Origin of the sequence: Flavobacterium orientale (assembly GCF_014638005.1) — a bacterium.
GTDB lineage: Bacteria > Bacteroidota > Bacteroidia > Flavobacteriales > Flavobacteriaceae > Flavobacterium > Flavobacterium orientale.
Genome location: NZ_BMFG01000004.1, coordinates 230,687 through 288,357 on the forward strand (window position 1 = coordinate 230,687; position 57,671 = coordinate 288,357).

Annotated in this window: 56 protein-coding genes and 2 tRNA genes (2 of these 58 running past the window's edge); 28 read left to right on the forward strand and 30 right to left on the reverse strand. The window is 33.4% G+C overall.

Translation table 11 applies throughout. The annotated features are described in order from the left end of the window. The 5 genes from IEV15_RS07190 to ychF form a co-directional block, all read right to left on the reverse strand. Positions 1-1,921 carry the 5' portion of a DNA gyrase/topoisomerase IV subunit A gene (locus IEV15_RS07190; RefSeq protein ID WP_188361835.1) on the reverse strand. 782 nt of this gene lie to the left of the window's left edge, so 1,921 of the gene's 2,703 nt are visible here — the first part of the coding sequence; its start codon is at positions 1,919-1,921; the stop codon falls past the left edge of the window. 35 nt (positions 1,922-1,956) lie between these two features. Then, positions 1,957-3,813: a DNA topoisomerase IV subunit B gene (locus tag IEV15_RS07195; RefSeq protein ID WP_188361836.1), complete on the reverse strand. Its 1,857-nt coding sequence runs from the start codon at positions 3,811-3,813 to the stop codon at positions 1,957-1,959. Between the two features lie 150 nt (positions 3,814-3,963). Beyond that, the gene (locus IEV15_RS07200; protein WP_188361837.1) at positions 3,964-4,647 is read right to left on the reverse strand and encodes a TIGR02117 family protein; all 684 of its coding nucleotides are present in this window, start codon (positions 4,645-4,647) and stop codon (positions 3,964-3,966) included. Beyond that, positions 4,644-5,618: a transglutaminase domain-containing protein gene (locus IEV15_RS07205; protein ID WP_188361838.1), complete on the reverse strand. Its 975-nt coding sequence runs from the start codon at positions 5,616-5,618 to the stop codon at positions 4,644-4,646. The genes IEV15_RS07200 and IEV15_RS07205 overlap by 4 nt, the downstream gene beginning before the upstream one ends. Positions 5,619-5,788: 170 nt before the next feature. Beyond that, positions 5,789-6,883: a redox-regulated ATPase YchF gene (ychF, locus tag IEV15_RS07210; protein ID WP_188361839.1), complete on the reverse strand. Its 1,095-nt coding sequence runs from the start codon at positions 6,881-6,883 to the stop codon at positions 5,789-5,791. A gap of 203 nt (positions 6,884-7,086) precedes the next feature. Here ychF and IEV15_RS07215 point away from each other — a divergent pair, with 203 nt between their 5' ends. Further along, complete coding sequence (locus IEV15_RS07215) at positions 7,087-7,620, forward strand: hypothetical protein (RefSeq protein ID WP_188361840.1); 534 nt, start codon at positions 7,087-7,089, stop codon at positions 7,618-7,620. Positions 7,621-7,665: 45 nt separating this feature from the next. Here IEV15_RS07215 and rocD read toward each other — a convergent pair whose 3' ends face one another. Beyond that, positions 7,666-8,946 (reverse strand): ornithine--oxo-acid transaminase, encoded by a 1,281-nt coding sequence (rocD, locus tag IEV15_RS07220; protein ID WP_188361841.1) that lies wholly within the window; start codon positions 8,944-8,946, stop codon positions 7,666-7,668. A 180-nt stretch (positions 8,947-9,126) separates the two neighbouring features. Between rocD and IEV15_RS07225 the strand changes: the two genes are divergently transcribed. From IEV15_RS07225 to IEV15_RS07240, 4 genes are all read left to right on the forward strand, one after another. Beyond that, positions 9,127-10,563, forward strand: a complete 1,437-nt coding sequence (locus IEV15_RS07225; RefSeq protein ID WP_188361842.1) for an SLC13 family permease — start codon at positions 9,127-9,129, stop codon at positions 10,561-10,563. Between the two features lie 97 nt (positions 10,564-10,660). Beyond that, positions 10,661-12,073: a 23S rRNA (uracil(1939)-C(5))-methyltransferase RlmD gene (rlmD, locus tag IEV15_RS07230; protein WP_188361843.1), complete on the forward strand. Its 1,413-nt coding sequence runs from the start codon at positions 10,661-10,663 to the stop codon at positions 12,071-12,073. Then, positions 12,074-12,580, forward strand: a complete 507-nt coding sequence (locus tag IEV15_RS07235; protein ID WP_188361844.1) for a DUF6452 family protein — start codon at positions 12,074-12,076, stop codon at positions 12,578-12,580. Continuing rightward, positions 12,552-13,277 carry a DUF6048 family protein gene (locus tag IEV15_RS07240; protein WP_188361845.1) on the forward strand — a complete coding sequence of 242 codons (726 nt, stop codon included), beginning with the start codon at positions 12,552-12,554 and terminating at the stop codon, positions 13,275-13,277. Before IEV15_RS07235 ends, IEV15_RS07240 begins: the two co-directional genes overlap by 29 nt. On the opposite strand, the gene IEV15_RS07245 is transcribed toward IEV15_RS07240, so the two are convergent. Beyond that, positions 13,278-13,511, reverse strand: coding sequence for a hypothetical protein (locus IEV15_RS07245; protein WP_188361846.1), 234 nt, complete (start codon positions 13,509-13,511; stop codon positions 13,278-13,280). A 131-nt stretch (positions 13,512-13,642) separates the two neighbouring features. Between IEV15_RS07245 and thrC the strand changes: the two genes are divergently transcribed. From thrC to IEV15_RS07260, 3 genes are all read left to right on the forward strand, one after another. Beyond that, the gene (gene thrC, locus IEV15_RS07250) at positions 13,643-14,938 is read left to right on the forward strand and encodes a threonine synthase (RefSeq protein ID WP_188361847.1); all 1,296 of its coding nucleotides are present in this window, start codon (positions 13,643-13,645) and stop codon (positions 14,936-14,938) included. 277 nt (positions 14,939-15,215) lie between these two features. Next, on the forward strand, positions 15,216-16,712 hold the full coding sequence (locus IEV15_RS07255) for a PAS domain-containing sensor histidine kinase (RefSeq protein WP_229734116.1): 1,497 nt from the start codon (positions 15,216-15,218) through the stop codon (positions 16,710-16,712). An 11-nt stretch (positions 16,713-16,723) separates the two neighbouring features. Continuing rightward, positions 16,724-17,131 carry a response regulator gene (locus tag IEV15_RS07260; RefSeq protein ID WP_188361849.1) on the forward strand — a complete coding sequence of 136 codons (408 nt, stop codon included), beginning with the start codon at positions 16,724-16,726 and terminating at the stop codon, positions 17,129-17,131. Between the two features lie 52 nt (positions 17,132-17,183). Here the strand turns inward: IEV15_RS07260 and rpsT are convergent, their stop codons facing one another. The 4 genes from rpsT to proS form a co-directional block, all read right to left on the reverse strand. Beyond that, a complete protein-coding gene (rpsT, locus tag IEV15_RS07265; protein WP_188361850.1) occupies positions 17,184-17,435 on the reverse strand; it encodes a 30S ribosomal protein S20 in 252 nt (83 codons plus the stop codon). Between the two features lie 150 nt (positions 17,436-17,585). Next, positions 17,586-17,657: transfer RNA gene (locus IEV15_RS07270), tRNA-Glu, on the reverse strand. A 45-nt stretch (positions 17,658-17,702) separates the two neighbouring features. Then, a tRNA-Glu gene (locus IEV15_RS07275) sits at positions 17,703-17,774 on the reverse strand. Between the two features lie 76 nt (positions 17,775-17,850). Further along, positions 17,851-19,329: a proline--tRNA ligase gene (gene proS / locus IEV15_RS07280; protein WP_188361851.1), complete on the reverse strand. Its 1,479-nt coding sequence runs from the start codon at positions 19,327-19,329 to the stop codon at positions 17,851-17,853. Positions 19,330-19,426: 97 nt separating this feature from the next. On the opposite strand from proS, the gene IEV15_RS07285 reads away from it, so the two are divergent. The 4 genes from IEV15_RS07285 (at position 19,427) to IEV15_RS07300 (ending at position 23,737) form a co-directional block, all read left to right on the forward strand. After that, the gene (locus tag IEV15_RS07285; RefSeq protein WP_188361852.1) at positions 19,427-20,386 is read left to right on the forward strand and encodes a hypothetical protein; all 960 of its coding nucleotides are present in this window, start codon (positions 19,427-19,429) and stop codon (positions 20,384-20,386) included. A 19-nt stretch (positions 20,387-20,405) separates the two neighbouring features. Beyond that, positions 20,406-21,902 (forward strand): OmpP1/FadL family transporter, encoded by a 1,497-nt coding sequence (locus tag IEV15_RS07290; protein ID WP_188361853.1) that lies wholly within the window; start codon positions 20,406-20,408, stop codon positions 21,900-21,902. 115 nt (positions 21,903-22,017) lie between these two features. After that, complete coding sequence (gene rimO, locus IEV15_RS07295) at positions 22,018-23,319, forward strand: 30S ribosomal protein S12 methylthiotransferase RimO (RefSeq protein ID WP_188361854.1); 1,302 nt, start codon at positions 22,018-22,020, stop codon at positions 23,317-23,319. Between the two features lie 22 nt (positions 23,320-23,341). Continuing rightward, on the forward strand, positions 23,342-23,737 hold the full coding sequence (locus IEV15_RS07300; protein WP_188361855.1) for a hypothetical protein: 396 nt from the start codon (positions 23,342-23,344) through the stop codon (positions 23,735-23,737). Between the two features lie 9 nt (positions 23,738-23,746). Here the strand turns inward: IEV15_RS07300 and IEV15_RS07305 are convergent, their stop codons facing one another. From IEV15_RS07305 to IEV15_RS07315, 3 genes are all read right to left on the reverse strand, one after another. Then, the gene (locus tag IEV15_RS07305) at positions 23,747-25,288 is read right to left on the reverse strand and encodes an acyl-CoA carboxylase subunit beta (protein ID WP_188361856.1); all 1,542 of its coding nucleotides are present in this window, start codon (positions 25,286-25,288) and stop codon (positions 23,747-23,749) included. A 2-nt stretch (positions 25,289-25,290) separates the two neighbouring features. Next, the gene (accC, locus tag IEV15_RS07310; RefSeq protein ID WP_188361912.1) at positions 25,291-26,733 is read right to left on the reverse strand and encodes an acetyl-CoA carboxylase biotin carboxylase subunit; all 1,443 of its coding nucleotides are present in this window, start codon (positions 26,731-26,733) and stop codon (positions 25,291-25,293) included. An 80-nt stretch (positions 26,734-26,813) separates the two neighbouring features. After that, positions 26,814-27,296: an acyl-CoA carboxylase biotin carboxyl carrier protein subunit gene (locus tag IEV15_RS07315; protein ID WP_188361857.1), complete on the reverse strand. Its 483-nt coding sequence runs from the start codon at positions 27,294-27,296 to the stop codon at positions 26,814-26,816. Between the two features lie 198 nt (positions 27,297-27,494). Between IEV15_RS07315 and IEV15_RS07320 the strand changes: the two genes are divergently transcribed. Continuing rightward, entirely contained in the window at positions 27,495-27,731 is a 237-nt protein-coding gene (locus IEV15_RS07320) for an HP1242/YdcH family protein (protein ID WP_188361858.1), read from the forward strand. A gap of 40 nt (positions 27,732-27,771) precedes the next feature. Here the strand turns inward: IEV15_RS07320 and IEV15_RS07325 are convergent, their stop codons facing one another. Together IEV15_RS07325 and IEV15_RS07330 are read right to left on the reverse strand one after the other, a co-directional pair. Then, positions 27,772-29,952 (reverse strand): B12-binding domain-containing radical SAM protein, encoded by a 2,181-nt coding sequence (locus IEV15_RS07325; RefSeq protein WP_188361859.1) that lies wholly within the window; start codon positions 29,950-29,952, stop codon positions 27,772-27,774. A gap of 28 nt (positions 29,953-29,980) precedes the next feature. Then, the gene (locus tag IEV15_RS07330) at positions 29,981-31,429 is read right to left on the reverse strand and encodes a T9SS type A sorting domain-containing protein (protein ID WP_188361860.1); all 1,449 of its coding nucleotides are present in this window, start codon (positions 31,427-31,429) and stop codon (positions 29,981-29,983) included. A gap of 141 nt (positions 31,430-31,570) precedes the next feature. Here IEV15_RS07330 and bshC point away from each other — a divergent pair, with 141 nt between their 5' ends. Together bshC and IEV15_RS07340 are read left to right on the forward strand one after the other, a co-directional pair. Beyond that, complete coding sequence (gene bshC, locus IEV15_RS07335) at positions 31,571-33,169, forward strand: bacillithiol biosynthesis cysteine-adding enzyme BshC (RefSeq protein WP_188361861.1); 1,599 nt, start codon at positions 31,571-31,573, stop codon at positions 33,167-33,169. Positions 33,170-33,249: 80 nt separating this feature from the next. Further along, positions 33,250-33,669, forward strand: a complete 420-nt coding sequence (locus tag IEV15_RS07340) for a nucleoside-diphosphate kinase (protein WP_188361862.1) — start codon at positions 33,250-33,252, stop codon at positions 33,667-33,669. A 136-nt stretch (positions 33,670-33,805) separates the two neighbouring features. Here the strand turns inward: IEV15_RS07340 and IEV15_RS07345 are convergent, their stop codons facing one another. Both IEV15_RS07345 and IEV15_RS07350 read right to left on the reverse strand, forming a co-directional pair. Further along, positions 33,806-34,102 carry a DciA family protein gene (locus tag IEV15_RS07345; protein ID WP_188361863.1) on the reverse strand — a complete coding sequence of 99 codons (297 nt, stop codon included), beginning with the start codon at positions 34,100-34,102 and terminating at the stop codon, positions 33,806-33,808. Next, positions 34,102-34,521, reverse strand: a complete 420-nt coding sequence (locus IEV15_RS07350; protein WP_188361864.1) for a lipocalin-like domain-containing protein — start codon at positions 34,519-34,521, stop codon at positions 34,102-34,104. The genes IEV15_RS07345 and IEV15_RS07350 overlap by 1 nt, the downstream gene beginning before the upstream one ends. Positions 34,522-34,629: 108 nt before the next feature. On the opposite strand from IEV15_RS07350, the gene IEV15_RS07355 reads away from it, so the two are divergent. Next, positions 34,630-35,697, forward strand: a complete 1,068-nt coding sequence (locus IEV15_RS07355) for a serine hydrolase domain-containing protein (protein ID WP_188361865.1) — start codon at positions 34,630-34,632, stop codon at positions 35,695-35,697. Positions 35,698-35,712: 15 nt separating this feature from the next. Here the strand turns inward: IEV15_RS07355 and IEV15_RS07360 are convergent, their stop codons facing one another. The 12 genes from IEV15_RS07360 to IEV15_RS07415 all read right to left on the reverse strand — a co-directional run bounded on the left by IEV15_RS07360 (position 35,713) and on the right by IEV15_RS07415 (position 44,713). Then, a complete protein-coding gene (locus tag IEV15_RS07360; protein ID WP_188361866.1) occupies positions 35,713-36,570 on the reverse strand; it encodes a sulfurtransferase in 858 nt (285 codons plus the stop codon). A gap of 23 nt (positions 36,571-36,593) precedes the next feature. After that, entirely contained in the window at positions 36,594-36,893 is a 300-nt protein-coding gene (locus IEV15_RS07365) for a hypothetical protein (protein ID WP_188361867.1), read from the reverse strand. Beyond that, the gene (ftsY, locus tag IEV15_RS07370) at positions 36,893-37,846 is read right to left on the reverse strand and encodes a signal recognition particle-docking protein FtsY (RefSeq protein ID WP_188361868.1); all 954 of its coding nucleotides are present in this window, start codon (positions 37,844-37,846) and stop codon (positions 36,893-36,895) included. Before ftsY ends, IEV15_RS07365 begins: the two co-directional genes overlap by 1 nt. A 96-nt stretch (positions 37,847-37,942) precedes the next feature. After that, the gene (locus IEV15_RS07375) at positions 37,943-38,095 is read right to left on the reverse strand and encodes a DUF4295 domain-containing protein (protein ID WP_188361869.1); all 153 of its coding nucleotides are present in this window, start codon (positions 38,093-38,095) and stop codon (positions 37,943-37,945) included. An 8-nt stretch (positions 38,096-38,103) separates the two neighbouring features. Further along, on the reverse strand, positions 38,104-38,286 hold the full coding sequence (rpmG, locus tag IEV15_RS07380; protein ID WP_112087260.1) for a 50S ribosomal protein L33: 183 nt from the start codon (positions 38,284-38,286) through the stop codon (positions 38,104-38,106). A gap of 26 nt (positions 38,287-38,312) precedes the next feature. Then, positions 38,313-38,549 carry a 50S ribosomal protein L28 gene (gene rpmB, locus IEV15_RS07385; RefSeq protein ID WP_026711523.1) on the reverse strand — a complete coding sequence of 79 codons (237 nt, stop codon included), beginning with the start codon at positions 38,547-38,549 and terminating at the stop codon, positions 38,313-38,315. Between the two features lie 74 nt (positions 38,550-38,623). Then, on the reverse strand, positions 38,624-39,871 hold the full coding sequence (locus tag IEV15_RS07390) for a CinA family nicotinamide mononucleotide deamidase-related protein (protein ID WP_188361870.1): 1,248 nt from the start codon (positions 39,869-39,871) through the stop codon (positions 38,624-38,626). A gap of 212 nt (positions 39,872-40,083) precedes the next feature. Next, positions 40,084-40,428 (reverse strand): Hpt domain-containing protein, encoded by a 345-nt coding sequence (locus IEV15_RS07395; protein ID WP_188361871.1) that lies wholly within the window; start codon positions 40,426-40,428, stop codon positions 40,084-40,086. A 3-nt stretch (positions 40,429-40,431) separates the two neighbouring features. Next, on the reverse strand, positions 40,432-41,043 hold the full coding sequence (locus tag IEV15_RS07400) for a fumarylacetoacetate hydrolase family protein (RefSeq protein ID WP_188361872.1): 612 nt from the start codon (positions 41,041-41,043) through the stop codon (positions 40,432-40,434). Between the two features lie 44 nt (positions 41,044-41,087). Continuing rightward, a complete protein-coding gene (locus tag IEV15_RS07405) occupies positions 41,088-41,864 on the reverse strand; it encodes a 3'-5' exonuclease (protein ID WP_188361873.1) in 777 nt (258 codons plus the stop codon). A gap of 150 nt (positions 41,865-42,014) precedes the next feature. Then, a complete protein-coding gene (locus tag IEV15_RS07410; RefSeq protein WP_188361874.1) occupies positions 42,015-43,385 on the reverse strand; it encodes a dihydrolipoamide acetyltransferase family protein in 1,371 nt (456 codons plus the stop codon). 149 nt (positions 43,386-43,534) lie between these two features. Then, positions 43,535-44,713 (reverse strand): glycosyltransferase family 2 protein, encoded by a 1,179-nt coding sequence (locus IEV15_RS07415; protein WP_188361875.1) that lies wholly within the window; start codon positions 44,711-44,713, stop codon positions 43,535-43,537. Between the two features lie 402 nt (positions 44,714-45,115). On the opposite strand from IEV15_RS07415, the gene IEV15_RS07420 reads away from it, so the two are divergent. The 12 genes from IEV15_RS07420 to IEV15_RS07475 all read left to right on the forward strand — a co-directional run. After that, positions 45,116-46,975 carry an ABC-F family ATP-binding cassette domain-containing protein gene (locus IEV15_RS07420; protein ID WP_188361876.1) on the forward strand — a complete coding sequence of 620 codons (1,860 nt, stop codon included), beginning with the start codon at positions 45,116-45,118 and terminating at the stop codon, positions 46,973-46,975. 60 nt (positions 46,976-47,035) lie between these two features. Further along, positions 47,036-47,857, forward strand: coding sequence for an O-methyltransferase (locus IEV15_RS07425; protein ID WP_188361877.1), 822 nt, complete (start codon positions 47,036-47,038; stop codon positions 47,855-47,857). Between the two features lie 80 nt (positions 47,858-47,937). After that, on the forward strand, positions 47,938-48,627 hold the full coding sequence (locus IEV15_RS07430; protein WP_188361878.1) for an ABC transporter ATP-binding protein: 690 nt from the start codon (positions 47,938-47,940) through the stop codon (positions 48,625-48,627). 186 nt (positions 48,628-48,813) lie between these two features. Further along, on the forward strand, positions 48,814-49,668 hold the full coding sequence (locus tag IEV15_RS07435; RefSeq protein WP_188361879.1) for an ATP-grasp domain-containing protein: 855 nt from the start codon (positions 48,814-48,816) through the stop codon (positions 49,666-49,668). Positions 49,669-49,798: 130 nt separating this feature from the next. Continuing rightward, positions 49,799-50,257: a hypothetical protein gene (locus IEV15_RS07440; RefSeq protein ID WP_188361880.1), complete on the forward strand. Its 459-nt coding sequence runs from the start codon at positions 49,799-49,801 to the stop codon at positions 50,255-50,257. An 89-nt stretch (positions 50,258-50,346) separates the two neighbouring features. After that, positions 50,347-50,916 carry a cob(I)yrinic acid a,c-diamide adenosyltransferase gene (locus IEV15_RS07445; protein ID WP_188361881.1) on the forward strand — a complete coding sequence of 190 codons (570 nt, stop codon included), beginning with the start codon at positions 50,347-50,349 and terminating at the stop codon, positions 50,914-50,916. Between the two features lie 155 nt (positions 50,917-51,071). Then, entirely contained in the window at positions 51,072-51,293 is a 222-nt protein-coding gene (locus IEV15_RS07450; protein ID WP_188361882.1) for a DUF2795 domain-containing protein, read from the forward strand. 75 nt (positions 51,294-51,368) lie between these two features. Continuing rightward, the gene (gene secA, locus IEV15_RS07455; RefSeq protein ID WP_188361883.1) at positions 51,369-54,716 is read left to right on the forward strand and encodes a preprotein translocase subunit SecA; all 3,348 of its coding nucleotides are present in this window, start codon (positions 51,369-51,371) and stop codon (positions 54,714-54,716) included. Positions 54,717-54,925: 209 nt separating this feature from the next. Further along, complete coding sequence (locus IEV15_RS07460) at positions 54,926-55,762, forward strand: MlaE family ABC transporter permease (protein ID WP_188361884.1); 837 nt, start codon at positions 54,926-54,928, stop codon at positions 55,760-55,762. Then, positions 55,759-56,508, forward strand: coding sequence for an ABC transporter ATP-binding protein (locus IEV15_RS07465; protein ID WP_188361885.1), 750 nt, complete (start codon positions 55,759-55,761; stop codon positions 56,506-56,508). The genes IEV15_RS07460 and IEV15_RS07465 overlap by 4 nt, the downstream gene beginning before the upstream one ends. Before the next feature lie 6 nt (positions 56,509-56,514). Beyond that, entirely contained in the window at positions 56,515-57,279 is a 765-nt protein-coding gene (locus IEV15_RS07470; RefSeq protein WP_188361886.1) for an MlaD family protein, read from the forward strand. Between the two features lie 45 nt (positions 57,280-57,324). After that, positions 57,325-57,671, forward strand: the 5' portion of a protein-coding gene (locus IEV15_RS07475) for a hypothetical protein (protein WP_188361887.1). The gene runs 226 nt beyond the window's last position; the window shows 347 of its 573 coding nt (coding positions 1-347); it begins with the start codon at positions 57,325-57,327; the stop codon falls past the right edge of the window.

Below are 57,671 nucleotides of genomic sequence, written 5' to 3' on the forward strand. Positions count from 1 at the left end.
CTGCTTCTCCATTTGGATTCGCAGAAAAATAAGAAACCATCGAACCGGCTTTTTCCTGTGTTAAATCGTAAAATTTATCTCTCGTAACTCCGGAAACATTGAAACGTTTGATGAAAGTAGAACCATTTTTTCCATCTCGATAAATCATATTATAAATGGTTCGCTTATCGTTTTTATCAAAAATGGCAATGTGAATAATGTCTTTTCCGATGAATTTTTTATCATCCACTTTTGTGACCATCATTTTTCCGTCCCGGAGAAAAACAATCACATCATCAATATCGGAACAATCGGCCACGTATTCGTCTTTTTTGAGTCCGGTTCCAAGGAAACCCTCTTCTTTATTGACATATAATTTGGTGTTTCGCAACACCACTTTTGTAGCTTCAATGGTATCAAAACTTCGCAATTCGGTTTGACGTTCTTTGCCTTTTCCGTATTTGTCTTTTAATTTCAAAAAGAAATCAACCGCAAAATCAATGATGTTGTTCAAATGATGTTTCACTTGTTCCATTTCCGCTTCCAACTTCGAAATGGCATCATCCGCTTTATCCGAATCGAAACGTGTGATACGAATCATCGGAATTTGCGTTAATTTCTGCAAATCATCATCATTAATTTCCCGAACAAATGATTTTAAAAATGGCTTAAATCGATCATACATGTACGTATATAACGATTCCCGGTCGGAATACAATTTGAAATCAATATACATTTCTTCACGAATGAAGATTTTTTCTAAGGTTGAAAAATGCCACTTGTTTTCCAATTCTTCCAACTGAATTTCCAACTCACGTTTCAGCAAATCCACCGTTCGATGAGTCGAAATTTTCAACATGTCCGAAACGCCTATAAACAACGGTTTATGGTTTTCAATCACACAACCTAACGGAGCAACCGAAGTTTCGCAAGCAGTGAATGCATATAACGCATCAATCGTTTTATCCGGAGAAACGCCCGGCGGAAGATGAATTAAAATTTCAACCTCAGCAGCAGTGTTATCTTCAATTTTTTTGACTTTAATTTTACCTTTTTCGTTGGCTTTCAAGATACTGTCAATCAACGTTCCGGTGTTGGTAGAAAACGGAATTTGCGTAATCACCAACGTTTGTTTGTCCAATTGTGAAATCTTCGCACGCACACGCACACGACCACCACGCATACCGTCATTATAGTTGGAAACATCAGCAATTCCAGCGGTTGGAAAATCGGGAAATAAGGTAAAAGGTTTGTTTTTTAATATTTTTACCGAACAATCTATCAATTCAATGAAATTATGTGGTAGCACTTTCGTGGATAAACCAACGGCAATTCCTTCTGCACCTTGAGCTAACAATAATGGAAATTTCACCGGAAGATTTACGGGTTCTGCACGACGACCATCATACGACATTCCCCATTCGGTAATTTTTGGAGAATACAAAATATCGTGACCCAATTTTGAAATTCGAGCTTCGATGTAACGAGAAGCTGCGGCACTGTCTCCAGTTAGGATATTTCCCCAGTTTCCTTGCATATCAATCAGCAAATCCTTCTGACCGATTTGCACCATTGCATCACCTATACTGGCATCTCCGTGCGGATGATACTGCATCGTGTGACCAACAATATTCGCCACTTTGTTGTAACGACCATCATCGAGTTCTTTCATCGAGTGCATGATTCTGCGTTGAACCGGTTTAAAACCGTCTTCAATAGCCGGAACCGCACGCTCCAAAATTACATAGGAAGCATAATCGAGAAACCAATCCTTATACATTCCCGTCACTTTGGTGATGGTGTCTTCGGGGTTTTCGTCGTTTTCGTAAAAATGTTTGTTACTAAAAACTTTTACGTCGTCAAAACCTTGTTCTTGGCTTGACTCGTTGAGTTCTTCGTTTTCATCGTCTGGGATGATGTTTTCTTCGTCTTCGTTTATCATTGATGATGAACTTATTTCAATTTATTTTATATAAACTAGTTTTTCTCAATCGTATCCAGCTCCACTTTCAAATTATTAATAATAAACTCTTGTCGGTCCGGGGTATTTTTACCCATATAAAATTCCAACAAGGTTTCGATGGAAGTGGCTTTATCCAACATCACCGGATCTAATCGAATACTTTCGCCAATAAAATTCTTGAATTCATCCGGCGAAATTTCTCCTAAACCTTTGAATCGTGTTATTTCCGGTTTTGGTTTTAATTTCTCGATAGCATCCACTCGCTCCTGTTCGCTATAACAATAAATCGTTTCTTTTTTATTTCGAACACGGAATAATGGTGTTTGTAAAATGTATAAATGTCCGTCTTTGATTAATTCCGGGAAAAATTGAAGGAAAAACGTAATCAACAACAAACGAATGTGCATACCATCCACATCGGCATCGGTAGCAATTACGATATTGTTATAACGCAAATCTTCCATTGATTCTTCGATATTTAAAGCGGCTTGCAACAAGTTGAATTCTTCGTTTTCGTAAACGATTTTCTTACTCATTCCATACGAATTCAAAGGCTTTCCACGTAAACTAAACACAGCTTGTGTATTCACGTCACGTGATTTGGTAATCGAACCCGAAGCCGAATCTCCCTCCGTTATAAAAAGCGTACTTTCTAAACTTCTCGGATTTTTGGCATCGGTTAAATGCACTCGGCAATCGCGTAATTTTTTGTTGTGTAAACTTGCTTTCTTAGCTCTGTCTTTCGCTAATTTTCTAATGCCTGAAAGTTCTTTTCGTTCACGTTCTGCTTGGAGAATTTTACGTAAAAGTGAATCGGCAACCTCTGGATTTTTATGTAAAAAGTTATCGAGTTTTTTCGAAATGAAATCATTAATGAATGTACGAACCGTTGGCCCTTTCGGACCAATATCGGTTGATCCTAATTTGGTTTTAGTCTGACTTTCAAAAACCGGTTCTTCTACTTTAACTGCAATAGCAGAAACAATTGATTTTCTGATATCTGAAGGATCAAAATCTTTTTTATAAAACTCACGAATGGTTTTTACAATCGACTCACGAAAAGCATTCAAATGCGTTCCTCCTTGCGTGGTATTTTGTCCGTTTACGAATGAATGATACTCTTCAGAATATTGTGATTTACTGTGTGTGATGGCAATTTCAATATCGTCACCCGAAAGATGAATGATTGGATAAATCATATCTTCCTCCGTAATATTTTCTTCCAATAAATCTTTTAAACCATTTTCGGAATAATACTTTTCACCGTTATAATAAATTGTTAATCCCGTATTGAGGTAACAATAATTTTTGAGCATTTTGATGATATACTCGTTACGGTATTTATAGTTTTTAAAAATCGTTTCATCAGCAATGAACGCTACTTTGGTTCCGCGACGTTTGGTTGTTTCTTGAATATCTTCTTCCAACGTTAAATTTCCGGCAGAGAATTCAGCGGCTTTTTGTTGGTTATCACGAACCGATTCCACGCGGAAATAATTGGACAAGGCATTGACAGCTTTTGTACCCACACCATTTAAACCCACTGATTTTTTGAAGGCTTTGGAATCGTATTTACCACCGGTATTCATTTTTGAAACTACGTCGACCACTTTTCCTAACGGAATTCCACGACCGTAATCACGAACCGTTACTAATTTATCTTTGATAGTAACTTCAATAGTTTTCCCGGCACCCATAACATATTCATCGATACAGTTATCTAACGTTTCTTTGAGTAAAATGTAGATACCATCATCGGGTGACGAACCATCACCCAGTTTTCCGATATACATACCGGGTCGCATTCGGATGTGTTCTTTCCAATCGAGGGAGCGAATATTGTCTTCGGTGTATTGATTTTGCTCTAACATAGCGGAAATATGGATTTTGTGCTAATATAGCGGATAAAGCAAAATTTTAAAAGGAATATGATTTAAAGTTATTAAGAAACATATTGACAGAATTGGTTGCCTGTTGACTGTTATCTGTTTTCCGTTGTCGGTTATTTGTTGTCTAATCTTTTATTGATAATGATAAAAAATTCCTTTGTCTGTCGGAGTCCAAAAAGCGGCTTTCATATCGGCTTTTTTTAGGGCTTGATTTGCCCAGGTATTGCATGTGTAAAACAAATTGTAAGTTCGATGAGCCTCATAAAAACTATCATTTTTACCATAGGTTGTGGCTTCAATAAAAATGGGATTTCCGTTGGTATCATATTGAAAACCAGCTTCGATGAAAGCAATTAATTTTTGATATTGTTCTTTCGAAATTTCAATTTTTACACAATTTTCGGTTTCTTGAATTTGTTTATAAAAAGTGGTATGCATTGCCGAAGTTCCAAGGTTGAAAGCTGCTTTAAATGCGGTGCTAAATTTTAAATCAGACCATTCGGGTGTATCGAGATAAAAACCTTTGTCTCCCCAACCGAAAGCTAAATAGTGATGAGTTGAATCTTTGGATTTTATGTTTTCGAATTTAATTTTCTCCGACCAATCTTTTAAATCAGTTTTGATAGGTAAAACCAAATCGGTGTGAACGCCATTTGATTTGATGTAAATGGTGTATTCTTTTGCATGTTCCGATTGATTTTTATTAACCGGAATGATGGATAAAATAAAAGCCGAAAGTCCATAAAACAACAAAAAGACAACTATAAACAAAACAAATTTCAACACAATTTTCAAAGTTGATTTTATAATTTTCATGTTTTTGCTTTCTTTGGAATAATTTTAATTACTGCAAACGGATTTTCATTTATATAAATTGTAATATATCTTCCTTGTTTTCTGCTATAAACAAATTCAAATGCTACAAAATTATCTTCTTGATTAAAAGGTTTGAACTGTAGAGGGATTTTATCTTTCTTTCCTAATTTTACTGCTTCAGAAAAAACTAAATTCTTAATTTTCAAATGTATTATCTCTCCCTCATTCGCCTCAATTACCCCTATATCAGGATCGAGTTCAAAGCCTTTTTTTGAAAAAAAATTATAATATAACGGATAAGATTCATAGGTATTTCTATCCAAAACCTGATTTAACCACTTACCTGTATCAGGAAAATGCTTTTTAAAAAAAAGTGATGGAGGTGTGTCAAAATAAAAATCATTGTATTCTTTAACAAACTTATTTTCGTCAGTTAAAGTATAGCCCGCTCCCCAAGTTGCATCCAATAATATCCAACGCTCATTTGCCCAAACAGCATTCCAAGCGTGATTACTCATTTTAGAAGACATACCTATTTGATTTTGAGCAGTTTTGGCGTTTCCTGATAGGAACTGAACTTTCAAACCCACTTTTTCTGCAATAGTTTGATACAATTCAGAATAATGTTGGCAAACTCCTTTTTTGCTTCTGAATGTTTGGTTTATCCTCTTTGATTTAAGTCGATTTACTTTTTTTTCAAACTCAAAAGTCGATTTTGATTCTATAACAATCGTTTTTGGGTTACTCTTCGCTTTTAAATCATAAGTTATATTATTAGCTACCCAAACATAAACAGCACGAGCCTTATCATAATCCGTTTGAAAATCCGTTTGGATTCTTTCAGCCAATTTATCGATTGAAGTAAAAAATTTTGGGTAAGTCAAGACTTTCGCATCAACAGGATGAATTTGTTGTGCTGAAACATAATTCAAAGCAAATAGCAATACAAAGGTTATATTATTTAAAATCATCAAGGCAACTTAATTAATTTTGATAAATTGTGCTGCAATTAACATACCGTAAAAAGTTAGACTCATGTTAAATAGCAAGATATAAAGTTACTGTTTCATTTTTCCATAAAAAAAACCGCTGAATTTCTTCAGCAGTTTCCTCTATTTTCTTTTCTCTTTTTCTATTCGCTTTACACATTAAAACGGAAATGCATCACATCACCATCTTTTACAATGTATTCTTTTCCTTCAACGCGAAGTTTTCCGGCTTCTTTTACTTTGGCTTCTGAGCCGAAATTTGAATAATCTTCAAAAGCAATTACTTCAGCTCTAATGAATCCTTTTTCAAAATCGGTGTGGATAACTCCTGCTGCTTTTGGAGCAGTATCACCAATATTGATAGTCCATGCACGTACTTCTTTCACACCAGCTGTAAAATAAGTTTGCAGGTTTAATAATTTATAAGCGGCACGAATTAAAACGGCCGAACCCGGTTCGGTTAATCCCATATCTTCCAAGAAAACTTGGCGTTCTTCGTAGCTTTCTAATTCCGTAATATCAGCTTCTGCTCCTACTGAAAGAACAATTACTTCGGCTTGTTCGTCTTTTACCATTTCACGAACTTGGTCAACATACTTGTTTCCGTTTACGGCTGATGCTTCGTCAACGTTACAAACATACAAAACCGGTTTGGTTGTAATTAATTGAAATTCTTCCATCAAATCAATTTCATCTTGATTTTGAGGGATAACCGTACGAGCTGATTTTGCTTGTAATAAAGCTTCGCGAATTCTATCTAACAAACCTTTTTCAACTATTGCTTCTTTATTACCTGTTTTTGCGGCACGATTGGTTTTTTCCAAACGCTTTTCAACTGTTTCTAAATCTTTTAGTTGTAATTCGATGTCGATGGTTTCCTTGTCACGAATTGGGTTTACATCTCCGTCAACGTGAACAATATTATCGTTATCAAAACAACGCAACACATGAATAATAGCGTTACATTCTCTAATATTTCCTAAAAATTGATTGCCTAAACCTTCACCTTTACTGGCCCCTTTTACCAATCCGGCAATATCAACGATGTCTACAGTTGCCATTTGAACACGTTCAGGTTTTACCAATTCCTCTAAACGAGCAATTCGTGGATCGGGAACATTTACCACCCCAATATTAGGTTCGATGGTACAAAAAGGAAAGTTAGCACTTTGAGCTTTTGCGTTTGACAAACAATTAAAAAGGGTTGATTTTCCAACATTTGGTAATCCTACAATTCCTGCTTTCATCTTTTAAAGTAATGGGTTAGTCCCGAAACTTCGGGAATGGGTAATCGGTTTTTAAACGGGTGCAAATATAGTTTTTAATATCGAAAGAATAAAATCTGAAAACGGCTTAATGTAAATTGTATAAACCTTAGATTAAATTGTGTAATGACTGCATCTTACTCAAGATATACCTTTACATCATACTAATCATAATAAATATTACCATGAGAAATGCAGCTATTTTACTTATCTTAATAACATTCAATTTGAGTTTTGCTCAAAATAAAAATGTGAAAGATGAAACAAAAACAACCACCACCACTATTAAGACAAGTGAAGGTGAGAAAAAAATCATCAAAGATGAAAACACAAGAGAAGTTCAAGTGATTGAAGTGGGTAATAAGAAAGACAATACGGTAAACCGAGATATCAAAAACTCACCGGTAATTGTTAGTGAGTCAACTCAAGTTTCAACTAATAATTCTGACAACAAAAATAAAAATATTGATCGATCTTCATTCTATTTATTAAACGGTAAAAAATATAAAGTTTTAGCCGATCCTAAAGGATATACTGTTGTAAGCGAGAAAAATAAAAATTATGCAAGAATTAGACAAACCTCTAACAACACGTATATTTTTACAAGAAAAAACAAAACATCATATGGTCATTTTGATGCAAATGGCGATTTAATTTTGGAAACTTATGATCCGAAAAAAGATATTTTTGTAACAGAGAGAGTTACCATATTAAAGTAAGTACTTGATATAATTAAAAAACCACGCCTTGAGCGTGGTTTTTTTTTATTTTTCAAATTCTTTTAAGGTTTGAATTATGATTGAAACACATTCTAACAATTGTTCTTCAGTCATAACTAACGGTGGTGCAAAACGAATTATATTGCCGTGTGTTGGTTTGGCCAACAAACCATTTTCTGCTAATTTCATACAAATATCCCAAGCAGTAGAACTTTCTTCAGAATCATTAATAACAATGGCATTCAACAAACCTTTTCCTCTTACCAAAGAAACGATTGAACTTGATTGTATGTAGTCATTTAATTTCGCTCTAAAAAGTTTACCCAACCTTCTGGCATTTTGAGCTAATTTTTCATCAGCAACTACTTCCAAAGCTGCTGTTGCAACCGCTGCCGCTAGTGGATTTCCGCCAAAAGTGGAACCATGTTGTCCGGGTTTTATCACATTCATAATTGCATCATTAGCTAAAACGGCCGAAACGGGATAAACACCACCAGAAACTGCTTTTCCTAAAATTAGAATATCTGGAGTAGCATATGTGTCTTGTCTTTCACATTGTGCTTCACAATTACAATCACCACAAACTGCCAACAACGAACCTGTTCTCGCTATACCGGTTTGAATTTCATCAGCGATAAATAATACATTATGTTGATTACACAACTCTTTTATTTGCATCAAATAATCGTTTGCAGGAACATAAACACCGGCTTCACCTTGAATAGGTTCTACCAATATTCCGGCGATATTTTTAGATGATTCTAAAATGGTTTTAAAAGCAGTTACGTCATCGTAAGCGATTTTAACAAATCCAGCTGTATAAGGTCCAAAATTCTTTCGGGCGTTTTCATCATTCGAAAACGAAATAATTGTGGTTGTTCTTCCATGAAAATTGTTTTCACAAACCACAATAATGGCTTCATGTTCCGGAATTCCTTTCTTTTCATATGCCCATTTTCTACAGATTTTGATCGCTGTTTCTACTGCTTCAGCTCCTGTATTCATGGGTAACACCTTATCAAAACCGAATAATTGGGTTATAAATTGTTCATAATTACCTAATTTATCATTATAAAATGCTCTTGAAGTGAGCGTTAAGGTTTGAGCTTGATTTACTAATGCGTTTATAATTTTTGGATGACAATGCCCCTGATTTACGGCAGAATATGCAGAAAGAAAGTCGTAATACTTTTTTCCTTCAACATCCCAAACAAATACACCTTCACCTCTATTTAAAACAACGGGTAACGGATGATAATTGTGAGCACCATATTGGTTTTCAAGTGAAATTAACTCGTTTGAACTGATTTTTTCTACTACTGACATACTATAGAATTTTGAATACAAATTTTATCAATTCCTTCTTTTTGGAGAGAAATCATCCTTTTATAGTGCAAAAATAACGAAATATCTTTGAAAACGTTTGCGTAAGTAGTTAAAATAAAAATGACAAACATCAGCTCAATACGTAAAAAAACACCTTAAATTTGATAAAAATTTGAAGGTATGTCAGATTCCAGAAATTACTCGATCAAGCAACTCTCTAAAATTCAATTAAAAGTTGCCCGTCAAAGCAGAACCATACTTTTCCTTCTTTCTGCATTGGTTGCCATCATTTTAACATTCACATTACGCGATGGTGATTTCACAAAAACACAAGACTATGTTTTGTTTTTATTGTTCTTTGCTATCGGATTATGGATTACTGAAGCCATTCCTCCGTTTGCAGTTGGAATTTTGATTGTTGGTTTTCTTGTTTTTACTATGGGACAAGAAAGCACCATGGATGCAAAACGTTATGTTCAAACATGGTCTGACGGTGTGATTTGGCTTTTTCTCGGAGGATTTTTTCTGGCTGAGGGAATGAAGAAGACAAAATTAGACATATTACTTTTAAAAATTGCTGCTCCAAAATTTGGTTCTAAAGCAAAATTTATTGTTTTAGGTTTAATGCTAACAACTGCCACAATTTCAATGTTGATGAGCAACACCGCCACAACAGCCATGATGATTGCAACAGTGACTCCCCTATTTTTAGAATTTGGGAAAACTTCAAAAATAACTAAAGTTTTACTTCTCGGAATTCCATCAGCTGCTGCAATTGGCGGTATGGGAACCATTATCGGATCCGCCCCAAACGCAATAGCAGTGGGTGCTTTAGAAGGTATCGGAATCAAAATAACTTTTATTGAATGGATGATTGTTGGAATTCCGGTTTCGCTTCTGTTAGTTTTTATGTTTTGGAGAGTTTTAATTTCAAAATATGAAATTGGAAATGAAACGTTATCCCTGGATTTTTTGCAAATAAATACAGAAGAACCAAATAAAGAATTTGAAGAAGAAGATAAAATCAGAAAGCGAATTGTTTTAGTAGTTTTAGCAACAACATTGGTATTGTGGCTGACATCGCAATGGACAAAAATTCCCGTTGCAGCAGTTTCAGGTATTCCTATTGTTGCCTTAACTATGTTAGGAATTATTGATGCCGACGATGTGCGATCATTACCTTGGGACACATTAATGCTTGTTGCCGGAGGTTTGGCTCTTGGTTTAGCCATTCAAGAACAAGGTTTGGCTGATTTTTTTATATCAAAAATCAGTTCCGTTGAATTGAACTTTTATATCTTACTATTGCTCTTTGCGTTGACTACGGTTATCTTGTCAAATTTTATGAGTAATACGGCCGCAACTACAATTTTAATTCCTGTTGCTATCTCATTGATGAGTATTACAGAAGGTTTTAATCCCGTCGTACTTCCTTTTGTTATTGGCTTGAGTGCTTCTTGTGCATTGCTTTTACCGGTTTCTACGCCACCAAATGCTATTGCTTACAGCACCGGAATGATTGAACAAAAAGAATTCAGAATTGGAGGTATTTTTATAGGTATTGCCGGTCCGATATTAATTATTTTGTGGACACTTTTAACCACAACATTCTTTTAATACTACAAATTCATCTGAGAAAGTTTTTTATTGTTTTTATGATAAAATTAATGGTCTAAAACTATAATAATCTTGAGCAATACTTTATTTTTGCCACATGGCAAGAAAAAAAACTGACAAGATTATTTTTGAGAACGTTACCGTTTTAGATGCCGGAGCTAAAGGTGTTTCTGTTGCAAAAGCAGATGATGGAAAAATAATTTTCATTCCGAATGTAGTTCCCGGTGATGTAGTAGATGTGCAAACTTTCAAAAAGCGAAAAGCATATTATGAAGGAAAAGCCATTCGTTTTCATAATCTTTCCTCGCATCGAGTAGAACCTGTTTGCGAACATTTTGGGGTTTGTGGTGGTTGCAAATGGCAAAACATGAAATACAGTCAACAATTGTTTTATAAAAACAATGAAGTTTTTAATAATCTAAAACGTATTGGCAAAATTGAACTTCCTGATTTTGAACCAATTTTAGGTTCAGATAAACAATTTTTCTATAGAAATAAAATGGAATTTTCGTTTTCTGACAGTCGTTGGCTAACCGAATCAGAAATTCAAAATGACGATGCTATCTCAAATCGAAACGCATTAGGTTTTCATATTCCGAAAATGTGGGATAAAATTTTAGATATTACAAAATGTCATCTTCAAGAAGACCCATCCAATGCGATTAGAAATGAAATTAAGGAATTTTCTACCAAACACGAAATTCCGTTTTTCAATGCAAGAAATCATGATGGTTTGTTGCGAACGTTGATGATTCGAACGGCTTCAACAGGAGAGTTGATGGTTTTAATTCAATTTTATAAGGAAGATAAAACAAAACGAGAGTTACTTTTGAATTTTGTAGCCGAACGTTTTCCGCAAATTACTTCCTTATTGTATGTAATTAATGGCAAAGCCAATGATACTTTGTATGACCAAAGCATTAAGTTGTTCAAAGGTCGTGACTATATTTTGGAATCAATGGAAGGCTTGCAGTTTTCTATAAATGCAAAATCATTTTATCAAACCAATTCAGAGCAAGCTTATGAATTGTATAAAATTACACGAGATTTTGCCGGATTAACCGGAAACGAATTGGTATATGATTTATATACCGGAACCGGAACAATTGCCCAATTTGTCTCTAAAAAAGCAAAAAAAGTAATTGGTGTTGAAGCCGTTCCTGAAGCAATTGCCGATGCCAAAGAAAATGCAAAACGAAACAACATTACTAACTGTGAGTTTTTTGTTGGTGATATGAAAGAAGTTTTTAATGCTGAATTTATTGCCACTCATGGCAAACCTGATGTAATCATCACCGATCCACCCCGAGATGGAATGCACGCTGCTGTTGTAGAACAAATTATGAAAATTGCTCCTGAAAAAGTAGTTTATGTAAGTTGTAATTCTGCCACACAAGCCAGAGATTTAGCTTTAATGGATTCATTATACAAAGTGACGCGTGTTCGTCCGGTTGATATGTTTCCACAAACGCATCATGTTGAAAATGTTGTACTTTTAGAAAAAAAATAAATGAATAGCTATTTTAAACTATTTTTAATTGTAAGTCTTACAACACTTTTTTCAGGTTGTGAAAAAGATGATATTTGTGCTCCGGGAACTCCAACTACTCCCCGATTAGTCATTGAATTTTACAACTATGAAAATCCGGCAATTTTGAGAAATGTAACTGATTTGCGAGTGAAAAATCCGACTCAAAATAATTTTATGACTTTCACTAATACAAGCAAAATTGAGATTCCTTTAAAAACATTTGAAGATGTAACCGTATATGAGTTTACATTAAATGCGAATGCTACTGATGTTAGCAACAATACTGACTTAATTGAAATTAATTACACTCGTGAAGCTATTTATGTATCCCGAGCATGTGGTTTTAAAACTCATTTTGAATTAAATCCGCTAGTAGGGTTTGAAATTGAAGATGTAGTGGACACCAATCTTTGGATTAAAGACAAAAACATACTAAAAACCAATATCGACTCCGAAAATGAAGTTCACATCAAATTATTTTTTTAGTATACTATTACTTTTTCTAACGGCAACAATTTTTGCACAAGAAACTAAAATTGATACCCTTCCTGTTAAAAGTGATCGATACGGACTTCGAGTGGGAGTTGATGTTTATCGCTTAACAAGAGCTTTTTATGATGATAACTATAAAGGATTGGAATTGGTTGGTGATTTCAGATTTTCAAAAAAAATATATTTGGCTGCCGAACTCGGAAATGAAAATTATACCAAACAAGATGATCGTTTAAATTTTACCACAAAAGGCAGCTATTTAAAAGCCGGTGCCGATTATAACGTTTATGAAAATTGGTTAGACATGGAAAATTTGATTTATATCGGTTTTCGGGTAGGTGTTAGCACATTCAGTCAAACTTTAAATTCATACACAGTTTACACACCAGATCCCTATTTTGGTGAATCGCCAACAATTCAATCAGGTGAGGAATTCAAGGGTTTAAATGCTCAATGGGGTGAATTTGTAATGGGAATTAAAGCAGAATTGTTTTCAAATTTATATGCCGGTTTTAGTATTCGATTTAATCGATTATTCAACAACACCAAACCAGCGGGATTTGATAATTTATACATTCCGGGATTCAATAGAACCTATGATGGAAATTTTGGTGTAGGGTTTAACTACACAGTTTCTTATTTCATTCCTATTTATAAAGTAAAAAAGGTAGCTGAAAAAGAATATAAATAATCATTTTAATTCTTTTACTCCTTTTATAAACAACCACTTCATATACAATTTCACTCCTTCATTTGTTTTAATGGCTTGAAATTTAGGTGCTAAAAGTAATGTTAGCATGAAAGCTCCGATAGAAACCCAAATAGTTTCCATTCCGGTTATATATCCAATTAAAATTCTAAAAGGAATAAAAAAAACTATGAAGGCCAATAATTGGTAAAAAAAAGCTTTTGTGTGTAAGTTCATCAGGTAAAATTTAATTCAAAAATACAAATTTAATAGGATTACTTAAAATCTATTTTGAAATTGCTTTTAAGATTAAAACTTTATTTTACATTTACGATTAAATATTTTTTTTGATTTTAAATGCCGTACAAATGCTTTATAAAAGTTTAAATAGTCAATCCCCCAAAGTTACTTTTCAAGAAGCTGTAACCTTGGGATTAGCTCCTGACAAAGGATTGTATTTTCCTGAGGAAATTCCAACTTTACCTATTGATTTCATTAATTCAATTGAAAAATTTTCAGATGATGAAATTGCTTTTACAGTAATCAAACCTTATATCAATAACGAAATTCCTGATGACGAATTAAAAAAAATAGTAACCGATACACTTTGCTTTGATTTCCCTTTAGTTGAAGTTGGAAAAAACTGCTATTCGCTTGAATTATTTCATGGCCCAACCATGGCATTCAAAGATGTTGGTGCTCGTTTTATGGCTCGATGTTTAGCTTATTTTAATAAAATAGAAAGCAATTCAAAAAACACTATTTTGGTTGCAACTTCCGGAGATACTGGCGGAGCTGTGGCAAGTGGTTTTCTTGATGTTTCAGGTGTTGATGTGGTTATTCTTTATCCTACGGGAAAAGTAAGTGAGGTTCAGGAAAAACAACTCACCACTTTAGGAAAAAATATTACAGCATTAGAGGTTGATGGCGTTTTTGACGATTGTCAAGATATGGTTAAAAAAGCATTTTTAGATGAAGATTTTAAACATTTAAACTTAACCTCGGCTAACTCAATTAATATTGCACGATGGCTACCTCAAATGTTTTATTATTTTTTTGCCTACAAAGCTTTAAAAAATAAAAGTGAGAAATTATACTTTTCTGTCCCGAGTGGCAACTTCGGGAATATTTGTTCGGGTATGCTCGCCAAAAAAATGGGTTTACCTATTGCCGGATTTATTGCCGCTACAAATAGCAACGACACCGTTCCGAGATATATGATTGACGCAAAGTACAATCCTAAACCTTCAATCGCAACAATATCTAATGCCATGGATGTTGGAAACCCAAGTAACTTTATTCGAATTATAGAAATTTACCACAATAATTTTTCTGAATTACAATCCGATTTACAAGCTATGAGTTTTTCAGATGCTGAAACAAAAGCAGCAATGAAATTCATCTATAAACATTACAAATATATAGCAGAACCACATGGTGCAGTGGGATATTTAGGTATTCAAAATAAATTAAAACAAAATGATAATGCCATTGGCGTTTTTTTTGAAACGGCCCATCCAATTAAGTTTTTGGAAACGGTTGAACCAACATTAAATTGTACTTTAGAAATTCCTGATGCAATCAAAGAAATACTTGCCAAAGAAAAGAAAAGTATCAAAATTGAAAATTATGAACAATTGAAATCTTATTTAATGTCTAATTAACTTTAAGTTTTAATAAAATTTACTGAAAACAAACTTATGCAGGAAATTTTTTTATATTTGAGTAATGAGAAGAAAGCCTAATATAATTACTTTTTTATTTATACTTATATCCCTATTCTTGGCAGTTATATGGCATAAAGCTTTATTGTTTAACACTCCCGATGTAAATAAGGAATTCGTTATTTATCATTTTCTAAAAGACATACTTTTTATTTTTTTTACTGGTTTTTTGCTTCGTTTTGTCATAGTCAACAATGATGTTAAAAACGAAAAAATAATGAAGCAGCTTCAAAAAAACAATCAAGAGATAAGTGATTCTATTGAACGCTATAATATTGTAGCCAAAGCTACTAGTGATACAATTTGGGATTGGAAAATACAAGAAGATGAATTTGTATGGAATAAAGGTATTCAAGGTGTTTACGGGTACAAAAGTGAAGAAGTTGGAACAACTTCAAATTGGTGGTTTGACCGAATTCACCCGGAAGACAGTTTGAAAATGTCTGTTAAACTTTATTCTTTTTTAGAACAAAAAACAGAACGATGGCAAGATGAATACCGATTTAGATGTGCGGATGGAACTTATAGATATGTTTTTGACAGGGGATTTTTAGTAAAAGATGAAACAGGCAAAGCCATCAGAATGATTGGAGCCATTCAGGATATCACTAAACAAAAAGAAGAAGAACAACGCTTGAAGCTCCTTGAAACAGTAATTACACAAACCAAAGATGCTGTTGTAATTACTGACACAGATATCACTGATAATGAATTGCCAAAAATCATTTTCGTGAACCCGGCATTTACCAAAATGACCGGCTATAAATCTAAAGAAGTTATTGGCAAGTCACCTTCGATGTTTATTGGACCAAAATCTGATGCGGCCGAATTGGATAAATTATTGAAATCTTTAAAATCTGTTTCTGAGTGTTTTATAGAAACAATTATTTACCGAAAAAACAATGAAGAATATTGGATTAACTTTTCAATGATTCCTATTTTTAACAAAGATGGCGAACATACCCATTGGATTTCTATTCAAAGAGACATTACCGAAGAAAAAAATCAAGAAAAAGAAAAAGAACAATTAATTAGAGAATTAACTCAAAACAATAAAGATTTAAAACAATTCTCTTATATTACATCACATAATTTCAGAGCACCACTTTCTAATTTAACCGGATTATTGAATTTATTGGAAGATATCCCAATTGAGAACGAAGAATTAAAAGAAATTTTAAACGGATTTAATAAATCAACAAAACTTCTAAACGATACTATTGAAGATTTAGTAAAAGTAGTAATCATTAAAGACAATCCTTCAATTCAAAAAGAAGAAGTTAAAGTAAATGAAGTTTTTGAAAATGTGTTTTTTCAATTAAACAATCAAATCAATCTTCATAAACCTAACCTTAAGATTGAAATCGATGAAAATGTAGTTTTACAAATTAACAAAGCTTATTTGGAAAGTATCATTCTCAATTTAGTGTCTAATGCAATTAAATATCGTTCAACAGAAAGGAAATTAAAAATTTCGATAAAAGTATTTGAAATTGACAGCAAAGTCCATTTAGAAATCGCTGATAACGGAATTGGAATTGATCTTGTCAAAAATGAAGATAAGATATTTGGACTTTACCAACGCTTTCACAATTATCCGGATAGCAAAGGACTTGGATTGTATTTAGTAAAATCTCAGGTAGAAGCCATGGGTGGAACAATCACCGTGAGTAGTGCTGTTAATAAAGGAACCACATTTAATATAATTTTTTAAAATCCAAAACCATGCTAGAAACAGTTTTGTGTGTAGATGATGATCCAATAACACTGATGCTATGCAAAAAGGTTATTGTGAAGGCTAATTTTGGCAAAGAAATAATTTTTGCTCAAAATGGTCAAGAAGCTTTAGACTTATTTGAAAAATTAAAAGATGACAACCTAAAGGATGGTGCTCAAGTTCCGCAATTGGTTTTTTTAGACCTCAACATGCCGGTAATGAATGGCTGGGATTTTATTGAAAAATTCTCTCTTGATACTAATTCTGCTTTTAAAAACACTAAGGTCATAATTCTATCATCAACAATAGACCCGGCCGATTTTAATCGGGCAAAACAATATAACGTTGTTTCTCATTTTCTTTCAAAACCAATTACAGTTGAAATGCTTGAAAAATTAAAAGAAATATATTCATAAAAAAAGCTTCGCAAATGCGAAGCTTTTTTAGTAGTTGAATAACTTAAACTTATTATAACTTAGCTACATGCTTAGTTAATTTTGATTTTAAGTTTGAAGCTTTATTATCATGAATGATATTTTTCTTAGCTAATTTGTCAATCATAGAGATAACAGCTGTTAATTTTGCAGTTGCCTCAGATTTATCACTAGACATTCTCAAAGCTTTGATTGCGTTACGAGTTGTTTTGTGTTGGTATCTGTTTAATACTCTTTTCTTTTCGTTGCTTCTTATTCTTTTTAAAGCTGACTTATGATTTGCCATTTTTTTAATTTTAGATGTAATAATTTATAAATACTAGTTAAAAAAGAAAAACCTCCCACAACTGCTTGAACAATCACTTTGGTTTTAACTAATAAAATAAAAATCGAGACACCAATTTTTATTTTATAAAACTAATTTACAACTAATTTGTAGTCCGTAGGGGAATCGAACCCCTGTTACCAGGATGAAAACCTGGCGTCCTAACCCCTAGACGAACGGACCATTGATTCCTCTAGTTTAAGCTTTTCAATCTATTCTTTGAACTTGTAGCCCGTGGGGGAATCGAACCCCCCTTACCAGGATGAAAACCTGGCGTCCTAACCGATAGACGAACGGGCCAATTGCTAATTGCGAGTGCAAAAATACAACTATTTTTTATACTCGCAATAGTTACAAAATATTTTTTTACTTTTTTTTAATATGCTTTAGCAAATAACACTCTTCCAACTGAAGGTTTTCCACTAAACATACAGCTTCCCGACTCTTCTTTTCTGTCCAAAGGAATACAACGAATTGTTGCTTTTGTCTGTTCTTTAATTTTTTCTTCAGTTTCAGATGTACCGTCCCAATGAGCCGAAAAGAAGCCTCCTTTAGTATCTAATAGTGACTTAAACTCTTCAAAACTATTTACTTCCGTGATGTGACTGTTTCTATATTCGAAAGCTCTATCGAACAAACTCTTTTGAATTGTATCCAATAAGTTTTCAATATATTTTTCAATACCTTCACTTGAAACTACCTCTTTGGTCAGTGTATCTCTTCGTGCTACCTCAAAAGTTTCATTTTCTAAATCTTTAGGACCAACAGCAATACGAATTGGCACTCCTTTTAATTCATATTCATTGAACTTAAATCCCGGTTTATGAGTTGTTCTGTTATCAAATTTTACAGAAATTTTTAATTTTCGTAGAGTTGAAACTAATTTTTCTACTTCAACAGAAATTGCTTCCAACTGTTCATCAGATTTGTAAATAGGCACTACAACCACTTGAATTGGAGCCAAATTTGGTGGTAATACTAATCCATTATCATCAGAATGAGTCATCACTAATGCTCCCATTAATCGTGTCGAAACACCCCATGATGTCCCCCAAACGTGTTCTTGCTTCCCTTCTGCATTTGCAAATTTTACATCAAATGCTTTTGCAAAATTCTGACCTAAAAAGTGCGAAGTTCCTGCTTGTAATGCTTTTCCGTCTTGCATTAAGGCTTCTATACAATACGTTTCAATTGCTCCTGCAAACCGTTCTGATTCTGTTTTAACTCCTTTAACAACAGGCATTGCCATAAAGTTTTCTGCAAATTCAGCATAAACATTCATCATTTTTACTGATTCTTCAATGGCTTCTGCTGGAGTTGAATGTGCAGTATGACCTTCTTGCCACAAAAATTCTGCTGTTCTTAAAAATAATCGAGTTCGCATTTCCCATCTAACTACATTGGCCCATTGATTAATTAACAAGGGTAAATCTCTGTAGGATTGAATCCAATTTTTATACGTACTCCAAATAATTGCTTCACTCGTTGGTCTTACAATCAACTCTTCCTCAAGTTTTGCATTGGGGTCAACCATTAATTTCCCTTTATTATCCGGATCATTTTTTAATCTGTAATGGGTAACTATCGCACATTCTTTTGCGAATCCTTCTGCATTTTTTTCTTCAGCTTCAAACATGCTTTTTGGAACAAACAATGGAAAATAGGCATTAGAATGTCCTGTTTCTTTAAACATCCTATCTAATTCTGCTTGCATTTTTTCCCATATTGCATAACCATATGGTTTGATAACCATACATCCTCTGACTCCTGAGTTCTCTGCTAAATCAGCTTTAACTACTAGTTCATTGTACCATTTTGAATAATCCTCGGCTCTTTGGGTAAGATTTTTGCTCATTTTGTGTGATTTGGCATAACTATTGTTGAATATTTTAACATAAATATTCAGCAAAACTAACTAATTTTGTTTTGAACAACAATAAAAATTTCTTGCTATGAAAAGTATTATGTTACACTCCAGATTTCTTGTAGGGTTTTCTTCATTGGGAATCTTAAGTTTACTATTAGTTTCTTGTGGTTCTTATCAAAACAGTTCCTACTATGAAAATGATGGTATTTATGGTTCTAACAGGACAGATAATCGAACTGTTAATCGAAATACTACCAACGGAAACGTCTATAGTGATTATTTCAAATCGAAACAATTGCAGTTACAAGATGAAGTATTTGTAGATGTAGATTCTTACACAACTGTTGGCGATTCAACAGTTACTGTAGAGGGTTATTCCAACAATGCTGCTTGGGGATCAAATCCTTCAACGGTAACTGTAAACTATTATGATACCGGATGGGGTATGAACTCTTGGTATGGTCCCGGTTGGGGATGGGGCTGGAATGCCGGATGGGGAATGGGTCTCGGATGGGGCTGGAACTCATGGTATGGCCCAGGATGGGGTTGGAATGCCGGATGGGGAATGGGTCTTGGATGGGGCTGGAATTCATGGTATGGTCCGGGATGGGGCTGGAATTCATGGGGACACCCAGGTCATGGAGGCTATTATGGTAACAATTATGCGTATAATAGAAGTAGAAGAGGTTCAAGTGCCTATTACAATGGAAACAATAGAGGTGTTTCAGCAAACAGAAGTGGTAGTACCTACGGTAGAAGAACAGTTGGAACAAATATACGATCAACTACTGCCCCAAGGAGTTCTAACTTCTCAAACCGAACAAATCAAAACAGAACCGACAGAGGTTCATATACTCCTTCTAGAAACAGAACAGATATGAACACTCCTAGAAACACAACTCAACCAAGAACAAATAATCAAAGTCAACCAAGATATAGCCCAAGTCCGGCAAGTTCAGGAGGTCGTGGCGGGTCATTTGGTGGTGGATCTGGTGGCGGCGGAGGTAGATCTGGCGGTGGCGGCGGAAGAGGTGGAAGAGGTTAATAACTTATAAAAAATATAAATGAAAAAGATATTTTACTTAGCATTTTTTGGAATTGTAAGTCTTTCCGTTAATGCACAAGAAATCCAAGATGCAATTAGGTATTCGCAACAAAATTTAACCGGTACGGCTCGCTTTAGAGCCATGGGTGGTGCTTTTGGAGCATTGGGTGGTGATTTATCCGCTATAACCATTAACCCTGCTAGTTCAGCTGTTTTTACATTCAATCAGTTTGGTGTAACTTTAAGCAATTTTGATATTAAAAATAAGTCAAACTATTTTGGCTCTTCTGCAACTGAAAGAGAAAACACATTTGATATCAATCAATTAGGTGCTGTATTTGTTTTTGAGGATTTTAGCACTAATCAAAGCTGGAAAAAAATTAGTCTAGGAATAAATTATGACAATACGAATAGTTTTAATAATGCATTCTTTTCTGCTGGTGTAAACCCTACTAACTCTGTAGATCAGTATTTTTTGAGTTATGCCAATGGTATACCTTTAAGTACTATTACCAACAATCCTTACAGTTTTTTAAATTACGCCGAACAACAAGCCTATATGGGGTTTGAGGGTTACATTATAGATCCTGCGAATGATAACGATCCTACTAGTAACCAATATATTTCAAATGTACCGGCCGGTGGTGATTATTACCAAGAAAATTTTGTTACTTCGAGAGGTATTAATGGTAAACTTAGTTTTAATGTTGCAGCTCAATATAAAGACAACGTTTATGTTGGACTTAATTTGAATGCACATTTTATTGATTATACTCAAAATTCAAGATTCTTTGAATCAAATACAAATGATGATCAAAACGGAGTGCAACGTCTTCGGTTTGAAAATAGTTTGTATACTTACGGAAATGGGTTTTCTTTTCAATTAGGAACAATTGTAAAAGTGACAGAAGAACTTCGTGCAGGTTTCACTTTTGAATCACCAACATGGTATTATTTAAATGATGAAACTTCTCAATTTCTTATAGCAGAAAATAGAGAAGCCGGTCAAAGTTTTACGGATATTGTTGATCCTCAAATTATTAATGTATTTCCAGCTTACCGATTACAAACTCCCGGAAAAATAACAGGTAGTTTAGCTTATGTTTTCTTAAAAAGAGGAATCATTAGCTTTGATTATAGTCTAAAAGATTACAGCAATATGAAATTTAGACCAACCGATGATTTGTATTTTAGTGATTTAAATAGAGAAATGGCTTCTATTTTAACCGTAAGTAATGAATTTAGAGTTGGAGCAGAATATAAAATCAAGCAATTGAGTTTAAGAGGAGGTTATCGTTTTGAAGAAAGTCCTTTTAAAAATTCCAATACATTAGGTAATCTCAGTAGCTTCTCAACCGGACTTGGTTATAACTTCGGAACTATAAAAGCTGATTTAGCCTACACAAATACAAAACAAAATAGAATGCAAGGTTTTTTTAGTCAAGGTTTAACTGATGCTGCTGCTATTAATTCCGTTAACAATACAATTACATTATCGTTGTTATTTGAATTGTAATAAGTAATAAACAAAATCTAAAACCACCCACAAGAGGTGGTTTTTTACTTATTGTAAAAATAAATGAATTTAAATAAGTAATTTTGCACCCGCAATTAACAAGGGTATTTATAAAATGAGAACAAAATCTACTAAGAAAAATAAAATAAATGTCATCACTTTAGGATGTTCAAAAAACGTTTACGACAGTGAAGTTTTGATGGGTCAACTTAAAGCAAATGGAAAAGATGTTGTTCATGAACAAGAGGGAAATATCATTGTTATCAACACTTGTGGTTTTATTGATAATGCCAAAGAAGAATCTGTCAATACAATTTTAGAGTATGTTGACAAAAAAGAACAAGGAATTGTAGATAAAGTTTTCGTAACCGGATGTTTATCTGAAAGATATAAACCGGATTTAGAAAAAGAAATTCCAAATGTAGATTCTTATTTTGGAACTTCTGATTTACCACTTTTATTAAAGGCTTTAGGAGCTGATTATAAACATGAATTATTAGGCGAACGATTAACTACAACTCCCAAAAATTATGCTTATTTAAAAATAGCAGAAGGCTGTGATCGTCCGTGTAGTTTTTGTGCGATCCCTTTGATGAGAGGGAAACACGTTTCGCAACCTATTGAAAAATTAGTTAATGAAGCTGAGAAATTAGCTAAAAATGGTGTTAAAGAATTAATTTTAATTGCACAAGATTTAACCTACTATGGTTTAGATTTATACAAAAAAAGAAACCTAGCAGAGCTTCTTGAAAATTTAGCAAAAGTTGAAGGTATTGAATGGATTCGTTTACATTACGCCTTCCCTACAGGTTTCCCTATGGATGTTTTGGAGTTGATGAAACGCGAACCAAAAATTTGTAACTACATTGATATCCCATTACAACATATTTCTGATTCGATTTTAAAATCTATGCGAAGAGGAACAACACAAGAAAAAACAACTTCTCTTTTAAAGGAATTCAGAAAAGCGGTGCCGGGAATTACAATCAGAACCACATTAATAGTTGGTTATCCGGGTGAAACTGAAGAAGATTTCCAAATTTTGAAAGATTGGGTACAAGAAATGCGATTTGAACGTTTAGGCTGTTTTGCTTATTCACACGAAGAAAACACGCATGCCTATTTGTTGGAAGATGATGTACCGGCAGAAGTAAAACAACAACGTGCCGCTGAAATAATGGAAATTCAATCACAAATTTCCTGGGATTTAAATCAAGAAAAAATTGGAAAATCTTTCAAATGTATCATTGACAGAAAAGAAGGTTTACATTTTATTGGAAGAACTGAATTTGATAGTCCTGATGTTGATAATGAAGTACTAATTGATGCTTCAAAATTTTATGTAAAAGTGGGTGATTTTACAACAGTAAAAATAATTGATGCTACCGAGTTTGATTTATATGGTGAGCCTGTTTAATAACATTTTTAAGCTTTAAACTATGAAAAATATAATCCTATCTTTTTTGTTCTTTCTGACACTTCAAGCTTCGGCTCAAGTTAACAGAATGATTCCTCAATCTAGAACACCTCCTCCTAAGCAAGCGACTACTGTTGATCATATTGAATATTCTGTAAATTATTTAACAAATGAGTTACAACTCGACTCTTTTCAATCTGCAGCAGTAAAATCCCATCTAACTGAAAACCAAAAAGAAGTAGAAAAGGTTCTTGAACTACAAATTAGTAGAGAAGAAAAAGAAGAAAAAATAAAAATTCTTCATGAAAAGCTTACAGCGGATATTTCTTCATTATTAAATGAGGAGCAAAAACAAAAGTTTGATGCTCTTCAACAAAAAAATAAAAAGAAAGAAAAAAAATCAAAGAAAAAAAGTTAAAAATTTTCTTTAAAGCGGAATGTTTCCATGCTTTCTGGTTGGTAAAATAACTTCTTTGTTTTCTAACATGCTAAAAGCTTTTATCAATTTTCTTCTCGTTTCATTTGGAAGGATTACCTCATCAATAAAACCACGTTGAGCTGCTAAAAATGGAGTGGCAAATTTTTCGGCATACTCGGTTTCTTTTTCAATCAATTTTGCAGCCGGGTCTTCTGCTTCAGCAATTTCTTTTTTGAATATAATCTCACTGGCTCCTTTGGCTCCCATTACAGCAATTTCTGCAGTTGGCCATGCAAAATTCATATCAGCACCAATGTGTTTAGAATTCATTACATCATAAGCACCACCATAGGCTTTTCTGGTAATAACAGTCACTCTTGGCACAGTTGCTTCACTTAAAGCATATAACAATTTAGCACCGTGAACAATGATTCCGTTCCACTCTTGGTCTGTTCCGGGTAAAAAACCTGGTACATCAACCAAAACGAGCAAAGGAATATTAAAACAATCACAAAAACGTGTAAATCGAGCTGCTTTTATTGAACTTTTAACATCTAGAACACCTGCTAAATAGAGCGGTTGATTGGCTACAATTCCGATACTTCTTCCGCCTAAACGAGCAAAACCTACTAAAATATTTTCTGCATAATTTTTATGTATTTCAAAAAAGGAATCCTCATCAATAATTCCCTGTATCACTTCATGCATATCATAAGGCTTGTTTGGATTATCCGGAATAACAGTCATGAGCTGCTCTCTAATTTCATCATTTAAAACATAAGGAATTTTAGGAGCCTTTTCTTTGTTGCTTTGAGGCAAATAACTCAATAGTTTTTTGACATCCTCCAAACATGACACATCATTTTCCGACGTTGTGTGAGCCACTCCTGATTTGCTGGAATGTGTACTTGCTCCACCTAATTCTTCAGAAGTAACGGTTTCATTAGTAACTGTTTTCACAACATTTGGCCCAGTTACAAACATATAACTGGTGTTTTCTACCATCATTGTAAAATCTGTCATTGCCGGAGAATATACCGCTCCACCAGCACAAGGTCCCATGATGGCAGAAATTTGAGGGATGATTCCACTTGATTTTACATTTCTATAAAAAATATCAGCATAACCACCCAGGGAACGAACTCCTTCTTGAATTCTCGCACCGCCAGAGTCATTCAAACCAATCATTGGTGCTCCTGTTTTGAGAGCCATGTCCATCACTTTACAAATTTTTTCGGCATGTGTTTCGGATAAAGCTCCTCCAAAAACAGTAAAATCTTGTGCAAATACAAAAACCAATCTACCATTAACAGTTCCATATCCGGTAATTACACCATCGCCATAATACTGTTCTTTTTCCATCCCAAAATCGGTAGTTCTATGTGTGACCAAAGCATCGATTTCTTCAAAAGAACCTTCGTCCATTAAATAGTTGACTCTTTCTCTGGCAGTTAATTTTTTCTTTGCGTGTTGTGTTTCAATACGTTTTTTTCCTCCGCCCAATTTTGCTTCGGCTAATTTATCTTGTACTAATTTTATCTTATTTTCCATGCTTATTGAATTGGTAATCGAACAATTTTTTGATCTTCTAGGTATTGCTTTAATGCAACCATAGCTGCAATCTGGGCTTCTTCACTTTCATTGGATTTGATTATTTCTGCGTTAAAATATTTTTTTACAAAATGCGTATCAAAATTTCCCGATTGAAAAGCTTCGTGTTCACAAACAAACCTTCCAAATGGCAAGGTGGTTTGCACTCCTTTGACTTTATAATTTTTAATTGCATGAATCATTAGTTGGATAGCCTCACTCCTATTTTTGCCATAGGTAATTAACTTGGCCAACATGGGATCATAATAAATTGGCACATCCATGCCTTGTTCAAAACCGTTATCTACACGAATTCCTTCGCCTTCAGGCAATTGATAAACCTTCAGATTACCAACACTCGGAAGAAAATCATTCAAAGGGTCTTCGGCATAAACTCTGAGTTCCAATGCATGTCCTTTAATTTGCAATTCTTCCTGCTTAACCTGTAATTTTTCGCCTTGAGCTACTAAAATTTGCATTTCTACCAAATCTAAACCCGTGATTAATTCCGTTACCGGATGCTCCACTTGAAGACGTGTGTTCATTTCAAGAAAGTAGAAATTATGATTTTCATCTAATAAAAATTCAACCGTTCCAGCTCCAAGATAATCACATGATTTGGCCACTAAAACGGCAGCTTCGCCCATTTTTTTCCGCAATTCCGGTGTTAAAACATCCGATGGTGCTTCTTCAACCACCTTTTGATGACGACGCTGAATACTACATTCTCTTTCAAATAAATATAAAATAGTTCCGTGAGCATCGGCCATCACTTGAATTTCAATATGTCTCGGTGAAGCAACATATTTTTCTATAAAAACAGAACCGTCTCCAAAAGCTGAAGTTGCTTCACTAATTGCTCGATTCATCTGTGATTCAAACTCCGTTTCATTTTCTACAACCCGCATTCCTTTTCCACCACCTCCGGCAGAAGCTTTGATTAAGATTGGGAAACCAATTTGACTAGCAATCTCTTTTGCTTTTGACACATCAGTTATAGCTTGGTCATATCCGGGAACCATAGGAATATCATAAGCTTTCACTGCTTCTTTGGCAGCTAACTTGCTTCCCATGATATGAATAGCTTTTGATTTTGGCCCGATAAAAATGATGTTATTTTTCTCTGCTTCTTCCGCAAAAGCAGCATTCTCACTTAAAAATCCGTAACCGGGATGAATGGCATCTGCACCCAACGATTTTGCAACTTCAATGATTTTGTTTCCTAATAAATAGGATTGATTCGAAGGGGATTCACCAATCCAAACTGCTTCATCAGCAAATTTTACATGAGATGCATTTCGGTCAATTGTAGAAAAAACGGCTACGGTTTTAATACCCATTTTTTTTGCCGTTTTCATTACTCTAATGGCAATTTCGCCCCGATTAGCAACTACTATTTTTGTTATTTTTTTCATTTAATCAGAATTTATCTAGTATTTCAACCCTAAATCTTGTCTTACTACTTACTACTATTATCTTAATACCTTTACTCAAACTCAACCAACAATTGTCCTTTATCAACAGTATCTCCTTTTTTGACAGCTATCGATTTAATGATTCCGTCTCTTGGGGAAGAAAAACTATTTTCCATTTTCATTGCTTCTAAAATCAATAAATTGTCATTTTCTTTAACTTCTTGACCAACTGAAACATTGATTTCTAAAATCAAACCTGGCATTGGAGCTTTTATTTCATTAACAAGTTTGGTGGCTTGTGATGCAAATCCCATGGCAGCAATTAACTGATCTAGTTCATTTTCAATAACAATTTCATATTCATTTTCATTGACTAAAACGGTATATCTTTTTTTCAAAAAATCAGTTTTGACAACATTAGCATGAAATGATTTGTGATTCTTCAACAAATGAAATGAATTGGAAGTTGAAACGCTATCTAAATTTTTAATAGCATCATGAGTTAATTCGAATTCTAAATTTGAATTGACCTTTACCTTGTACTTTTTATTCATAAGAGAAATTTGATAATTGTAAAATTATGAAAAAGAAAACGTTTTCGTAAACTAATCACACTATAAATTTGGTAATTTAATATAGTTATTTTTTGAGGATCATCACAATGTTTTATGACAATTATCATCCGTGAACACAAAAATATTTAGTAAATTAGTATTCGAAAATAATTCCTAACTAATTAAATATTTAAAGACATGATTAGTAAACATCCAATCCTCCAAGAATTTCCGGAACATTTAGAAAAAATTAAAGATTTATATCATCACAATGAAGAATTTCAAGTGCTTTTATCTTCTTATACTACTTTAGACGAAGAAATATTTGAAATTGAAAAAGGTGAAATTCCTGCCACCGATGATGTGCTTACTCACAAGAGAAAAGATCGCGTTTTTCTTAAAGACGAAATCTATTCTTATCTAACAAAAAATTAAATGAAAAACAGTTGGAAGTTGCTACTTTCAACTGTTTTTTTTATAGTTTTAAAAGTAAATTTGAATGTAAATTTCGCAAAGATTTTGAATACCAAAAAAGTTCAAAATCATCAAACTGTGTTTCATAATCAGATTTAATCTGAGAAAATGTTATGGATTGTAAATTAAAAACGGATAATTTTTGAAGCAATTCCACAAACCAAATAGCTTTTTCTTTTTCCAATGAAATTTCAACTGTTTCTATTTTGGAATGAAAAGTTAATTTCATCATTTCCCATGACTGCCCTTTTTTAGATTTGGTATAAAATTCAGTCGATGGCTTACCACCTATCCAAACGATTTTTGCTGTTGGTTTGGTAGTGAAAAGTTCTTCTTTTTCCAAACAAGAAATGATATAATCAGGAGCGACTTTTGTTTTTGGAATTTTAAAATCAAACCAATCTTGCAATTCATAATCAAAACAAATGCCGTGCATGTAATTAAAGAGTGATTTCTTTAGACCAAAACTGAATTTGTCATGATTGATTCCGGTTTTGTCTGTAAACTGAATATCGTTATTGGCAAAAGTAATTTCATTTTGCTGCGGAATAACGCCAAATTCTTCGGGAAACATGCCAACGGGACTGTGAGCCGTCATCGCAAATTGATGCCAAAAACCCGATTGTAAAATGCCTAATTCGAATAATTGCCGAACCATTTCGAGGCTATCAACCGTTTCTTGAATAGTTTGCGTTGGATATCCATACATCAAATAAGCATGTACCATGATACCGGATTCGGTAAAATTTCTTGTTACTTGTGCTACTTGTTCCACAGTAACACCTTTTTTGATGAGTTCTAATAATCTATCGGATGCCACTTCCAATCCGCCGGAAACAGCTATACAACCGGAAGCTTTTAATAGCTGACATAAATCAGCTGAAAAACTTTTTTCAAAGCGGATGTTTGTCCACCAACTTACCGTTAATTTTCGTCGCAATATTTCCAAAGCAACTTCTCGCATCAAAGCAGGTGGAGCCGCTTCATCCACAAAATGAAATCCATTTTCGCCGGTTTGAGCAATGAGTTCTTCCATTCGATCTACCAAAGTTTTGGCAGCGATGGGTTCATATAATTTGATATAATCAAGAGAAATATCGCAGAACGTACATTTTCCCCAATAGCAACCGTGAGCCATCGTGAGTTTATTCCAACGGCCATCGCTCCATAAACTGTGCATTGGATTAGCAATTTCGATGACGGAAATATAGTTATCCAATTTCAAATCGGAATAATCGGGTGTTCCGACTTCCGATTGTTTGTAGTCATGTTGGGTGGAATTGTTTTTGTAAACGACTTCATTGTTTTCGAGAAGGAAAGTTCTTTTATATTGGTCGGAAGATGGAAGATGGAGGCTGGAAGCCAAAAGCTCTATCGGCAATTCCCCATCATCTAACGTTATAAAATCGAAAAATTCGAAGACGCGTTTATCTTTTAAATCTCTTAATTCGGTATTGGGAAATCCACCTCCCATTGCCGTTTTTATGTGTGGAAAATTAGTTTTTATAAATTGAGCACATCGAAAAGCACTGTATAAATTTCCCGGAAACGGTACCGAAAAACATACTAATTTAGGTTGAATCTCAGTAAGTTTTTTATTTAAAAGTGAAAGCGTAATTTCATCAATATAAGTTGATTTTTGATTCAGTTGATGGTATAATTCGTCAAAGGAATTGGCACTTCGTCCTAATCGTTCGGCATATCGACTGAAACCGAAATTTTCATCGACGCAAGCCACGATATAATCGGATAAATCTTCGAGGTACAATGTGGCTAAATGTTTGGCTTTGTCTTGCATTCCCATTGTTCCGAAGGCATATTCCATATCATCCAACTGATCAAAACGAGAGGCTTCGGGTAGAAAATTTCCGGAACAAATTTGACGAGCTAGAGTTGGATTTTTCCCTTGAAGAAAAGCAATGACAGCATCGATTGTTTGAATGTAATCGTTTTGTAAAGCAATTATTCTTTCTATGTTGGGAGTTAGGAGTTGGGAGTTGGGAGTTTGGAAAATTCGCTCTAATCCTTTTTTTGAAAATAGTTCTAAAATCACTTCGATACCCAAATCCATCTGAAATGAGGAAATGTTTTTGGTATTCAGAAAACCTTTCAAATAAGCGGTGGCTGGATACGGCGTATTCAGTTGGGTGAAAGGTGGCGTGATGAGTAGGAGGTTTTTCAAAGGAAAAGCTTTTGGCAAAAATAGCTTTTTATCTCTTGATTATCTTTCTAAACTCAATTTCATTATCAACAGAAATAATTTTGCAAAAATAAATTCCTGATTTCAAATGTGATAAATTCACCTCAGCACTATCCGACTTTTGTTCTAAAATTTTTTTACCCAAACTATCATAAATTTCAATAGAGCTAATCTCTGAATTCAATAAATCAATTGTAATCATCCCATCTGTAGGATTTGGATATAAATTCACACTATTTCTTTCATACTGATTTGTGCTTAAAGTTGTGTCTAACATATAAGCTCCACCATTATTAGGCATGATATTACTGTTCCAATATTCTGAAGAATTACCAAACAAAACTTTATTGTCTTTGATTAGAGTAAAAAAACCAAAATTATCATTATTAATGTTGCTCATCCCTTTGTAAATATTGTGATAATTCCAATTTAAACCATTAAACTTGTAATGAAAAGCAGGGTTTTTACGCTCTACTTGAAGAATGTAAAAACCAATTGGCACAATAAACATATTATCTCCTTTCACTTTTACTTTATATTCGTAATAATCGCCTTCCAGAAACATAAAATTTTCACTAAAAATCCATTCTGATAAACTATCTGACCAATTGTAAATTTTAATCATTTTTTGACCTAAAATAGATTGATTATCCTCAATAATATCATACATGTACAGTTTATTATTTGAAAAACTTACACGGTAAGAATGAGGAACATTAATCTGACCATATTGAAATTCAAACGCAGGCATTTGAGTAGTATTGACTAATTGCCAATTAGAATTTACTTTTTTTAACGTATGAAAACTATCCACAGTCGAATTTCCTGAGGTTGTAACCATCATATCATTTTCAATTTCAACTGAAGACCCAAAAGCAAAATTCCCGGTTACTCCGGTTAAAATTTGTTGAAATGTAAAACTATCATTCGATTGATTATAAACATAAATAGCACCACTATTCACGGAGGGATTCCCATTTATATCATATCCATTAGCAGTTATAAACAACTGATTATCATGAAAAACAATGTTTGACCCAAAATAATCATTCTGAAATTGAACACTAGGCTGTATTTTAAGTAAGTAATTCCAATTATTATTCTCTTTTTTATACACATAAACAGCACCTCCATTCGCAACGTTAGTATTATTTGTAGTCGAACCTACAAACATATAATTATCAGTCATTTCAATACCACCTCCTAGTAACTGATTTGCTTCAGGAGATGGAATTAAACCATTAGACGTAATTCCTGAAGATGTATTAAAAAGATACAACCTCAAAACCCCATTGGGAGGCATCGCATCATATCCATAAACAGCTATTTCATTGCTATTAAAATTGCCGCTTACACCGAAAGCATAAACAGAAGTATAATTTTGAGGTTCAACCCTAACCAAACTTTGTCCTAAAGAACAAAAAGTAACGAAAAGTGCAAAAAGGTATAGCTTGTTCATGATGTTCTTTTTTAATTACTAAAATTAATAAAATTTAAGTTACATTCAAAATAATCTGATAAATGTTGTGTTATGCTAACCATTTGTTAAACAACTTTTGACTACTTTTATTTTCGTTATTTTTACGAAAACTTTAAAACTATGCCAACCGACTGTATCAGCTATCAAGAATCCGGATATTTTTCTTCGTTAATAAACGATTATCTGAATGAAAAACCGGAGTTGAAAGCCTTATATCATCGTTTTCCGAATATGGAAAATTTTAAATTACAGTTGGAAGAAAAAGGGAATAATTTCAATGGTAGTGGTAAATTAAAACGTGAAGTCTTGGTTTCTGTTTTGGAAAAACAATATGATTCGATAGTCACTTCTGAAACAACATTAAACAACATTAAACTTTTAAACAATTCAAACACGTTTACGGTTACAACCGGACATCAGTTGAATTTGTTCACGGGTCCGTTGTATTTTTTATATAAAATTGTTTCGACAATAAATTTGTGCAAGCAATTAAAAAAAGAATTTCCTGAAAACAATTTTGTACCTATCTATTGGATGGCAACCGAAGATCATGATTTTGAGGAAATCAACTATTTTTCCTTGCATGGAAAAAAAATAAGTTGGAATAAAAATACTTCAGGTCCTGTTGGTCGTTTGTCTACAGAAGGTTTAGAAAACGTTTTTGATGTTTTTGAGTTAGAAATCGGTCATGGTGACAATGCAAAATCCTTGAAAGAACTTTTCAAAAAAGCATATATAGAACATGCTACTTTAGCCTATGCCACCAGATATTTGGCCAACGAATTATTTAAGAACGAAGGTTTAGTTGTTATAGATGCCGATGATACTGATTTGAAAAAATCGTTTATTCCTTTTATTAAAAACGAATTGTTGCAGCAAACCGCATTTGCAAAAGTAAATGAAACGACTCCCTTGCTAGAATCGTATTCGGTTCAAGTGAATCCGAGGGAAATTAATTTGTTCTATATTGAAGATAATTTGCGGGAACGAATTGTTTTTGAAAACGGAAAATATAGCGTACTCAACACAAAACTGACATTTTCGGAACAGGAGATTTTGAAAGAAGTTGAAAATCATCCGGAAAAATTTAGTCCGAATGTGTTGTTGCGGCCGTTGTACCAAGAAGTGATTCTACCGAATTTATGCTACATTGGCGGCGGTGGCGAATTGGCGTATTGGTTGGAATTGAAATCGTTTTTTGAAAGTCAGCAAGTTACTTTTCCGATAGTGTTACTTCGTAATTCGGTTTTGTTAGCCACTGAAAAACAAGCTTCAAAAGCAGATAAATTGCAATTGACTTGGCGGGATTTATTTTTGAATCAACAAGAATTATTAAATCAGAAAACGAAATTACTGTCTGATTTTACGATTGATTTTTCAACTCAAAAAGAAGCTTTGAAAAAGCAATTTGAAGAGCTTCATAAATTGGCTCAAGCGACAGACAAATCATTTTTAGGAGCAGTAAAAGCTCAAGAAACTAAGCAAATTAAAGGGTTAGAAAACTTAGAGAAACGCTTGTTGAAGGCCGAAAAAAGAGTTCACCAAGAACAATTAAATCGAATTATTTCGTTGCAAAATGAATTATTTCCGAATCAAAGTTTACAAGAAAGAAAAGTAAATTTTTCTGAGTTTTATGTGGAGTTTGGGGTAGAATTAATTGAAAAATTATTGAACGAATTAAAACCTTTGGAAAAGGAATTTAAGGTGGTGGTTTTGTAGAGAAAACTTTTAAACTTTCAACCTTTAAACTTCAAACTAAAATCGTACCTTTGCACCCGAATTTAAACAAGCAAATTACAATGGCAACAAATAGAACTTTTACAATGATTAAGCCGGATGGCGTTGAAAACGGACACATCGGTGGGATTTTGAATATGATTACGGAAGGTGGTTTTCGTATCGTAGCAATGAAATTAACGCGATTAACTGTTGCTGATGCAAAGGCATTTTATGCTGTTCATGCTGAAAGACCTTTTTATGGCGAATTAGTAGATTTTATGACTCGTGGTCCTATTGTTGCTGCTATTTTGGAAAAAGAAAACGCTGTTGAAGACTTCAGAACTTTAATTGGTGCAACAAATCCGGCGAATGCTGCTGAAGGAACTATTCGTAAAAAATATGCTACTTCTATGGGTGAAAATGCGGTTCACGGTTCAGATTCTGATGAAAATGCAGCGATCGAAAGTGCTTTTCATTTTGCAGGAAGAGAGATGTTTTAGGTATCGGTTATCGGTTATCGGTTATCGGTTATCGGTTATCCGAAAAATACAAAAATCCCATTTCAAGTTGAAGTGGGATTTTTTATTTTTTGAAAACAAATGTTAGCATATATTTCGAAAAACAGACAACAGACTACTATCTCAACACCAACTCTTTCACTACATCCTTTCGTAGCTCTTCATTGAGCATTGTAATTATTTTTTGTTTTCCATAACTAAGTTCTTCACGCAAAACAGCCGAAGTTAAGGTGACGTAAAGTGTAGTTCCTTTCAAGATAACTTCTTTAGTATAAGTGTTTACGCCATTTCCCATGAGTTCTTTCCAAGCTTTTTCAACGTCGATTTTGTCCATACCGGATTGGAGTTTATTATTTTCAATAAACGCTTTGAGTACATCGGAAATCGGACTTTCGTTACTTAATCGCTTGGCCATTATTGGATAGAAATGGGTTTGAATCGTTTATAATGATATTCTAAATTTTGCTTGTTTTTGAGTACTAAAATACTATCGGATAACGATACGATTTCCTCGCTCCATTGGTCAAAATCAGTTTTATAATGAATTTGAAAAATATCGGAACTATCTTTAATTTGAATGGTTTCGAATTCATCATTTGTCAAAAACTTGCCATCAAATTGTGGTTTTACTTTTTTTCTGAAACCTTTTTCGTCATTCCATTCGATATAATCAACAGTTTCGTTTATTGAATACTCTTTTTCCTGACCATCAGGTAATTGTACTTTTTGAATTTCCCAATAACCATTTATTTTTGAAATAGAATCTGGAGAAACTTTTTCTTGACAAGAAATCAATACAATCAAAAAAAGAAGGGAATAAAAAAGTGGTTTCATCGTTTTAAAATAAAGTTTAAAATTACAATTATTTTGAAGTAATAAAAAGTAAATTTGACTAAACCTTTTTAAAAAGATTGAGTCTAAGTTGACATAAAATAGTAAATTATGAAGAACTTTTTTCCACTTATTTTGTTATCGTTTGTACTTTTGAATTGTTCTTCTGACTCTGCTTCGTCGGAAGACATTCCAACTGATACAATATATTTTCCACCAATTTCAGGAAATATTTGGGAAATCAAACCCATGAGTGAGTTAGGTTGGAATGAAAGTCAAGTACAACCTTTATTAACTTTTCTAGAAGAAAAACACACTAAAGGTTTCATTGTTTTAGTAAATGGTCGCATTGTGATGGAAAATTATTTCAACGGTCACACCGCAACTTCGCCATGGTATTGGGCAAGTGCCGGAAAAACATTAACTACTGCAACGGTTGGAATTGCTCAAAAAGAAGGTTTACTCGATAGAGATGATAAAGTTTCGGATTATTTGGGAACAGGTTGGACATCGGCACCTTTGGTTAAAGAAAATTTGATTACGAATTGGCATCTTTTAACGATGACATCCGGTTTAAATGAAACTTTGGGAGATGATGTTTCGCCAGCAAATCTACAATATGTTGCAGATGCAGGCTCTCGTTGGGCTTATCATAATGTATATGTGAAACTTCAAGATGTTGTTGCAGAAGCTTCAAATCAAACTTGGCCTTCTTATTTCAATAGTAAATTGAGAGATAAAATTGGCATGAGCGGCACTTGGATTCCATTAGGTGGATTGAGTGTTTATTGGAGTACAACCCGCAGTATGGCTCGTTTTGGACTACTATCGTTGAACAAAGGGAAATGGGAAAATGAAGTAATAATTCCCGAAACTTATATGACAAATGCAATTTCAACTTCTCAAAATTTAAACAAAGCCTATGGTTATATGTGGTGGTTAAACGGTAAAGAAAGTTATAGATTACCACAAACGCAATTTCAATTTTCCGGTAGTTTAATACCGAGTGCTCCGGCTGACATGGTTAGTGGTTTGGGGAAAAATGACCAAAAAATTTATGTTATTCCAAGTAAAAAAATGGTAGTTATCCGTTTAGGAGAAGTTGCCGATGAAGAAAATTTTGCTTTGTCTGATTTTGATAATCAATTATGGCAAAAAATTAATGCGGTGATTAATTAGCCTTTGTTTAAAATTTTATATTGATTGATTTGTCGCGATTGATTTGTTGTTTCTGCTCCATTCGCTCCACGAACCAACATACAATTTTGGAATTTCAAATCCAGCATAATCCATTGCTAAAAGTGTATGACATGCTGTAACACCAGAACCACAATGTACTATAATTTTATTTGAATTTTTATTTTCAAAGACATTACTATATTTTTCTTTCAGTAACTTAGGTGATAAGAAAAGGCCATTCTCATCTAAATTAGTTGAAAACGGAATATTGATTGCATTGGGAATGTGACCGGAAATTAAATCAATAGGTTCAAATCCACCATTGTATCGAGTAGCTTCACGAACGTCAATAATCAAATAATCTTGATTGTTTGACGCTTTTTCAACTTCATCAATGGTAGCCAATGGTAGTTTCCAATTTTCAATTTTGTATTCCTTAGTTGGGATAGAAAATTCTTCTTTAGAATTTGTTGGATAATTATGTCGTTCAGCTTCTTGCAAACCACCATTAAGCACTTGAACTTTTTTGTGTCCGATAGATTTTAACATCCACCACATTCGAGCAGCAGCATTTGAACCGTTTTTACCATCGTAAAGTACAATATGCTTTTCAGGTGTAATTCCTAAACTTGCAAGTAGTTTAGAAAAATATTCAACGGATGGCAAAGGATGTCTTCCTCCAATTGAAACATCCATTTTTATATGAGTAAGTTGTGAATTTAAATCTACGAAAATTGCTCCGTCTAAATGTTTCTTATTGTAATTGGATTTAGCATCTTTTCCGTTGCTTACATCAAGAATAACTAAATTTTCACTATTGCCGAGTTCTTTTAATTCATAAACTTGTATAAGCGGAGTGACTTTATTAAGCATTATTTTTTTAAATACTTTTTGAGTTAATTCCCGTATTTATCTTGTAAAAAATAAACCAAATCATATTCATAATAACGAACAGCTATAATGAGTGCTACAGTAATAATTGTAATTATCCAAGAATACTTTTTGTAAATAACTGTATATGCCGTTAAAATCCCCATGATGATGAAGGGAATGGCTAAAATAATATTAGGAATCATCCAAGCTCCTCGAATGATGGCTATTGATTTCAATAAAACAAAAAAGAAACTGTAGACAGAAACAATTTTGGTCAAGGACACCAAATACTTATTAAATACAACCGGTTCTTGATTTTCCATTAATTAAAAAAAGAGTCTACAAACTCATATTTGTTAAACACTTGAAGGTCTTCTATACCTTCACCTACACCAATATATTTTACAGGAATTTTAAATTGATCTGAAATTCCAATGACTACACCACCTTTTGCCGTTCCATCTAATTTGGTAACAGCTAAACAAGAAACTTCTGTAGCTGCAGTAAACTCTCTAGCTTGTTCGAATGCATTTTGACCAGTAGAACCATCCAAAACCAATAAAACATCGTGTGGAGCATCGCCAACCACTTTTTGCATCACACGTTTAACTTTAGTTAATTCATTCATTAAGTTAACTTTGTTGTGCAAACGTCCTGCTGTATCAATAATAACTACATCTGCATTTTGAGTAACCGCACTTTGTAAGGTATCAAATGCAACAGATGCAGGATCACTTCCCATTTGTTGTTTTACGATTGGAACACCTACTCTATCAGCCCAAATTTGCAATTGATCAATAGCAGCAGCTCTGAAAGTATCAGCAGCACCTAAAACCACCTTGTGACCTGCTTTTTTGAATTGATAGGCTAATTTTCCAATTGTTGTAGTTTTACCAACTCCATTCACACCAACAACCATAATTACATAAGGTTTTTTGTTTACTGGAACTTCAAATTCTGTTGCTTCACCTGAATTTGTTTCTGACAACAAACCTGAGATTTCTTCACGAAGAATTTTATTGAGCTCATCTGTCCCCAAATACTTGTCTCTAGCGACACGTTCTTCAATACGATCAATTATTTTTAAAGTAGTTTTAACGCCAACATCTGAAGAAATTAATACTTCTTCTAAATTATCCAATACATCTTCATCTACGGTTGACTTTCCCGCAACTGCTTTTGTTAATTTAGAAAAAAATGATGTTTTAGTTTGTTCTAATCCTTTATCTAAAGTTTCCTTTTTTTCGGAAGAAAATATTCGTTTGAAAAAACTCATATTTTTAATTTTAATGGTTGAATTTCTGTGGCAAATATAAAAATAAAAAAGCTACTTTCAACGAAAGTAGCTTTGCTATATAGTCTTAAATGCAGATTATTTCTTTTTCAAGAAACCATCTACAAGTTCTGGTGCCATTACTGATTCTACAAAAGTATAAGCTCCTGTTTTTGGAGATTTTACCATTTTAATGGCTTTAGTTAATCTTTTTGACGCTGTTTGTAACGTTGCTACGGTTTTCTTTGCCATTTCTTATCTTATTTAATTTCTTTATGAACAGTTACTTTTTTCAAGATTGGATTAAACTTTTTAATCTCTAATCTATCAGGTGTATTTTTTTTGTTTTTAGTAGTGATATAACGAGACGTTCCAGGAACTCCTGAAGTTTTGTGCTCTGTACACTCTAAAATTACTTGGATTCTATTGCCTTTCTTTGCCATTTTTCTGTATATTTAATAGGGTAAAATTACGAAATAAATCCGTTTGCTTTTGCATCTTTCAATACAGCGGCTAACCCTTTTTTATTAATTGTTTTAATAGTAGATGCAGCTACTCGTAACGTAATCCATCTGTCTTCTTCAGCAAGATAGAAACGTTTTTTAACTAAGTTTACAGAAAATTTTCTCTTAGTTTTGTTCATCGCGTGAGAAACATTGTTTCCTACCATCGCTCTTTTACCTGTAAGGTCACAAACTCTTGACATTATGCTTATCTTTTATCGTTATTCAAAATCAGGGTGCAAAGAAACAAAAAACTAATCTATTACACAAACAAATTTTAGTAGTTTTTTAAAATTTCTTTTAAAAGCAACTCAAGTCCCTTATTTACTGATCTTTCTATCACTTTTTGACGGGGCTGACCAAAATAAAAAGCTTCCGAAAAAACACCTTTTGGTGTAGCTATGGCAATACAAACCGTTCCCAAATCTGCCTGAGCTTCTCCTTTTGCAGGTCCTGCGTTTCCAGTAGTTGCAATGGCAAAATCGGAATTTAAAATTTTTTGAACACCAAGTGCCATTTCTTCTGCAACTTCTTTGCTTACAACTGAAAATGCTTCTATTGTTGATTCATTTACTCCAAGCAAAGCTACTTTTGTATCGGTGGCATAGGTGACAACGCCTCCTCTAAAATAATCTGACGAACCCGGAATTGCAGTAATGGTTTCTGAAATCTTTCCTCCAGTACAGCTTTCTGCAGTTGACAGCGTAAATCCTTTTTTACTAAGTAACTTTCCTAAAACAACTTCTATACTTTCATCCTCTTCAAATCCAACAATAATATCACCTATCAATTCGTGAAGTTGTAACACTAACTCATTTATGGTTTTTATAAGAAGGTCTTCATCCAATCCTCGTGTTGTTAATCGCAATCGAACTCTACCCGGACTCGGCAAATAGGCTAATTTTACAAAACTTGGCAAATTATCTTCAAATGACTCAATGCGTTCTGCTACAATACTTTCTCCTTGTCCGTAAGTTAAAATAGTTTTATGCAGAACATAGGGACGCTTGAACTCACTAACTATTTTTGGAATTAGATGATTTGCAACAATTGCTTTCATTTCATAAGGAACTCCGGGCAATGACACAAAAACTGTTTTCCCCTTTTGCATCCACATTCCTGGTGCCGTTCCATAATCATTTTGTAAAACCACACATTTTGAAGGCACTAATGCTTGATCAAGATTGACTTGCGAAACTCTGAAATTTAATTTTTCAAATAAAGCAACAATGTGATTTTCTACTTGCAGATTTTTAACCAATATATCTTCAAAATAAGTACAAAAAGTAAGCTTAGTCAAATCATCTTTTGTTGGCCCCAAACCTCCGGTAATGATAACAAAATCAATTTGGTCTTGTACTTTAGAAAAAGTTTCTAAAATATGTGATTTTTCATCACTAATAGATACCATTTCGTGAACCTGAATTCCGATTTTATCTAATGATTTTGCAATATAGCCGGAATTGGTATCAGTGATTTGTCCGATAAGAATTTCATCACCAATTGTGATAATGGTTGCTTTCATTGTAGAAGTTTCTGAGGTGCTGAGTTTCTGAGATATTATTTGCTAAACTTAGCAACTATTCTAACCCAAACCATGCATTAAGCTGGCAGATAAAAAGTAAAAAGCGTAACTAAAAAACCAATTTTTTTGACAAAAAAGGCATCCGGATATACCAATAACTATCGAAATTGCAATAAACCTGACTGCATTTTACTTATAGTCAAAATAAATCCTTATAGATCGAAATCTTTGTGAATTTCTTTGACCGCTTTGTCAATTTGATCTTCAATACTTTTGAAAACCTCTTTTATCTCTTTACGTTTACCCTCTCTTTTGGTCCATTCCATCACCAAAAGGTTCTCTTCGTAGGCCACGTTTAATCCTAATAAATCAAGAGTTGGTTTTATTTTATGAGCATAGCTGTAAGCTAATTTATGGTCTTTATCTTCAATACCCTTTTTGATAAATTTTAAATCTTCAGGAACTTCATTTACAAAAAGTGTGATGATTTGATATACAAATTCAGGATCATTGTCTGAAAGTGCATAAACCTTGGCCAAATTATAATGTAATGCCATTTTTTATTTTACTTGTATTCGAAATAATTTTTGTTCTTCTATAAATCCTTCAAGGATATCGTTTGGTTTTACTTTTGCCACACCCTCAGGTGTTCCGGTAAAAATAATGTCGCCAATTTTGAGTGTAAAAAATTGTGAAACATAAGAAATAAGTTCATCAATTTTCCATAACATATGGCTGGTATTGCCTTTTTGTACTACATTACCGTTATTTCTCAGTTCAAAATTAATGTTTTCTATGGAATTGAAATTTTTTCTCGATAAAAAGCTACCAATTACCGCTGAACCGTCAAATGCTTTTGCTTTTTCCCAAGGCAATCCTTTTTCTTTTAATTTAGCTTGTAAATCGCGAGCTGTAAAATCAATTCCTAAACCTATCTCATCATAATAATTCGAAGCAAACTTAGCATCGATGTACTTTCCAACTTTATTAATTCTCACTAATAGTTCCACTTCATGATGAATATCATCACTAAATTCGGGAATCACAAACGGATGTTGTTTGAGTAAAACCGCACTATCTGGTTTTAAAAACACCACAGGCTCATCAGGTCGCTCGTTTTGAAGCTCTTCGATGTGTTTGGTGTAATTTCTTCCAATGCAGATTATTTTCATTTTTAAGGTGCTGAGGCTCTAAGGTTCTGAGAAACTGAGGGTTATTAGGTTAACTTATTATTCAATTTTCTTAATTTAATAGCAGTGAGGACTTTTTTGGTATATAATGGAAAATCGGCATTTTGAATCCAACCGAAATAGCCGGGTTCTTCTTCTAATACTTTTTCAACTAAAGCTCCTTTATGTTTTCCAAAGGAAAAAACTTCCTGTCCATTATCGTTAAGTGCTATGAATCCGGCAAAATCGACTGATTTTTTTCGGGTAGTAAACTCAGAAAGCATTTTCATATCGTTTTCTAATTCAGGATAACGTTCTAACTGAGCTTTTAAAATTTCATAAGTGGCCATAGTGTCAGCTTCTGCAGAATGAGCATTTTCCAAACTTTTACCACAATAAAATTTATATCCTGCACTAAGAGTCCGTTCTTCCATTTTATGAAAAATGGTTTGAACATCAACTGATACTCTGTTTTTCATATCAAAATCAACTCCGGCACGCAATAATTCTTCTGCTAATAATGGAATATCAAATCGGTCGGAATTAAAACCGGCTAAATCTGAATCTTTAATCATGTTGTAAACCTGACCGGAAAGTTCTTTAAAAGTGGGTTCATTCGCTACTTTTTCATCTGTAATTCCGTGAACTTGTGTGGACAAAAAAGGAATTTTCATTTCCGGATTAACCAACCATGTTTTACTTTCCTTATTTCCATTTGGAAAAACTTTGAAAATGGAGATTTCAACAATTCTGTCTTTAGCAACATCAACTCCCGTTGTTTCAAGGTCAAAAAAGCAAATTGGTCTGTTTAATTTAAGTTCCATTTATAAATTTTAGAAAGGCAAATATAAGAGTTTGACTTTACCTTTGAACGATTGGTTTCTTTTTTTTAGGAGTTTTTTAAGTTTTTTAAAAGTAAAAACCCTTTCAACTTTTTAATCGTGAAAGGGTTTTAAATATGGTTTTGTTATGCTTTAAAATTCTCTGTTCTCGCTAAAACCTTCAAGATAATCGGCTACTCGTTTCACGAATTGTCCTCCTAATGAACCATCTACCACACGATGATCATAACTGTGTGATAAGAACATTTTGTGACGAATACCTATATAATCCCCAGTTGGAGTTTCAATAACAGCCGGAACTTTTCTGATGGCTCCCAAGGCTAAAATCGCTACTTGCGGTTGATTGATAATTGGTGTTCCGAAAACGCTACCAAAAGTTCCCACATTGGTAACTGTATACGTTCCGCCTTGAATTTCGTCAGGTTTCAATTGGTTATTTCGAGCACGGTTGGCTAAATCGTTTACTGTTTTTGTTAAACCGACAAGGTTAAGCATATCTGCATTTTTGATTACAGGAACAATTAAGTTTCCGTTTGGTAATGCAGCAGCCATTCCTAAATTGATGTTTTTCTTTTTGATGATATAATCGCCTTCAACAGAAATATTAATCATCGGGAAGTCTTTAATGGCTTTTGCCACGGCTTCCATGAATATTGGTGTAAAAGTTAACTTCTCGCCTTCTCTTTTTTCAAAAGCATCTTTCACTTTATTTCTCCAGTTTACAATATTAGTGACATCTACTTCAATAAACGACTGCACGTGAGCAGAAGTTTGCTTGGATGTGGTCATATATCCGGAAATCAATTTTCTCATACGATCCATTTCGATGATTTCGTCTTGACCGTTTACGGAAACCGGAATTTTTTTCTCTGGAGTTGATTCTGCTTTTGGAGTTTCTGTTTTAGATGTTTCAACTTTTACTTCCGATTTTGGAGTTTCGGCAATAGCAGCTGCTGGTTTTGGAGCCGCAACAAGTTGATTAGCTCTATCTTTTACGTAAGACAAAATATCATCTTTGGTTACACGACCTTCTTTTCCTGAACCGTTTATTTTTTCTAATTCGGAGATGGAAACACCTTCTTCTTTAGCAATATTTTTTACTAATGGCGAAAAGAATTTTTCTGATGAAGAAAAATCCACTGCCGCCGGCTCAACGGGTTGTACAATTTCGTTGGCAACTTCAATTGTTTTCTCGATTTCTTTAACCACTTCAACAATTGGAGTTTCTTCAACAACTGGCGATGCTACCGGAGCATTACCTCCTTCTGTATCAATAATAGCAATAGTTTGCCCTACTTGAACAACATCATCCACCTGAAATAGAATCTCCACCAATGTACCTGAAACTTCAGATGGAACTTCGCTATCAACTTTGTCAGTAGCTATTTCCAAGACAGCTTCATCGGCTTCGATTTTCTCTCCAACTTTTTTAAGCCAATTGGTAATTGTTGCTTCGGCAACACTTTCACCCATTTTGGGCAATTTCAATTCAAATTTTGCCATATCTTTAACCTAAAGGTTTATTTCTTGTTTCAGTTTGCGAAATTACTAAAAAAAGGATTGATTTTTATAATTATCAATAATTTTATTCAACTTCAAAAGTCAATTGCAATGTCAATGTCAAAAGTCAATTACAATATCAAATTCAAAAATCAAATTCTGCAATCTTCAATCTTCATAACTTCTCCCCTGTCGTTGCTGCTGTTGCTTCCAATCATAAAATTACTTTGATTGGGGATAATTTTGAATGTTACTTTTTCACTTTTACATGATTCCATTACGGAAATGATTTTTGAATAAGGTATATCGTTCTGATCAAAAATGATTTCAATGTTTGAATTTATTCCTTTTAAAAGCGAAGGTAATTCATTTTTAAAGGAGGTTGTAAGCTGTTTGATATTTTTTCCTAACAATTTTTCAAGTTTTTCTTTTAATAACTCATTTTGAGATATTAAAAAATAATTCTCAATTCGTCTTTTTGATTCTGATGTTTTATTTTTCTTTAAAAAAGCAAAAAAGAAACTGCCAACTTTCATAAAAACACTAAAAAAAGCTGATTTTTTGAAATGTTTGGTATAAAAATAATCCATTGCCTCTTGAAATCGTTTCATATAGGTTTCGTCTTTCACGGTACTTTCGCCTTTGTAATGAATGACGGTGGTTTCGGCAAAATAATAATTGGTTTTATTTTTTTTCAACACCATATAACTCAAATCAATATCATCGGAATACATAAAACAATTTTCATCAAATCCGCCTACTTCATTGTATAAATCACGTTTCATTAGCATAAAAGCTCCCACCAAAATTTCTACTTTTCCGGATTGATTTTCAGTTAAATGCTGAGCATAATATTGATTAAATAATTGAGCTTTCGGAAAAATTTTATACAACCCGAAGATTTTTGTAAACGCCACCCAAGGTGTTGGAATGCCGCGTTTGCTCTCGGGGAGGAAATTTCCGGTGCCGTCAATTAACTTACAACCGATTATTCCGAGTTGCGGGTTGCGGATTGCGGGTTGAGAGTTCAGAATTTTGGTAAAAGTATCTTCTGCCACTACGGTGTCGGGATTGAGAATGCAGAGGTATTCGCCTTTTGCTTCGGCTACTCCTATGTTATTTCCTTTTGGAAAACCGGTGTTTTCTTTGTTTTCAATGAGTTTGATGTGTGGAAAACGGGTTTTCATCATTTGACAACTATCGTCGGATGAATTGTTATCAATCACAATTATTTCGCCGTCAACGTGTTGCAAAGCGTCTTGAACACTGAGCACACATTGTTCGAGGAAATAGCGAACATTGTAATTAAGGATGATGACGGATAGTTGCATAGGGCAAATTTACAGCATCTTATTTAAATCTATCGGATTTTTTATATTGTTCAAAAAAACAAATAATAAAATGATATTTATTCATCGCTATGTTAATTTCATCTATTTAAAATTGTAAGTCCATGGCAACTCCATAGTAATCCCATAGTAATCCCATAGTAATCCCATAGTAAAGCCATAGTTGTGGTACCCCCACCCTTCATCCAACCACTAACACAAAGAGAATGAAAATTGAAATACATATATAATGTTTGGATAATGAAAAAACATTCATAAAATTACAAAAAAAGAGAGCTATTTATAGTTTGCATTTTAAAAACATTGTCCGTGTGAAGGTAAAAAACTACTTTTGCCTTTTAAAAACCTCTGATTAATTGGCAAAATGCCACATCCTCACATTTCATGAATTACCTTTCAGTAGAAAATATATCTAAATCCTTCGGCGAACGCGTGTTGTTTGACAATATTTCGTTTGGCATTAACAAAGACCAGAAAATTGCTTTTATTGCAAAAAATGGTTCGGGAAAAACAACCATTATGAACATCATTAATGGTTTTGATGAACCGGATACAGGTCAGGTTGTGGTTCGAAAAAATATCCGAATGGCTTTTCTATCGCAAAAAAATGAGTTGCAAGATGAGTTGACGATTGAAGAAAGCATTTTTGCCAGCGATAATGAAACGTTGAAAGTGATTGAGCAGTATGAAAAAGCGTTGGAAAACCCTGAAAATGAAGAAGCGTATCAAAAAGCGTTTGATTTAATGGACCAACACAATGCCTGGGATTTTGAAACACAATTCAAGCAAATTTTGTTTAAATTGAAGTTGGAAGATTTTAAATTGAAAGTCAAAAGTCTTTCGGGTGGACAGAAAAAAAGACTTTCCTTGGCGATAATTTTGATTAATCGACCGGATTTGTTAATTCTGGATGAGCCTACAAACCACTTAGATTTGGAGATGATTGAATGGTTGGAAAGTTATTTTGCCAAAGAAAATATCACGTTGTTTATGGTAACTCACGACCGTTTCTTTTTGGAACGTGTTTGTAATGAAATCATCGAATTAGACAACGGAAAATTATATCAATACAAAGGAAATTATTCCTATTATTTAGAGAAAAAAGAAGAACGAATTGCTTCTGAAAATGCAAGTATTGACAAAGCACAGAATCTTTTTGTGAAAGAATTAGCTTGGATGCGTCGTCAACCGAAGGCGAGAACTACCAAATCGAAATCTCGTCAGGATGATTTTTATGTGATTAAGGAAAAAGCCGAGAGTCGCCGAAAAGAAAATGTGGTCGAGCTTGAAATCAATATGGAAAGAATGGGAAGCAAGATTATTGAGCTTCATAAACTATATAAAAAATTCAAAGACCGAGTGATTCTTGAGAATTTTTCGTATGATTTTCAGCGTGGCGAACGCATTGGAATTATTGGAAAAAACGGAACAGGAAAATCGACTTTTTTAAACATTTTGACCAAAACGATGTTGCCCGATGCCGGAAAAGTGGTGATTGGCGAAACGATTAAAGTTGGTTATTATACACAAAGCGGCATCAACCCAAAACCAGGTCAGAAAGTAATTGATATTATTAAGGAGTACGGTGAATATATTCCGCTCACGAAAGGGAAAATTATTTCGGCTTCACAATTGCTGGAACGTTTTCTTTTTGATGCGAAAAAGCAATATGATTTTGTAGAAAAATTGAGTGGTGGCGAATTAAAACGCCTGTATTTATGTACGGTTTTGATTCAGAATCCGAACTTTTTGATTTTGGATGAGCCAACGAATGATTTAGACATCGTAACGTTGAATGTTTTGGAAAGCTTTTTACTGGATTTTCCCGGATGTTTGCTAGTGGTTTCTCATGATCGTTATTTTATGGATAAAATCGTAGATCATTTATTTGTATTTAGAGGCGAAGGTGAAATTGAAGATTTTCCAGGTAATTATTCCGATTTCAGAGCGTATGAAGACAGTGCCGATGTTGCCTTGAAAGAAGAAAACAAAGCCGATAAAAAAGCTTGGAAACAAAATAATCCGGTTGGAAATTTATCGTTTAACGAACAAAAAGAATTTCAGAAAATTGAACGAGAAATCAAAGATTTGGAATTTGAGAAAAAGCAAATCGAACAATTATTTGCTGATGGAAAAGTAACTGATGATGCAATTGAGAAAAAAGCGAATGAGTTGCAAGTGATTATAAAGAAATTGGAAGAAAAGGAAGAACGGTGGTTTGAACTTTCTTCGAAAATTGAGTAATTTAGCTCGCAAAGACGAAGAGTCGCCAAGAAAAACTGCGTCTTTGCGACTTTGCGAGAAATGATACAAATTATAAAATCATACCTGAATTTCCTATGGAACTCCAAAAATCAACACGGAGTTCACTCTCCATTTGTATTTGATTTGGTGACGAAATGTTTTTATGATGAAAAGAAATATCCCGAATATTCCATTTTACAAGATTATCGAAATTCACTTTTAGCAAACAAAAACACGATTGAAGTAACCGATTTTGGTGTCGGTTCACGAGTATTTAAAAGCAATAAAAGAGCCATCAATCAAATTGCAAAAAATGCCGGAATTTCTCCGAAAAGAGCAGAATTAATGTTTAGAATTACGAACTATTTTCAACCGGAAAGTGTTTTAGAAATAGGAACTTCGTTGGGATTGGCTACAATTGCTCTTTCGTTGGGAAATAAAAATTCGAAAATAATTACGTTAGAAGGATGTCCACAAACAATGGCAATTGCAAAAAATCAATGTCAATTACAAAATTTAAATAATGTTGAATTTGTAAACACAAAATTTGAAGACTTTTTGACAACTGATAACCGACAACCAACAACTTACAACTTTATTTACTTTGACGGAAATCATTCTAAAAAAGCAACCTTAGACTACTTTGAACGTTTATTACCAACCATTTTAAACAATTCGGTATGGATTTTCGATGACATTCATTGGTCAAAAGACATGGAGGAAGCTTGGGAAATAATTAAAAGTCATCCAAAAGTTACCGTTACAATTGATACCTTTCAATGGGGGATTGTATTTTTTAGAAAAGAACAAGTGAAAGAGCATTTCATCATCAACCCAAATAAAAACATCAGTTCTTATATTTTTGAACGAATTAGGATTTAATTTGTAACAAAGTCCGATTTTTTTCTACTTATAAGAAAATTATAATTTCTGAATTCAAATTTCTAAATTCTCAATTAAACATGGCAAATCCATTAATTAAAATAACCAATCTAAAACGAGACTTTGTTTTGGGAAGTGAAATCATTTATGTTTTAAAAGGCATTGATTTAGAAATTAATAAAGGGGAATATGTGGCGTTAATGGGTCCATCGGGATCAGGAAAGTCAACGTTAATGAATCTTTTAGGTTGTTTGGATACACCAACTTCCGGATCTTATATTTTGAATGGAAAAGATGTGAGCCAAATGGATGATGATGAACTGGCAGATATCCGAAATACAGAAATTGGTTTTGTTTTTCAAACTTTTAATTTAATGCCAAGAACAACAGCATTAGACAATGTAGCTTTACCTATGGTTTATGCCGGATTTTCAAAATCAGATAGAAATATAAGAGCCACTGAGGTACTAACTCAAGTTGGACTTTCGGACAGAATGGATCACAAACCCAACGAATTATCAGGTGGTCAAAGACAACGTGTTGCTGTTGCAAGAGCGTTAGTAAACAAACCTTCTATTATTCTTGCTGATGAACCAACCGGTAATTTAGATAGCAAAACATCCGAAGAAATCATGAATTTATTTAATGAAATTCATGCTAACGGAAACACTGTCATTGTTGTAACACACGAAGAAGATATTGCTGCTCATGCCCACAGAATTATTAGATTGCGTGATGGGTTGGTTGAAAAAGATGAAAAAGTAAAATAATAAACTTCCATTTTTGTAACTTTGTTTACATCGTTACAATCCAATTATGAAAACCTTAATTATAGCAATAGTTGTGCTTTTTGCAGCAGTAGTTCTTGTTTCAAGAATGGCGAATAAACAAAGAAACAATCGCCGAAATAAAAATTTCAAAACCAATTATTACTCCAAAAAGAAACAAGACTTAAAATGAAAATAGGCATTTTAACCTGTGCTCGTTTACCTGAACTTTTAGAATCAGATCAAAAATTAATTCCATTATTTGCTCAATATTCCATACAGGCTAAAGCTGTTGTTTGGGATGATGAATCAATTGATTGGACGGAATTTGATTACCTCATTTTCAGAAACACCTGGGATTATTATCAAAAAGAAATTACTTTTAATTTATGGTTGGATAAAATCAAATCATTAGGAATCAAGACATTCAACCCGATCTCCGTCATTCAAAAAAACAAACATAAATTTTATTTAAAAGAATTAGTAAAAGATGGAATTTCAATACTTCCAACGATTTTTTTAGAAAAAAATTCAACTCAAAATTTACGGAATTTAATTCCCGAGAATTGGGAGAAAATTGTAATTAAACCAGCGTTTTCAGCTGGAAGTTATTTGACCAAATTAATTGATCGAAGTGAATTAGAATCGATTCAAGAAGAATTCAACGAACATTTTGAAACCAAAGATTTTCTTTTACAAGAATTTCGTCCGGAAATAAAAGATATAGGTGAATCATCTTTCATCTTTTTTAATGGGAAATTTTCGCACGCTGTCAACAAAAAACCTGTTAAAAATGATTTTAGAGTTCAAATTCAATACGGTGGAAAATACAGTTTAATTCAGCCTAATGATGATTTATTGCAACAAGCAGAATTAGTTGTATCAAAAATTCCTGAAAAATTACTTTATGCTCGTGTTGATGGCATTGTTATCGAAAATAAACTTCACTTGATGGAAATCGAACTCATTGAACCCGATTTGTATTTTGATTTGGCCGATGGAGCGAGAGAGCGATTTGTGGAAGGGTTTTTAAGAGTTACTTAGTTAAAAAAAAATATTGGATAGTATATTTGATAATCAAATTGTAAAAATGAAACCACTAATTTTACTATTATTATATATTTCATCACTTGGAATTTGTTATTCACAACAAGGTGAAAACTACCTGTCAATAATGAACAATTTAAAAGCCTTAGATTCTATAACTGAAACTTCTTCTTATAAAAATGGAAAAATTGAATATAGTTTCAAAAGAATAATTTATAAATATAATAACGAAGAAATATCAATACCCGCGGGTAAAAGCGTTTACCATTATAAAAACGGAAAACATATTCAAACAATTTATAATCCTTATGGTTTACCATTAGTCACAAAACATTTTGATAAGTCTAATAACCTTATTTCATGCACTAAATTGGAATATTTTGAAACAAATGCTAAAACTATTGAAGATTTTATAAAATACAAAAAAGACCATATTTATGAAATTGAAATTAAGGACTACAAAATTTTAAAAAACCATAAAAAAACTTATCTCTATTCTAGTGAGAAAAGAAGAAATGGTAAAAAAATAGGAACATGGATTTATTATGATCAAAATGGCAAAATAAAAAAGCAAAAAACACACTGATAACACAAAGTATTATCAATTTTGAAATTAAAGATTAAATAAAAATAAACTCAGTATCTTAGCAACTCAGAACCTCAGCTACTTATAAAATGAAAATATACACCAAAACCGGCGACAGCGGAACCACTGCACTTTTTGGCGGAACACGTGTTCCCAAAAACCACATACGTATTGAAAGCTACGGAACGGTGGACGAATTGAATTCACACATTGGATTGATTCGGGATCAAAACATCAATCAATTGTATAAAAATGTTTTAATTGAAGTGCAAGACCGACTTTTTACCGTTGGAGCAATTTTAGCTACTCCTCCGGAAAAAGAAATTTTAAAAAATGGGCAACCGCGATTAAACATCAATAGAATTTCTGAAGAAGACATTCAATTATTAGAAAATGAAATTGATTCGATGAACGATTCATTGCCTCAAATGACGCATTTTGTCCTTCCTGGCGGACATACAACTGTGTCATATTGTCATATTGCAAGATGTGTTTGCCGAAGAGCGGAACGCCTATCAGTGCACCTTCACGAATTAGAACCGACAGATGAGCAGGTTTTAAAATACTTAAATCGCCTTTCTGATTATCTTTTTGTGTTGGCACGAAAGTTGTCACATGACTTAAAAGCGGATGAAGTAAAATGGATTCCGAGAAAATAAAAATTAGGGGTCAGATTATGATTTAAAATTGATAATAATCACCCAAAAATTGAACAAAAAAAACACGTTCTTAACTTTTACAGTAAAATAAACCAATTTTTACTTGACTATTTCAGTAATAAATTTATTTTTGCATAAAATTAAACCGCTAGCAGATGTATTGGACATTAGAATTGGCATCGTATTTAAGTGATGCACCGTGGCCAGCCACTAAAGATGAATTGATTGATTATGCCATCCGAACCGGTGCTCCATTGGAGGTGGTTGAAAATCTTCAATCTATTGAAGACGAAGGTGAAGTATATGAATCAATGGAAGAAATTTGGCCGGATTATCCAACTGACGAAGATTATCTTTGGAATGAGGATGAATATTAAAAATAAAAACTAACCCGAAAAAGTCTCATTAGAGGCTTTTTTTTTGTATAAATTTGCATTCAATAATAAAAAAATATGAGCATTTTAAATAGTATACTAAAGGCTTTTGTAGGAGACAAATCAGAAAAAGATGTCAAAGCAATTCAGCCGTTGATCTCAAAAATAAAAACTTTTGAAGCCAACTTAGGTTCTCTTTCTCATGATGAACTTAGAGCAAAAACGGCTTACTTTAAAGAAAAAATTAAATCGTCTCGATCTACTCAAGATGAAAAAATTGCAGCTTTGAAGCAAGAAGTTGAATCTGTTTCAGATTTTGACAAAAGAGAAGATCTCTATGTTTTAATTGATAACTTAGAAAAAGAAGCTTACGATAATTCTGAAAAAACATTATTAGAAATTCTTCCTGAAGCTTTTGCTGTTGTAAAAGAAACTGCAAAACGATTTAAAGACAACACACAAGTTGTTGTAAAAGCAACGCCAAAAGATATTGAACTTTCTGCTACAAAATCCTATATTTCTATTGAAGGTGACAACGCTGTTTGGTTAAATTCATGGAACGCCGCAGGTAAAGAAATTACGTGGGACATGATTCATTATGATGTCCAGTTGATCGGTGGTGTGGTTTTACATCAAGGTAAAATTGCCGAGATGCAAACAGGTGAAGGAAAAACTTTAGTAGCCACGCTTCCACTCTATTTGAATGCTCTTACCGGAAACGGAGTTCACTTGGTTACTGTTAATGATTATTTAGCAAAACGTGATAGCACATGGAAAGCTCCTATTTTTGAATTTCATGGCTTAACAGTTGATTGTATTGATAATCATCAACCAAACACTGAAGCAAGAAGAAAAGCTTATGAAGCTGATATTACTTATGGAACTAACAACGAGTTTGGCTTTGATTATTTAAGGGATAATATGGCTCATTCTCCTGAAGATTTGGTACAACGCAAGCACAATTATGCCATTGTCGATGAGGTCGATTCGGTTTTAATTGATGATGCCAGAACGCCATTAATTATTTCGGGTCCGGTACCGCAAGGAGACAGACATGAATTTAATGAATTGAAACCAAAAGTTGACAACTTAGTAACACTTCAACGAAATTTAGCTACTGGATTTTTAACTGAAGCCAAAAAACTCATTAAAGAAGGTAACACAAAAGAAGGCGGATTTAGTTTATTAAGAGCTTATCGTGCACTTCCAAAAAATAAAGCACTTATAAAATTTTTGAGTGAAGAAGGAATTAAACAATTACTTCAAAAAACTGAAAATTTTTATATGCAAGATAACAATCGCGAAATGCCAAAAGTTGATGAAGCTTTGTATTTTGTGATTGAAGAGAAAAACAACCAAGTTGAATTAACCGATAACGGTGTTAAATTCTTATCAAAAGATACAGACGAAAGTTTCTTTATACTTCCTGACATTGGTACTGAAATTGCCCGTATCGAAAAAATGAAATTAGAAAAAGATGCTGAAGCTGAAGAAAAAGAAAAACTTTTTCAAGACTTTGGAATTAAATCTGAACGCATTCATACGCTAACGCAATTATTGAAAGCATATACCCTTTTTGAAAAAGATGTGGAATATGTAATCATGGACAATAAAATCATGATTGTTGATGAACAAACCGGACGTATCATGGACGGTCGTCGTTATTCAGACGGTTTACATCAAGCAATTGAAGCCAAAGAAAATGTAAAAATTGAAGCAGCAACACAAACATTTGCTACGGTTACGCTTCAAAATTATTTCCGTATGTATAGCAAACTTGCCGGTATGACCGGTACTGCTGTAACTGAAGCGGGAGAGCTTTGGCAAATATATAAATTGGATGTGGTAGAAATTCCAACCAACCGTCCGATGGCAAGAAAAGATCAAGAAGATTTGATTTATAAAACCACTCGTGAAAAATTCAATGCTGTAATTGAAGATGTAACAAAATTATCTCAAGCCGGAAGACCTGTTTTAATTGGAACAACTTCAGTTGAAATTTCAGAATTATTGAGTAGAATGTTGAAAATGCGTAACATTCCACACAATGTCTTGAATGCGAAAATGCATAAAAAAGAAGCTGAAATTGTAGCCGAAGCAGGAAATCCGGGAGTTGTAACCATTGCAACCAACATGGCAGGCCGTGGAACCGATATTAAATTATCTGCTGAAGTAAAAGCAGCCGGTGGTTTGGCCATTATCGGAACAGAACGTCATGATTCCAGACGTGTAGACAGACAGTTACGTGGTCGTGCCGGTCGTCAAGGAGATCCGGGAAGTTCACAGTTTTATGTTTCGTTAGAAGATAATTTAATGCGTTTGTTTGGTTCAGAACGAGTTGCAAAAGTTATGGATAGAATGGGATTGAAAGAAGGTGAAGTAATTCAACATTCAATGATGACCAAGTCTATTGAAAGAGCTCAGAAAAAAGTAGAAGAAAACAATTTTGGTGTTCGTAAACGTTTATTAGAATATGATGACGTTATGAATGCTCAAAGAGAAGTAGTCTACAAAAGAAGAAGACATGCTCTTCACGGGGAACGTTTGAAAGTAGATATTGCAAACATGCTTTATGACACTTGCGAAAATATTATTACTGCAAATAAATTATCAAACGATTTCAAGAATTTTGAATTTGAATTAATACGCTATTTTTCAATCACTTCTCCGGTTTCAGAAAGTGAATTCAATAAATTAACTGAAATCGAATTAACCGGAAAAGTTTATAAAGCGGCATTAAATTATTATCAAGAGAAAAACGGTCGTGATGCCAGAGAAGCTTATCCGATTATTAAAAATGTTTTTGAAAATCCAAACAACCAATACGAAAGAATTGTTGTTCCGTTTACTGATGGTAGCAAAACTTTGAACGTTGTTACCGATTTGAAAAAAGCATATGAATCAGAAGGTCGTCAATTGGTTACTGATTTTGAAAAAAACATCACTTTAGCCATTGTTGATGAAGCTTGGAAAAAGCATCTTCGCAAAATGGATGAATTGAAGCAATCTGTTCAATTAGCGGTTCACGAACAAAAAGATCCTTTACTAATTTATAAGTTTGAAGCATTCAATTTATTCAAAGCCATGTTGGATAATGTGAATAAAGAAGTTATTTCATTCTTATTTAAAGGCGATTTACCAAATCAAAATGCTAATATTAGTGAAGCTAGGGAAGTTCGTCAAAAAGAAAACTACAAAACATCTAAAGACGAAATACCAAACAGTGACACATTAGCAGCTCAAAATCGTGAAGCAGGTCAAACACAACGTCAACATGTAACTGAGACTATAGTTAGAGATGCTCCAAAGATTAATAGAAACGATACTGTTACTATAAAACATGTAATGAGTGGCAAAACTGAAACCATGAAATTTAAAAAAGCTGAAAGCATGATTGCCGGTGGCGAATGGGTTTTGGTTCACTAAACTAAAGTAATTCAAAAATGTAATCCTCAATTGTTTTTCAATTGGGGATTTTTTTTGTTAGTTCATTCATATATTAATCATGTAATTATAAAACAAAGTTATGTAACACTTTCCATGTTGAATTTTTTCACCTTTACATCATCCAAATTTTATAAATTTTATCCTTAAAATCGAAATTGTAAATAAGATAGTATAAAAAGAATTCAACTATGAGGAATGACATTGCAAATGCATCGATTACTAAAACTAAAGGACGAATTATCGCTTTAAGTGAAAAATCTATAGCTAAAAAGGAAGAAGCTTTTTCCTTTTTTTCTAAAATATCCGATGTTACCCTTTTTTTGATTTTAGTTTTCAAGGAAACCTTTTCGCGTGATTTTGAATTCAAAGAGTTTATAAAACAATGTTATCAAATAGGTTATAAAACGCTACCACTTATTTCAATTACAGGAACAATTATGGGTTTGGTGCTTACTATCCAATCACGACCTGTTTTATTAAAATTTGGAGCAGAAACGATGTTACCAAGTATGGTTGCTCTTTCTATTATTCGTGAAATGGGTCCCGTTATTACGGCTTTGATTTGTGCCGGAAAAATTGGTTCAGGTATTGGAGCAGAATTAGGTTCCATGAAAGTAACTGAACAAATTGATGCCATGGAAGTTTCTTCTACCAATCCCGTTCGATTTCTTATAGTAACTCGAGTTTTAGCAGCAACATTGATGATTCCGTTGTTGGTTTTATATGCAGATGCTTTAGGAATTTTGGGAAGTTGGCTTGGTGCAAATATCAAAGGTGATGTTTCATTTGTTTTGTTTTTTTCACAAGCTTTTAGACATGTTGAATTCATCGATTTATTTCCAGCCATAATCAAAACTTTCTTTTTTGGAGCAGCTATTGGTTTGGTGGGTTGTTATAAAGGATTTAATGCAGGAAGAGGTACAGAAAGTGTTGGAAAAGCAGCAAATTCTGCTGTTGTTCTAGCCTCTTTATTAGTAATCATAATTGATATGATTGCTGTTCAAATTACTGATATGATTATATGATGACCGAAAATACAAATAGAAAAAAAGTGGTTGAAATCTCAAATCTCAAAAAATCATTTGGTGCCGATTTGATTTTGAAAGACGTTTCATTGTCATTATTTGAAGGTGAAAATTTAGTTGTTCTCGGTAAATCAGGAACAGGAAAATCCGTTTTAATAAAGTGTCTCGTCGGATTATTACCAACTGATAGTGGTTCAATAACCGTGTTTGATGAAAATATGACTTCTGCTTCGGGTGAAAAACTAGCTTTGATTAGAGAAAAAATGGGCTTTCTGTTTCAAGGAGGAGCTTTATATGATTCGATGACAGTTAAAGAAAACATCGAATTTCCATTACGTAGAATAAAAAAAGAGTTAACCGAAAGTCAAATAGAAGAAAAAGTAAAAGAAGTGCTTGAAAATGTTGGTCTGGCCGATGCAATCAACAAAATGCCTTCTGAACTTTCGGGTGGAATGAGAAAAAGAATTAGTCTTGCAAGAACTTTAGTTATTGATCCAAAAATTATGTTGTATGATGAACCTACAACCGGACTTGATCCTGTTACATCAAACGAAATTAGTGAGTTGATTGTAGAGGTTCAAAAAAAATATAAAACAGCATCGATAATTATTACTCACGACATTAAATGTGCTCAAAAAACAGCCAACCGAATCATAATGTTAAACGATGGTTTGGTTTTTAAAGAAGGTACATTAAATGAATTCGAAGCATCTAACGAACAATTAATCCAATCATTTTTTAATTAAAATAATATGAAAGAGCATTCACAAAATTTCAAAATACGATTAGGCCTTTTTATAGCGATTGGCATCTTCATCTTTGTTGTAGCAATATTTTTAATTGGTAAACAAAAAAACTTATTTAATCCGGTTTATTCACTAACCACCACTTTTTATAATGTAAGTGGGTTACAGGTTGGAAACAAAGTCCGCTTTTCAGGAATTAATGTTGGAACAGTAGATGCGGTAACAATTATTAATGACTCAACCGTTAGTGTTACAATGTTTATTAAAAATGATGTTCAAAAATTCATTAAATCAAACAGCGAAGTAAGTATTGGATCTGAAGGGTTAATTGGCGACAAACTACTTCAAATATCACAAGGAACCAGTAATGCAAACTTTGCTAAAGATGGTGATGCACTTGTTTCGAATGAGCCCATTGAACTTGATGAAATAATTGCTAGTTTAAAAGTTACTGCCGAAAATGCAGAAATAATTTCAGATGAATTAGCAGAAATTATGATCACAATAAATGAAGGAGAAGGAACTCTAGGTAGATTGATCAATGATACAAAAATCGCAGAAAACTTAAGCCAAACTATGTCAAACCTTGAAAGTAGTTCAAAAGGTTTAGATGAAAACATGGAAGCTGCCAAAGAAAATTTTTTACTAAGAGGATTTTTTAAACGAAAAGAAAGAGCCGCTCTAAAAGCAAAAAAAGCTGCTGAAGAAAAAAAGGAAAAAGAAAGAAAAATTGAAGAAGAAAAAAAGAAAGCAGCATTAAATAAAAATTAACACTTCTTTTCGTAAAGATGCTTATTTTTGAAAAAAAACTTTGTCATGAAATCAATAATAGCTTTCCTTTTAATTACAACATTTTCAATTGCACAATCTGTAGATGATTTAAAAAGAGACAGCAAATCAATGTATGATGCCTCTTATAATATGGATTTTGAGAAAGTTTTAGACTTTACTTATCCTAAAATATTTGAAGTTGTATCCAAAGAAGTTTTATTGAAAAGCATGGATGAGGCCTTTCAAAATGACGTTTTACGCATCAGACTTGTTTTTCCTGATCCAAAATTTTCATTTTCTGAAATAAAAAAAATAGAAAACAAAACATTTTGTGTTATAACCTATAACAGTGCGATGCGAATTATTTTTGAAGAACCGTTATCGACAGAACA

Bases quoted from the DNA above. Each gene is read 5' to 3' on its own strand.
- IEV15_RS07355 (WP_188361865.1), top strand. From the start codon at position 34,630: ATGAAGAACTTTTTTCCACTTATTTTGTTATCGTTTGTACTTTTGAAT.
- IEV15_RS07395 (WP_188361871.1), bottom strand. From the start codon at position 40,428: ATGGCATTACATTATAATTTGGCCAAGGTTTATGCACTTTCAGACAAT.
- IEV15_RS07360 (WP_188361866.1), bottom strand. From the start codon at position 36,570: ATGCTTAATAAAGTCACTCCGCTTATACAAGTTTATGAATTAAAAGAA.
- thrC (WP_188361847.1), top strand. From the start codon at position 13,643: ATGCTTTATAAAAGTTTAAATAGTCAATCCCCCAAAGTTACTTTTCAA.
- rpsT (WP_188361850.1), bottom strand. From the start codon at position 17,435: ATGGCAAATCATAAGTCAGCTTTAAAAAGAATAAGAAGCAACGAAAAG.
- IEV15_RS07430 (WP_188361878.1), top strand. From the start codon at position 47,938: ATGGCAAATCCATTAATTAAAATAACCAATCTAAAACGAGACTTTGTT.
- IEV15_RS07420 (WP_188361876.1), top strand. From the start codon at position 45,116: ATGAATTACCTTTCAGTAGAAAATATATCTAAATCCTTCGGCGAACGC.
- IEV15_RS07195 (WP_188361836.1), bottom strand. From the start codon at position 3,813: ATGTTAGAGCAAAATCAATACACCGAAGACAATATTCGCTCCCTCGAT.
- IEV15_RS07320 (WP_188361858.1), top strand. From the start codon at position 27,495: ATGATTAGTAAACATCCAATCCTCCAAGAATTTCCGGAACATTTAGAA.
- IEV15_RS07245 (WP_188361846.1), bottom strand. From the start codon at position 13,511: ATGAACTTACACACAAAAGCTTTTTTTTACCAATTATTGGCCTTCATA.
- IEV15_RS07465 (WP_188361885.1), top strand. From the start codon at position 55,759: ATGATGACCGAAAATACAAATAGAAAAAAAGTGGTTGAAATCTCAAAT.
- IEV15_RS07305 (WP_188361856.1), bottom strand. From the start codon at position 25,288: ATGGAAAATAAGATAAAATTAGTACAAGATAAATTAGCCGAAGCAAAA.
- IEV15_RS07345 (WP_188361863.1), bottom strand. From the start codon at position 34,102: ATGGCCAAGCGATTAAGTAACGAAAGTCCGATTTCCGATGTACTCAAA.
- IEV15_RS07405 (WP_188361873.1), bottom strand. From the start codon at position 41,864: ATGGAACTTAAATTAAACAGACCAATTTGCTTTTTTGACCTTGAAACA.
- IEV15_RS07410 (WP_188361874.1), bottom strand. From the start codon at position 43,385: ATGGCAAAATTTGAATTGAAATTGCCCAAAATGGGTGAAAGTGTTGCC.
- IEV15_RS07315 (WP_188361857.1), bottom strand. From the start codon at position 27,296: ATGAATAAAAAGTACAAGGTAAAGGTCAATTCAAATTTAGAATTCGAA.
- proS (WP_188361851.1), bottom strand. From the start codon at position 19,329: ATGAGCAAAAATCTTACCCAAAGAGCCGAGGATTATTCAAAATGGTAC.
- secA (WP_188361883.1), top strand. From the start codon at position 51,369: ATGAGCATTTTAAATAGTATACTAAAGGCTTTTGTAGGAGACAAATCA.
- bshC (WP_188361861.1), top strand. From the start codon at position 31,571: ATGCCAACCGACTGTATCAGCTATCAAGAATCCGGATATTTTTCTTCG.
- IEV15_RS07375 (WP_188361869.1), bottom strand. From the start codon at position 38,095: ATGGCAAAGAAAACCGTAGCAACGTTACAAACAGCGTCAAAAAGATTA.
- IEV15_RS07350 (WP_188361864.1), bottom strand. From the start codon at position 34,521: ATGAAACCACTTTTTTATTCCCTTCTTTTTTTGATTGTATTGATTTCT.
- rlmD (WP_188361843.1), top strand. From the start codon at position 10,661: ATGGCAAGAAAAAAAACTGACAAGATTATTTTTGAGAACGTTACCGTT.
- IEV15_RS07470 (WP_188361886.1), top strand. From the start codon at position 56,515: ATGAAAGAGCATTCACAAAATTTCAAAATACGATTAGGCCTTTTTATA.
- IEV15_RS07285 (WP_188361852.1), top strand. From the start codon at position 19,427: ATGAAAAGTATTATGTTACACTCCAGATTTCTTGTAGGGTTTTCTTCA.
- IEV15_RS07365 (WP_188361867.1), bottom strand. From the start codon at position 36,893: ATGGAAAATCAAGAACCGGTTGTATTTAATAAGTATTTGGTGTCCTTG.
- rimO (WP_188361854.1), top strand. From the start codon at position 22,018: ATGAGAACAAAATCTACTAAGAAAAATAAAATAAATGTCATCACTTTA.
- IEV15_RS07300 (WP_188361855.1), top strand. From the start codon at position 23,342: ATGAAAAATATAATCCTATCTTTTTTGTTCTTTCTGACACTTCAAGCT.
- IEV15_RS07240 (WP_188361845.1), top strand. From the start codon at position 12,552: ATGAAGTTCACATCAAATTATTTTTTTAGTATACTATTACTTTTTCTA.
- IEV15_RS07445 (WP_188361881.1), top strand. From the start codon at position 50,347: ATGAAAATATACACCAAAACCGGCGACAGCGGAACCACTGCACTTTTT.
- IEV15_RS07290 (WP_188361853.1), top strand. From the start codon at position 20,406: ATGAAAAAGATATTTTACTTAGCATTTTTTGGAATTGTAAGTCTTTCC.
- IEV15_RS07225 (WP_188361842.1), top strand. From the start codon at position 9,127: ATGTCAGATTCCAGAAATTACTCGATCAAGCAACTCTCTAAAATTCAA.
- IEV15_RS07330 (WP_188361860.1), bottom strand. From the start codon at position 31,429: ATGAACAAGCTATACCTTTTTGCACTTTTCGTTACTTTTTGTTCTTTA.
- IEV15_RS07435 (WP_188361879.1), top strand. From the start codon at position 48,814: ATGAAAATAGGCATTTTAACCTGTGCTCGTTTACCTGAACTTTTAGAA.
- IEV15_RS07425 (WP_188361877.1), top strand. From the start codon at position 47,036: ATGATACAAATTATAAAATCATACCTGAATTTCCTATGGAACTCCAAA.
- IEV15_RS07415 (WP_188361875.1), bottom strand. From the start codon at position 44,713: ATGCAACTATCCGTCATCATCCTTAATTACAATGTTCGCTATTTCCTC.
- IEV15_RS07205 (WP_188361838.1), bottom strand. From the start codon at position 5,618: ATGATTTTAAATAATATAACCTTTGTATTGCTATTTGCTTTGAATTAT.
- IEV15_RS07440 (WP_188361880.1), top strand. From the start codon at position 49,799: ATGAACAATTTAAAAGCCTTAGATTCTATAACTGAAACTTCTTCTTAT.
- rocD (WP_188361841.1), bottom strand. From the start codon at position 8,946: ATGTCAGTAGTAGAAAAAATCAGTTCAAACGAGTTAATTTCACTTGAA.
- rpmB (WP_026711523.1), bottom strand. From the start codon at position 38,549: ATGTCAAGAGTTTGTGACCTTACAGGTAAAAGAGCGATGGTAGGAAAC.
- IEV15_RS07235 (WP_188361844.1), top strand. From the start codon at position 12,074: ATGAATAGCTATTTTAAACTATTTTTAATTGTAAGTCTTACAACACTT.
- IEV15_RS07450 (WP_188361882.1), top strand. From the start codon at position 51,072: ATGTATTGGACATTAGAATTGGCATCGTATTTAAGTGATGCACCGTGG.
- ychF (WP_188361839.1), bottom strand. From the start codon at position 6,883: ATGAAAGCAGGAATTGTAGGATTACCAAATGTTGGAAAATCAACCCTT.
- IEV15_RS07460 (WP_188361884.1), top strand. From the start codon at position 54,926: ATGAGGAATGACATTGCAAATGCATCGATTACTAAAACTAAAGGACGA.
- ftsY (WP_188361868.1), bottom strand. From the start codon at position 37,846: ATGAGTTTTTTCAAACGAATATTTTCTTCCGAAAAAAAGGAAACTTTA.
- IEV15_RS07200 (WP_188361837.1), bottom strand. From the start codon at position 4,647: ATGAAAATTATAAAATCAACTTTGAAAATTGTGTTGAAATTTGTTTTG.
- IEV15_RS07400 (WP_188361872.1), bottom strand. From the start codon at position 41,043: ATGAAAATAATCTGCATTGGAAGAAATTACACCAAACACATCGAAGAG.
- IEV15_RS07390 (WP_188361870.1), bottom strand. From the start codon at position 39,871: ATGAAAGCAACCATTATCACAATTGGTGATGAAATTCTTATCGGACAA.
- IEV15_RS07215 (WP_188361840.1), top strand. From the start codon at position 7,087: ATGAGAAATGCAGCTATTTTACTTATCTTAATAACATTCAATTTGAGT.
- rpmG (WP_112087260.1), bottom strand. From the start codon at position 38,286: ATGGCAAAGAAAGGCAATAGAATCCAAGTAATTTTAGAGTGTACAGAG.
- IEV15_RS07260 (WP_188361849.1), top strand. From the start codon at position 16,724: ATGCTAGAAACAGTTTTGTGTGTAGATGATGATCCAATAACACTGATG.
- IEV15_RS07340 (WP_188361862.1), top strand. From the start codon at position 33,250: ATGGCAACAAATAGAACTTTTACAATGATTAAGCCGGATGGCGTTGAA.
- IEV15_RS07255 (WP_229734116.1), top strand. From the start codon at position 15,216: ATGAAGCAGCTTCAAAAAAACAATCAAGAGATAAGTGATTCTATTGAA.